Source organism: Halomonas campaniensis, from assembly GCF_002211105.1.
Lineage (GTDB): Bacteria > Pseudomonadota > Gammaproteobacteria > Pseudomonadales > Halomonadaceae > Vreelandella > Vreelandella campaniensis_A.
Window position 1 is genome coordinate 22,799 of sequence record NZ_JPUA01000025.1, and the last position, 57,343, is coordinate 80,141.

Genomic DNA, 57,343 nt, shown 5'->3' on the forward strand with positions numbered 1-57,343 from the left:
GCGAAGCTCAGGCGGGGGATGTGGAAGCACTCAGTAACCTTTAACGACGACCGATTAACTATTACCTATTAACCAGGAGCGCATTGAGGGTGACGGGTACATGCTCGTCAATCTCCTGGTAGCCCAGTAACGACATCACGGTGCGCACCGTGGTGTTGGCCATCAGTGCTCGGCCATCCATCGCCATGGGCTCCGCGTGGGTGACGCGTATCTCATTCAGGCCTTCGCGGGTAAACCGCAGCGGCACGGATTCCTGTTGGTTTACCATGTCTGATTGAACGCTAAAGGTCAGCGTCTCCACCAGGGATTCGCCAATATCCAAACCGTCCAACCGCTCTGGCGGCATTTGCGCCTCTAGCGTCACCAAGGTGGTGTTGGCCAGCAAACCTATCCACGGCGGCAGCTCACCAAAGCGTTCCAGCACATCCGTTTGGCTGAGTTTTAACGGCAAACGCAGGGTGCCATCACTGGAGATATCACCCTGCAGATCGCGCACTTGGTGGTGATGCGTTTGCGGTGTTTCGCCGTTCAACTGAGTAACCGACGCCTGCACCCGGGACTGGCCAGGATCAAGCTGCCAATCAGCGTGCACGGGCAGCGCCAACAATAAGGGGAATAGAGCAATCAATGCTTTCACAGCGCGTCTCCGCATAAAGAACTACTCACCAGACTGCCCAATCCCCATAAAGTGCCGTAATGACATCAAGATAGCGCAAAGGGGCTAGCCTCACCCGGCCACATTCGCTATGATATGCACGCTTTTCGGGCCTATAGCTCAGTTGGTTAGAGCAGGGGACTCATAATCCCTTGGTCGTAGGTTCAAGTCCTACTGGGCCCACCATTCCTATATTTACCTATTTTAATAGCAGGGGATTATGAGTCCCTTGGTCTGCGGCTCTCCGCCACTCGTTTTGCCCTTTCTTTGTTTATCTCTTTCTTGTTCGCTTTCAACGGCTGATAGCTCGTTGTTGGCTGTGTATGATAACCGCAATTAACAAATACTTATTGAGTGAGGACAGGTACTGTGGATGCCAGTACTTAGCCGCTGCGCTTATTTTTATTTGCGATTAATGTTCTCAGTTCAATGGCGCTATGCAGTCTGCATGTAACTATTGCGACTGAACGGCTTAGCAACGAGAAATGCAGCACTCGCTTTAAGGCGAACAGGAAAAACGGCACGTCATGAACGCAGTTGAAATCGAATCCGCAATTTCTGATTTAGCACAACAGCCTTTCGATCAGGCTGAGTTCCCCTATGCCTTTCTGGAAGCTTTTGGCAACAAGGCGACCACCATCAAGCGGCTGCGTTCGGGTACGTCCAATAAGTCGGACTTTGCAGGCTCTTGGGGCGGAGTACTGCAAACGAACAATATCCATATCGCGGTGGCGGAGGCCGGTGCCGTTACCCAAACCCTGGCCACGCTGAAGGCTAGCCCAGCCACTGCACGTGCCAAGGTGAAGTTTGTGCTCGCCACCGACGGTGAGATGCTTGAGGCCGAAGAGCTGGAAAGCGGCGAGACAGTCGCCTGCAAATATGAAGAGTTTCCTGATCACTTCGGTTTCTTTTTGCCCCTGGCGGGTATTACCACTGTTAAGCAGGTGCGTGAAAGCTCGTTTGATATTCGCGCCACTAGCCGCCTGAACCGACTTTACGTGGAGCTGCTGAAAGATAACCCAGGCTGGGGTACGGAAGAGCAGCGCCACGAGATGAACCATTTCATGGCCCGCCTGATCTTCTGTTTTTTTGCCGAAGACACGGATATCTTCGCCGGTAGCGGGCTGTTCACCGACACCGTCTCAGAAATGAGCGCCAGAGATTCCGCCAATACCCACGAAGTGATTAGCGAAATCTTCCGCGCCATGAACACGCGGCAAGAAGCGCATGCTGCGGCGAATATCCCCCGCTGGGCAGGGAAGTTTCCCTATGTAAACGGCGGCTTGTTTTCCGGCAGTGTGGACGTACCGCGCTTTAGCAAGATCGCTCGTTCCTACTTGCTGCACATCGGCAGCCTGGATTGGACACAAATTAACCCTGATATTTTCGGCTCGATGATTCAGGCGGTGGCCGACGATGAAGAGCGTGGTGCATTGGGCATGCACTACACCAGCGTGCCGAATATTCTAAAAGTGCTGAACCCACTGTTTCTGGATGACCTGCGCGAAAAGCTGGAAGAAGCAGGCGACAACGCTCGCAAGTTGCTTAACCTGCGCAACCGCATGGCCAAAATTCGCGTATTTGACCCGGCCTGCGGCTCGGGTAATTTTTTGGTCATCGCCTACAAGCAAATGCGTGAAATTGAAGCTGAGATTAACCAGCGTCGTGTTGAGCCAAATCGGCCAACCGATATACCGCTGACCAACTTTCGAGGCATTGAGCTGCGGGACTTCTCAGCTGAAGTAGCTCGGCTTGCATTAATCATTGCCGAGTACCAGTGTGACTTGCATTATCGCGGCAAGAAGCTGGCTTTAGCCGAGTTTTTACCCCTCAGCTCCGATAATTGGATTACCTGCGGCAATGCTTTGAGGCTTGATTGGCTGCAATTGATGGATGTCTACAGTACAGGCGTAAAACTCACCGCTGATGATCTTTTCGATACCCCGCTGGATCAGGCTCAAATCGATTTTGAGAATGAGGTGGGTGAAACCTATATCTGTGGAAACCCGCCATATCTAGGATCCACATGGCAAAGCAAAGAGCAAAAGGAAGACCTGAAGCGTATTTTCGATGGGCGCACGAAGAGTTGGAAGTCGCTCGATTATGTAGCGGGCTGGTTTATGAAAGCTGCTGATTACGGGGTTCACACGCCTACTGTATCAGCCTTTGTATCCACCAACTCAATATGTCAGGGGCAGCAGGTGCCGATCCTCTGGCCGCTGATTTTTGAGACTGGACATGAGATCGCTTTTGCACATACCAGTTTCAAATGGGCGAATCTTGCTAGCCATAACGCGGGTGTTACTGTTGCTATTGTTGCAATAAGTAACCATCCAGGTTTAGCGAGAAAATTATTCTCCCTTTCGAAGACTGGCGAAACGGTTGAGAAGCAAACGAATAATATCAATTCGTATCTAACCGCCGCTCCTAATGTCATCGTTAAAAAGGTATCCAAGCCTCTGGGTGATGTTTCTGACATGAGCTTTGGAAATAAGCCTGTCGATGGCGGTCACCTTCTTCTTTCCAGAGGCGAGATGGAGGCTTTAGGTTTGAGCTCGGATCAACGTGCTCACTTCATCCGGCGCATTTACGGCTCGGCGGAGTTTATCCGTGGCTTAGAACGCTATTGCTTGTGGATTGAGGACGATCATTTGCGAGAGGCAATGGCGATAGACTCAATCCGCCAGCGTGTTGAAGGCGTGCGCAATATGCGACGGAATAGTCGAGATAAAAGCGCTAATGAAATGGCGAAACGTGCTCACCAGATGCGCGAAATGAATATTGGTACACGACAGACAATCGCGATGCCCTGCGTATCCTCTGAGAACCGTGCATACCTTCCTGCAGGTTTATTAGACAATAAGTCTACTGTCACTAATCTATGCTTTGCTCTATATGACGCTTCGCTCTGGAACATGGCACTGATTGCATCCCGATTGCACCTAGTTTGGATCGCCACCGTATGCGGCAAGATGAAAACAGACTTCCGCTACTCTAATACAATGGGCTGGAACACTTTTCCCATCCCTAAACTGACTGATAAGAACCGTGCTGACCTAACAGCAGCAGCCGAAAACATTCTTTTGGCTCGCGAAGCGCACTTTCCGGCCACCATCGCCGATCTCTACGACCCTGAAAAAATGCCTGACAATCTGCGTGAAGCCCATGAACGCAATGATGAGGTGCTGGAGCGCATCTACATCGGACGGCGTTTCAAAAACGATACGGAGCGCCTGGAAAAGTTGTTTGAGCTGTATACCAAGATGACCGCAGAGGCTCCTGGTAAAGGGTCTGCCAGTAAGAAAGCACGGAGGAAGGCATGAGCGACCTAATCTTGTACACCACAGATGATGGGCGCACCCAGCTGCACCTTAGGGTGGAAGGTGACAGTATCTGGCTTAGCCAGTTGGAAATTGCTGAACTGTTCCAGACCACCAAGCAGAATGTCTCTCTGCACGCCAAAAATATATTCGAAGACAATGAGTTAGACCCTGAGGCAACCGTCAAGGATTCCTTGACAGTTCAATTTGAGGGTAAGCGTCAGGTCAAGCGGAAGATCAGTTACTACAACCTCGATTTGATCCTGGCCATTGGCTATCGCGTCCGCTCGTCTCGCGGCGTGCAGTTCCGCCAGTGGGCCAGCGCTCACCTGAAGGAGTTTCTGATTAAGGGCTTCGTGATGGACGACGAGCGCCTTAAGAACCCCGGTGGTTGGGACTTTTTCGATGAGCTGCTGGAACGCATCCGGGACATACGCGCCTCGGAAAAGCGCTTCTACCAGAAAGTCCGCGATCTCTTTGCGCTTAGCTCCGACTATCAGGCCCGCGAGAGAGAGACGGCACAGTTTTTTGCTGAAGTACAAAACAAACTGCTGTATGCGGCCACAAGTCACACCGCTGCTGAGCTGATCTTAAAACGCTCAGACCCGACTATGCCAAATATGGCGTTGACCAACTGGAGTGGCTCACGGGTTCGCAAGCAGGATGTCATTGTTGCCAAAAACTACCTGACGGCAGACGAGATCGACACGCTAAACCGTTTGGTAGTGATCTTCCTTGAACAGGCAGAGCTCAGGGTAAAGAAACAGAAAGAGCTGACCCTGGATTTCTGGCGTAACAACGTCGATAAGATGCTGGCGTTTAATGATCAGCCCATTCTTGAAGGCGCAGGCTCGGTTAGCCGTGAAAGCATGGAAAGAATTGCCCGTGAGCGTTATGAGGTGTTCGACCAGCAACGGCGCACGGCTGAATCAAAAGCAGCCGATGCCGCTGATCTAAAGGAAATCGAACAGCTGGAACAAGACCTCAAATACAAGGGCAAAAAGCCCTGACAGGGATTGCATTATGACGAAGAGAGTACCCTCAGTTTCCGTCTCGTACGCCAGCAATGGCAGTTCTACCACGTCCAATGAGCTTGGCATGCGGCCCATGCAAGAGCGTGCCTACGAACGGCGAGGTGAGCAGTACCTCCTGATCAAGTCGCCCCCTGCATCGGGAAAAAGCCGCGCTCTCATGTTTATTGCGCTGGATAAGCTGCATAACCAGGGGCTTAAACAGGCCATTATCGTGGTGCCAGAAAAATCTATCGGCTCCAGCTTTAATGACGAACCGCTAAGTAACTACGGCTTTTGGGCTGACTGGCATGTAGAACCCAAATGGAACCTGTGCAACGCGCCGGGCACGGACAATGGCGGCAAGGTCAAATCTCTAGGCGCTTTCCTCGAAAGCAGCGATAAGGTGTTGGTTTGCACCCATGCGACGTTCCGTTTTGCGATTGATCAGTTTGGGTTAGCAGCTTTTGATGACTGCTTGATCGCCGTGGATGAGTTCCACCATGTTTCTGCAAATCCCGACAATAAGTTAGGTGCTCACTTGGGTGGCTTTATCAACCGCGATAATGTGCACATCGTCGCGATGACCGGCTCCTACTTCCGCGGCGACACCGAGGCGGTGTTGGCCCCGCAGGATGAGTCGCGTTTTGATACGGTGACTTACACCTATTACGAGCAGCTCAACGGTTACGAGTACCTCAAGCAGCTAGATATCGGCTACTACTTCTATTCTGGCTCTTACGCTGATGACATCCTCAAGGTGCTCGATCCTGCTGAGAAGACCATTCTTCATATCCCCAATGTTAATTCACGCGAGAGTTCCAAGGATAAGGTGCGTGAGGTTGAGCACATCATCGAGGAGCTAGGGGAGTGGCAGGGGACTGACCCAGTCACAGGTTTTCAATTGGTAAAAACACCAGAAGGTCGGCTGCTAAAAATTGCTGATTTGGTAGACGATGATTCAACCAAGCGTGAGCGTGTGTCGAGCGCACTGAAAGACCCCGCGCAGAAGCACAATCGTGACCATGTGGACATCATCATCGCGCTGGGAATGGCCAAAGAAGGGTTTGACTGGATCTGGTGCGAACATGCGTTAACGGTGGGTTATCGTTCTAGCTTAACGGAGATCGTGCAGATTATTGGTCGCGCCACGCGGGATGCGCCGGGCAAGACACGGGCACGCTTCACGAATTTGATCGCCGAACCGGATGCGGCTGAACAGGCAGTGACCGAAGCCATTAACGATACCCTAAAAGCCATTGCTGCCAGCCTGCTGATGGAGCAAGTACTGGCACCACGCTTTGAGTTCAAGCCAAAGAACCCTACCAGCGGCCCGCAAGAAGGGTTCGACTACGGTGACGAGGGCTACGACCATAGCAAATGCAATGTGGGCGTTAACGAAGAAACCGGCAAGTATCAAATCGAAATTAAGGGGCTGGCAGAACCCAAAAGCGAAGAAGCCACCCGGATTTGCCAAGAAGACCTGAATGAGGTGATTACAGGCTTCGTGCAGGACAAGACCACCATTGAACGTGGCTTGTTTGATGAAGAACTGGTGCCCGAAGAGCTCACCCAGGTACGCATGGGCAAGATCATCAAGGAGCGCTACCCCAACCTGGACGAACAAGACCAAGAAGCTGTTCGCCAACACGCCATCGCAGCGCTCAACCTCACCCAGCAGGCCAAACTATTGCTGGCGGGTAGCGAGGCCGTTGATATCGGTAGCAATGAGCCAAAGCCGAACACAGCTTTAATAGCAGGGGTACGCAAGTACGCGATGGACGTGCGGGAGCTCGATATCGATTTGATTGATCGTATCAACCCCTTTAGCGAGGCCTACGCGATTCTGGCCAAGAGCATGAGTGAAGATAGCTTGAAGCAAGTAGCCGCCGTCATCTCTGGTAAACGTACCAACCTGTCACCAGATGAAGCCAAAGAGCTGGCTATGAGAGCGGTCAAATTCAAAAAAGAGCGAGGGCGTTTGCCTTCAATTAGCTCCCAAGATGCCTGGGAAAAACGCATGGCCGAAGGTGCTTCTGCATTCGTGCGCTTTAAAGATGAGGGGCGTTATGACTGACCTGGACGACTTGCGCGCCGAGCTAGATGAGTTAGCTCAACCCGAGAAAAAGAAAGGCCTTTCGGCACGTGAAGAGCGCATCATCGCGGGCTTTGAAGAGATTCAGCGCTTTGTCGATCAGCATGGCTGTGCCCCGCAGCACGGTGAAGGCAACGATATTTTTGAACGGCTCTATGCCGTGCGTCTTGATCGCATTCGTTCGCTTGAGGAGTGCCGAACCCTGGTGGAGCCCCTTGACCGCCAAGGCTTGCTAGATGGCAACCGTGTCAGCGACGTGGATGCGACAGAGACGATGGACGATGACGCCTTGCTTACTGAGCTGTCTGGGATTTCCGGGGTGTCTGAGCTTACCGAGCTAAAGCATGTGCGCTCAAGCGCGGAGAAACGTGCCGCTGAAGAGGTGGCCAATAGAGAGAAATGCGAAGACTTTGCAACCTACCAGCCGCTGTTTGAGCAAATAGAAAGCGAGCTGAAAAGTGGGCTAAGAACCACGCGACGATTCGGTAAGAACGCTACCATTGAGGTAGGACAGTGGTTCATCGTGGATGGGCAAACGGCCTATGTAGCCGAAGAGGGGGAGGAATTTGATTCACCCCAAGGCAAGAAAGATGCCCGCCTGCGAGTAATTTTCTCTAACGGAACGGAAAGCAATCTGCTGCGCCTATCGTTAGTCAGAGCGCTTTACAAAGATGAAGCCAGCCGCCGTATTACCGAGCCAGATGCTGGGCCTCTGTTTGCTGAACAACAGCCCAATGAAAGCCGCTTTAGTGAAACGTGGGAAGAGGACGACATAGAAAGCGGCACCATCTATGTGCTGCGCAGCCTGTCAGAACAACCGTTTGTGTCGGAACATCGAGAGCTGATCCATAAAATCGGCGTGACAGGTGGTAAGGTCGAAGCTCGCATAGCCAATGCCGCACACGATGCCACCTATCTACTGGCTGATGTTGAGGTGGTCGCCACCTACAAGCTGGCTGGTATTAACCGCCGCAAACTGGAAGCGCTTTTTCATCGCATTTTCGCCCCCGCACAGCTTGAATTGACGATTCAGGATCGCTTTGGGCATCCGGTTAAGCCACGAGAGTGGTTTTTGGTGCCATTGCATGTGATTGATGAGGCGGTGCAGAGGATTCGGGATGGATCAATTATGGGTGTGGTTTATGAGCCAGAAACTGCACAGTTGATTAGTTAAGCTAGCAAAATAAAAAGGACATTGAGGCTGTGGTTGATAGATAGCCTTTATAAGCGACAACTGACAGAGAGTCAGCCACCCAATTGGCCCTCTTGCCTGACAAATCGACTCTGGCAAACATTAAATACGCAGGGATAGGGCAAAGTGCAAGGATAGGTAATGAATCAGGACGTATTTGAAGTTCAGGTGACGAAGCTGTTGCAGCTGCATGCACCGGTAAAGGCACGCCAGTTAGCGACTATTTTAAAAGATGAGTTCGGTCAGCATGTGGATCGGAGCGATATCAATTCGCTACTGTATCGCCTGCGAACGGAAGGTAAGGCAGAAGTCGATGCGGCATATCGTTGGAGCCTTCTGGGTGCCTCCCCCCAAAAGGGCGGAAGTGCAAAGACTAACGTCGAGCCTATGCCAACTACGCCCGCCCAGCCGACCATCACTTTTACCGATGAGCAACAAGCGGTAATCGACCTCGATCCCTCCCAGCATTTATTAGTTCGAGGTCAGGCGGGTAGCGGCAAAACCACTGTGTTAGCCGCTCGAGCAGGCAGGCTGTTATCGGCCATGAATAAAGGCTCCTTGCTATTTTTGACCTACAACTCAGCGTTGTGTGCCTATGTGAAGAAGGCATTCAGTCAGGCAGGGATGAAGGGAAGCGTGGACGTCAGAACCTTTCACGATTGGTCACGCAGCACCGCTAAGGATATGGGCTTAGAATTCGTCGGCTGGGTTGATAGCAAGGCGCGTGGAGAACAGCTCAAGAGGCTAATTAAGGAGGCGGAAGAAGAGATTGGCAGCCATCGTTTCTTTGAACTTAAGGAGGCGCCGCAGCTACTGGGATGGTGGGCTGAAGAGATCGCTTGGCTTTTTGGTCAGCATGTCACACGGCTCGACGATTATCTTGCCGTCGAACGTACTGGACGAGGCACCGCAGTACGTGTAACGCAGGAAGACCGCCGTTTTATCTGGTTTGTTTTTGAATTGTATTTGGAGTGGCTCGAAGAAACTCGTCAGGAGGACTATGACAATCCAGCTGGAGTGCTGTTGCGCGTATTGATGGAGCGGGGCGGAGATCTTCCTGATGACTACCGCTACGATCACGTCGTGATTGATGAGGTGCAGGATTTCGACAAAAGCTGGCTGCTGGTGGTCGCCAAGATTCCGCGTGTATCACTCAGTATGGCCGGTGACATGGCGCAGAAGATCTATCGCCGAAGCTTTACTTGGTCCTCTGTCGGTATTCAGGTACAAGGCGGGCGTTCTCGACGCTTGTCCGCTAGTCACCGCACCACACAACAAATCATGGATGTCGCCGAGCACTTATTGGCGAACAATGACGTGACCGAGAGTAGTGATTACACGACGCCGGTTCGCCCTACCAAGGAAGGCGATAAGGTCAAATTGTTGTTGGCACCTGATGCCAAGCAAGCCTATGAAAAAGGCTATGATTTTGTTGCCAGCGAGTTTAAGCGACTGCGTACGACGTCAGTGGCAGTAGTGTTACCTTTCTCTCGTCAGCTTTATCCTGCACAGAAGGAACTGGAAAAGCGCGGCGTCAAGGTTAAGAAGGTCAAGGGTGCCGGACTTGGCAGCTTTACAGGCGGAGTAGCCGTGACCACCTATCATCAGCTGAAGGGCTTGGAATTCGACCATGTGGTTGTCATGGGGCTGCATGACGCTCAATATCCCGGCCGCATTCTCGACAGCGTTGCGCGAGAGGATGAGGAACTGGAGGCGAGCCTGTTGCGTCGTGTTCTCTACGTTGCCATGACTCGAGCCAAGCAGAGCGTCACACTGGTTGGCTCCTTGCCGTTCTGTCGCTTTTTTGAAGATGTGCCGGAAGAGCTATTTGATAGTATTCATGGCGATATATTTCGCAGGCCTTAAGGAGAGGCGCTGCAAGTGAATTCTTGCTGGTATTGCTTTAGTGCGAAGCAAGCTCATTGTAAAAGGAGGGGTTGTCCTGAATCGTAGCCAGTACCTTCGCGGCTAGCCCCGTCGGGTTACGGCGCTTGGTTTCCCAGCTTTTGATGGTGTCCACGCTGGTTCCCATAGCCTCGGCAAACTCAGCCTGAGAGACGTGTAGCTGGGCGCGAATAGCCTTTACATCAGCCACCTCATGGCGCGTGAGGCGGCTGGCCTTCACTTTGCCTTGTTTGATCTCAACGGCTTCCTGCAGTGATGATTGCAGTTCGTCAAAAATGCTCATTCGGAAACCTCCGCCTTCAGTTGGTGGGTCAGTGTTTTCAGAGCGGCCTTTTCAGCGGGCGTTAAGCTGTCCTTCACGTTCTTGGGGTAGGCCAGTATCAGGTAGATTTTTTCTGCCGTTGCCAAAAAGTAAATAAACCGAGCGCCGCCGCTTTTGCACGACATTACCCAACCCACCAGCGCCAACCCGCAGCACAAAGCATACCTGTAGCAATCGATACCAACGGATTCCTCATCACTACCGCCACCGTACCCGCCGCAATGGCCGCGAGCCGAACGCCGCCGTCACCATGCACGATGATGGGCGTAATGACGGCAATCAGGACTGAGCTAGACATGGCATCGACGAATCGCCTAACGCGTGGGCCAAGCGGCACACGTGACATGATTAGCAGCCCCAGCACTCTGGAGCCATACGCAATGACTACCATTAGCGTGATGGCTATCAACGACTGCCATACGGGCGATGGGATCATGAGGCGCTTTCCCTGAGCCAGCGTCCAGGCAACAATACGGCCACCACGCCACCTGTAAGGGCACCCACCATCACGTGTAGATACGGCGGCAACCACCAGTACGCCATTAATGCGCTCGCCGCTGCTGCCAGCCAGGGTAGGGCCATTGCCGCTCTTGGGTTCCCACCGACAACGATCATCAGCAGAAAGCACAGCATGATCACATCAAGGCCGAAGCGTTCAGGCTCGGTAATGCCTCCGCCAAAGGCTAACCCTATTGCGGTGCCGACGACCCAGGCGCCCCACAGCGCGATTCCGCCACCGAGAAGAATGCCCAGGTTTCGCTCGCCGCGTTGATACTCTCCCAGCGCCATTGCCCAGTTGGAGTCGGTTAGCAGAATTACCATCGCGAATTGCTGGCGTTGAGGTAACGCCTTGAGCCAGGGATAAAGCGCCGCACTCATCAGCATATGCCGGGTATGAATAGCGAGTGTGACCGCTGCCAGAGCAAGCAGTGGCAGAGGCGAATGCCACATCTCTAGGGCAGCAAATTGCGATGGCGCTGCGAAGACAAACAGGCTCATTAGCATCGCCTCCCAACCGGCCAACCCCTGGTGCACAGCGGCTACGCCAAACGCCAATCCAAACGCGATCGTAAAAACCGCTAAAGGCAGCATCATACGAATCCCTCGCCAGGTACCCGCAATATCCAGCCGAGTAGGATTTTCTTTTGTTTTCATTGCTTAACCTTTCTACGCGAAGCTGGTCGTGTCAAAAACAAACAGACCTGCTTGTTTTTTTATTATTTGAAGTCTAGATTGAATTATGAACACGCGCCACAGCGGGTGACGTGTCAACAAGATGAAACAATACAACAGAAAAAAACAGCCGATTAAATCGGCCCGGGAAACTATATGAACTTCACTCGTAATACGCTGACACTCGCCGTTGGAGCGCTGGTCTTGCCTGTCGTTGCTTCTTCGGCCCATGCCGCAACCTCCTTTATTGCTAATTCGTTCTACGACCAACAACACCCTCACTCCCGTTACGGTTATATCGAGTGGGCAGAAATGGTCAAGGAACTCTCGAACGGCGAACTGCAACCCGAGGTTTATACCGGCACTGTACTGCTGGCACCGCGGGCTAACTTGCAGGGTATCCAGGATAACGTGGTTCAGGTTGCTCACCATGCGGCTATCTACACGCCTTCTGAGATGCCGGTCGCGAATGCCGTGCAGGAGTTGGGGTTTAACTATGATGACCCGCTGGTTGGCATACTGGCGGTGACAGATTTTAGCCTTAATAATCCCACTCAATTAGCCGAGTGGGAGGAGCTGGATATTGTCTACCTGGGCGCCTATAACACGCCTTCCTATGTGCTGTTCTGCCGCGAACCAGTCCGCAATCTTGAAGAGCTACGCGGTAAGCGTATTCGTACCGCAGGCTCGACTGTTTCCGCCTGGGTCGAGCAAGCTGGGGGAACACCCGTCAATGTGCCTTCCAGTGAGATGTACAGCGGCCTCGATCGTGGTTCGTTGGACTGCGCCTCGAATGCGGCTAACGACTTGATTGACCGCTCATTGTGGGAGGTTGCCGAACACACCACACTGCTGCCTACCGGCATGTATTGGTCTGGCCCTCAGTGGGGCTTCAACTCAGGTTTTTGGGCTAGCCTCAGCGATGAGGAGCGTAACGTCTTCAAAGAAGCGACGGCCAAGGCAATGACCCGCATGATTGTCCAGTATCTGGGCGCTTCTGAAGCCGCACTGGAAGAAGCCGCCTCAAACGGCAATAACATCTACGAGCCCGAAGAGGATCTGATGGCTTCCGTGGAGGCTTTCCGCGATGAGGCCTTGGCAAACGTCTACGATAAGGCCCGTGATGAGTACGGCGTTGAAGACCCCGAGGCGCTGATTGATGATTTTATCGCGACCTACGAAAAGTGGGATGCCTTAATCAGCGAGGTTGATCGCGAAGACGAAGAGGCCCTGGCAGAACTGGCCATGGAAGAGATCTACAATAAGCTTCCTGCTGACTACGGAATCTATTAACGCTGCAACACTGAGGCCGCCGCATTGAGGCGGCCTAGGCCAACTAAGGGTTCGCTATGACGAAGCGACAGAATCAAGAAGAACGCTCACGCCAAACCCAGGCTCGGGTGACGCAAGCGACTATCGAGTGCATTCTCGAGAAGGGCATTCGTGCCACTTCAACCGTGGATGTCGCACGTCTGGCGGGCGTTTCCCGTGGCGCTTTAGTTCACCATTACCCCTCTAAGACCTTATTGATGCAGGCGGCGCTGGAGGACTTGCTGAGTCGCGAAGTCGAAAGCGTAAGAGAGATGGCTGTGAAGGTTAAAGCAGGCGAACTTAACTTTGATAACCTGCTTAAAGCACTGCATGAGCACTTCAAGGGCGACCTTTATATGGTGACCCTCGAATATCTCACTAATGCACGCACCGACCCCGACATAATGAAAGTGCTAGTGCCGCTGGCAGCCAATTTCAATGACTCTCTGGAGCAGATTTGGGAGCAACTGGTTGCCAGCGCCAGCCATACGTCACACCAGAATCGCGTCGCTCTGAATGCCACTCTGTGCATGATGCGAGGTATGGGGGCGCAAAGCATTTGGCGTGATGACCCCGAACTCTACCGCGATATGCTGCTGTTCTGGAAAGAGACGCTGCTAGAACTGGGTTTTTCTGCCTCAGATGCGAAGAGGGGGCAGCCCGTATGATCGCCAAATACGTAGAGTCGCTGAGCCAATGGGTCGCCAAAAGCGCCATGGTGCTTGCGACGCTATTTCTAGTGCTTATGGCGCTGCATGTCTCACTGGACGTAGGGCTGCGCTACCTATTTGGAAAGTCATTTACCGGCACCCTGGAGTTTGTCTCTTTTTACTACATGGTCGCCGTCGTCTTTCTGCCGCTCGCCTATGTGGAGCTTCAGCGGGAACACATCAGCGTGGATGTGCTGGTGGGGAGGCTCCCGCCTATTGCCCAACTGACGCTTTACCTATTTGCCAGCACCCTTGGGCTCCTCTATTTCGGCATGCTCTGCTACCAGAGCTATCTAGATGCAGTGCGCGCTACGGTTCGAATGGAAACGGCCATGGCCAATTTCACTTTTTATCTATGGCCCAGTCGTTGGGCGTTACCGGTTGGCTTCGCGGCTATGTGTCTGGCCATCCTCGCCAACATGATTAAGGCGCTGCAACAACGCCAAGCCCTGTAGGAGTTTCCTAATGAGTAATATCGAGATAGGCGTGGCAGGCATTGCTATCGCCTTGGCCCTGATCGCCCTGCGCGTGCCAATCGGCGTTGCACTAGGTTTGGTGTCGATCATCGGCATTGGTGAAATGACCAGTATGCGCGTGGCCTGGGGGATGATTTCGGCCACTCCATTCGACTTTGCAGGTACCTGGGAGCTGACTGCTGCACCTATGTTCCTGTTCATGGGCTATTTGTGTACCAGCACCAATATGACCCAAGGCCTGTTTCATGCCATGCGCCTTTATTTGGCGCGCCTTCCTGGCGGTCTGGCTGTTTCCAGTGTTATGGCCTCTGCCTTCTTTGCCGCCGCCTCGGGCTCTAGCGTCGCAACATCGGCGGCTATGTCGCGGATTGCCGTGCCCGAAATGCTCAAGCATAACTACGACAAGGGGCTGGCCACCGGTACCGTCGCCGCATCGGGAACACTCGGCTCGCTAATTCCCCCAAGCGTTCTGCTGGTGCTCTATGGCGTTTATGCCCAGGTGTCGGTGGGTCAACTGTTTATGGCGGGATTCATTCCCGGTGTGCTTTCCGCGCTGCTTTATATCGCCATGATTATGGTGCGAACCAAGCTTAACCCCAGCCTAGCGGGCAACACCGATGTCCGCTCTAGCTGGGACGAAAAATGGGATGCCTTTAAGCATATCTGGCCGTTGCCGCTGCTGATCGGCTCAGTTCTTGGCGGGATTTTCCTAGGTATTTTCTCACCTACCGAAGCGGGGGCCGTGGGTACAACCATTGCCGCTTTGATTGCATTGGTACGGCGCACGCTCACCTTTTCAGCCATTCGGGAAGCGCTGATTCGCACGGCGGTGAGCACGGCAAGCATCTTTATTATTCTCATTGGGTCGCTGTTTTTCACCCGTTTTCTAGCCATGAGTGGCGTGCCTGCTGCTTTCTCCGAAATAATCCTCGGCGTCAGCACCGAGACCTGGTGGATCATTCTTGCTGTGGCAGTGATCTACCTTGTGCTGGGCATGTTCATCGACTCCATCGGCTTACTACTACTCACTCTGCCGCTAATCCTGCCCTTAGTAGAAGGCGCAGACCTTAACTTGATCTGGTTCGGCATCATCGTCGTCAAGCTGCTTGAAGTAGGGCTGGTCACCCCGCCTATCGGGCTCAATGTTTATGTCATCAAAGGAGCCCTGGGCAATAGCGTCACCCTGTCTGAAGTGTTCAAGGGCGTCACCTGGTTCATCGTCATGGATGTTGTTGCCCTGTTGTTGATCGTGCTGATTCCAGCGCTTTCGCTCTACCTCCCTCAAAAAATGTTTTAACGCCACTCTCACAAGAACACTCACAAGGAATACTCATGACAACGACACGCTTTATAAATGCCAACGTTATCGACACGCGCAACGGAAAAGTACTCGCCAACCAGCAGGTGCGCATTCAGGATGGCCGTATCGTCGCTGTGAGCGATTCGCCGCTAGAGGGCAGTGATGATCAAGTCATCGATATTCAGGGCCACTTCCTGATGCCCGGCTTGGTTGATTCGCATGTCCACGTCACGGCAATCACACCCAATTTTGCACTGCTTGAGACGCTCTCGCCTTTCTATGTCGGTGCCAAATCAAGCGAGCTGCTGGAAGCTATGTTGATGCGCGGATTCACGACCGTGCGTGATGCTGGCGGTGCAGATTACGGGCTAGCCAAGGCTGTAGACGAAGGTGCTCTGATCGGCCCGCGCATCATGTACGCAGGGAATGCGCTCTCCCAGACCGGCGGCCATGCTGATATGCGCGGCCCAGGCCAACAAACCTTTGAAGGCTGCTTCTGCTGCGCGGGTCTAGGTCGTGTTTGCGACGGTGTCAGTGAAGTACGCCGGGCCGCACGAGACGAGATCAGAAAGGGTGCCACCCAGATCAAGATTATGGCGTCTGGCGGCGTCTCTTCACCTACCGACCGTATCGACAGCACGCAATTTTCGCTTGAGGAAATTGACGCCATTGTGGAAGAGGCCACCGCCGCCAATATTCATACCATGGCCCATGCTTATACGGCGCGCGCTATCAACCGGCTTATCCCCAGAGGCGTCAAGACCATTGAGCATGGCAACCTCATGGACGAGGAGAGTTGCCGACTATTTCTAGAGCACAATGCCTATCTAACGCCGACTCTCTGCACTTACGATGCCCTAGCGAAAGAAGGTGTGGAGGCGGGGATGGCTCAGCACCTACAGCGCAAGGTTTATGATGTTTTGGATGCTGGCGGCAAGGCGCTGGAAATGGCTCAACGCCATGGAGTTAAGATGCTATACGGCTCTGACTTACTGGGTCGGATGCAGCGCCACCAGCTTAACGAGTTTAATTTGCGTAAGGACGTGGTGCCCACCGATGAGCTGATTCGTGCAGCGACAAGCCACGCCGCCGACGCTTATGGCCACACCGGTGATTTTGGCGAGATTATTCCAGGCGCAAGGGGAGACGTAATCGTTCTTAAAGATAATCCCTTGGATGACATTAATGTGCTTACTCAGCCGGATGAGCAGCTCATGCTGATTATGAAAGGGGGAGTGGCTTACAAAAATGTTCTGTAGTCAGGCTTAATGCTGCTTAAGAAACGCTGAGTAATGAAGAGGCCAGTTAATGGCCTCTTTACGTAGCCCGTTGGCGTTGCAGAGGGAGCTTATGAAACGCTTGCTCAAGCGTTACGCTTCCTTTCTTTATATCATCGGCAACATTTTGGTATATAACGCGCAATCATCCCTATAGCAATCGCAGGACGCCTCTATTAGGCCTGGTCGATCAAGCACCGTGATGGTTCCGCGCTGATAACAGATTAGGCCACGTGCCTGCAGGGCTATCGCTGCCAGGGTAATGCCGGCCCGTCTAACCCCGAGCATCATGGCCAGAAACTCGTGGGTCAGATTCAACTGATCAGTCCCCGCGCGATCCTGAGTCATCAGCAGCCAGCGGGCGAGGCGCTCTTCAATTCGGTGGAAGTGATTACACGCCGCTGATGTCGCTAATTGCGTCATCACGACATAGATATAGCGCTTCAGCCGCTGATGTAATACCGGGCTGTCAGGTAGTAGCCGCTGAAAGCTTTCAGCGGTCATGCGTAGGGCCGACCCCGCACCTTGAACCAAGGCGATCAATTGAGTCTCTTCGACGCTGAGTACCAGAGGCATGCCTAGCATGCCCTCTCGACCCGCCATCGCGACTTCCAAGCGGCTGTCAGTACCGACGACCGCAATCAGTGAAATGAAACTATCGATGGGAAAATAGACGTGGGTAAATGTCTCTGTGGGCTGTAGCAGCACTTCACCAAAGCTAAGCTCCACGGTTTCGCAGGCAGCCATAAAGGCATTTCGCTCGACTTCCGGCAGCTCAACAAGCAGTTGATTGGCAGCGGGAACGTTCAAAATAGACGTCATGTGCCTCTCCGGTTATAAGAACCTGTCAAACGGCACAATGAAGGTATAAATCATTTTGATGTCGGCTGCAGATAAGCCGTTACTGAACGCTGACGGCCTATCTGCATATTAACATTGGGTAAATCAAGCGTCGGCACGCTAGCGTACATAACTCACATAACGCTGTTGTGGTTAAGCAGGCGGTCGTACTCCTCTTTGACCACTCCATAACACTCGCAGACTCGTGCCTCCAATCCCGGCCGGTCAAGCACATTGATCCGACCACGGTGATAGGAGATCAGGCCAGCTCTTTGGAGCTTGCCTGCCGACTCGGTGACTCCCTCGCGACGCACTCCCAGCATATTGGCAATTAACTCCTGGGTCATGATCAGTTCATTACCCGGCAATCGGTCGATACTGAGCAGCAACCAACGACAAAGCTGCTGATCGACGTTGTGATGGCGATTGCATACCGCTGTCTGTGCCATGTGTGTCAGCAGGGCTTGGGTATAGCGTAAGAGTAGGCGCTGCATTGGGCCAGCACGGTAGAACTCGTTTTTGAGCAAATGACCCTTGAGACGTAACGCCTGCCCGGCACTCTGAACGATCGCTCGGCTGGGGGTGGTCTCACCGCCCATGAACAGCGAAACGCCAACCACACCCTCATAGCCGACAACAGCAATTTCTGTCGAGGCGCCATTTTCCATTACGCACAGCAGCGAGACGATGGAATCGAGTGGAAAGTAGACATGTTTCATTTGCTGCCCAGATTCACATAACGATTGGCCTAATGTCAGCGTTACTTTCTCTAAATTAGGCAGCAAGCGGGAAAGCTCTTCTTCAGGCAGCAGTCCTAAAAGAGCATTCTGCTGGAAATCACAAGGCACTGGCATTGAATATCCCCCTTATTACTGGCTGTCGCGCAGTTTGACTACAGTCGCCTATGTAAGGCATGCCTTACTTAAGTATAGAGTGTCGCGGGGCAAACTCTGTACGCTAACGCACATAAGCCTCTTGGGACAGGATTTGAAACCGAGCGCGTTGTATAAGAGAGGTTAGTCAGAGATGGATAGCTATTGCAGAATTTTTACACCCCGTGTTCGCCAGCGCACAGTCAGTCGCTACTATCCCGTCTAGGGTGCCTATGAGTGAGGCGACGGACTGCCTTAATACGGATGTTGCACTTTGCGCTGCAGGGAAGGCAGCGCCTCCTTTCTAAACTCTTCACTGCTAAAAGCATTTTGTCAGTGAAGCTGAATGATGCATGGGATGTGTGTGGGTATCACTGTCAGGCAGCGTTGAAAACCCCAGACTTAGGTCATTGAAAGCAGCTATTTAAAAGCGCTATCATGAATACTAATAACAACGATTATCATGATGCTTATTGCTCTGCTTCCACTTTGCTCCTAAATCTAACTGAGACCACACCATGCCTCGTCTGCCGTTTGCTCGTCGCCCCTTGGCGCGCTCAATCGCCGCGCTCATTCCCGTCACCGCGGCGCTCTTCTGCACATCTGCCTATGCTCAAGAAACGTCTACGTCCAACGATACTGTGGTGGTCACGGCCACGGCTTTGAAAGTGGATACCCCGCTGGTAGAGACGCCACGCCCAGTCTCAAGCGTTGACCGTGAAGAGCTGGAAACGCGTAACGTCCAACAGCTAGATGAAACGTTCCGCTATCGCGCGGGCGTGCTATCGGGACATTACGGTAGCGATAACAATACCGATTGGTTCAAGGTGCGCGGTTTTGATCAATCGACTTACCAAGATGGCCTGCGAATCTACCGCGAAGGGTTTTATCAGTGGCTACCCGAGCCTTATGGTCTGGAGCGTATCGAGGTATTTAAAGGGCCTTCATCGATTCTTTATGGTGAAGCACCTCCTGGGGGCTTGATCAATGCGGTGAGCAAGCGTCCGACTGAGACGCCTCAAGGGGAGGTTAATTTACAGCTTGGTAACCGCAACCACCGCCAAGTCGGTATTGATACTAGCGGGCCGCTGGGAGAGTCGGACGATGTGCGCTATCGCCTGGTGGGATTATACAAAGAGCGCGACGGCGATTTAAACGCCACGGATAACGAGCGCTACTACTTTGCGCCGAGCCTGGCGGTTGATCTTAGTGAAGACACTAGCGTTACCTTTTTAGCCAGCGTGCAAAAAGATGATGGCGTTCCCGTTAATGGCTTTAAGCTGCCCTATGGCACTGTGGAAAACACCCCTTTTGGCCACATAGACCCACAGACCAACTTGAGCGAGCCTGGATACGATCGGGATAAACGCACTCAGTGGGGGATAGGTTATGAGCTTCGCCATGCAATTAACGATACCTGGTCGTTTGAGCAAGACCTGCGCTATAGCGAACTGGACTTAGAGCTGCGCAGTACCTACGCACTTTCCATGATTGATGAGCGACGCGCATCCCGTGGATTGGTTTATCGCGATGGTTCCATTGATAGCTGGACGATTGATAACCGCATGGTGGGTACTTGGTACGGTGATCGCACCGAGAATACGCTGCTGCTGGGGGTTGATTATCAAAACTTGAGCCTGCGCGGCCAGGAAGGGGATAACTATGCGTTCGGCGAACCGATTGATATTTTTAACCCAACCTACGGAAACTTTACGCCGATTGCGGAAGAAGATCTGCTAACGCGGGAAATCGATAAAGAGCAGACCGGCCTGTATGCCCAAAACCAGCTGCGTATCGATGACCGCTGGGTACTACTGGGCGGCGTACGCTACGACCAAGCGGAAACAGATAACCGTAATCAAACCGCAGGAACCACTCAGCGCTCAGATGACGACCAAGTGTCTTGGTCAGGTGGCGCGATGTACCTGGGTGAAAACGGCGTTAATCCTTACGTTAGCTACACTGAGTCATTTGACCCAGTGGGTCGAGTTGATGATGCAGGCGACCTGTATGATCCCCGTGAAGGTCGTCAGTGGGAAATAGGCGCTAAATTGGCGCCGTTCGACTGGGATGGCTATGTAACGGCGGCAGTTTTTGATCTGGAAGAGACCAATACTCTAGTCACCTCCCCAGCAGGCTTCCAGGTACAAGAGGGCAAGCGAACCTCTCAAGGTTTTGAGCTGGAAGGGGTGGGTTATATTACCGATGCGTTAAAAGTCACCGCGGCTTACACCTACACCGATGCCCGCCTGGAAGGCGATGAGCGTGCGCCGTTAATCCCGCGCCACCAAGCTTCTACATGGTTGGATTACGCCTTCACCGGCGGCGCGTTAAACGGTGTGACCCTGGGTGGGGGTGTGCGTTATGTGGGCAGCACCGTTGATACCAGCGTCGCCGACAACACGGCAGTGGATAGCTACACCCTGGTCGATGCCATGGTGGGCTATGAGTTTGCTGACGGTTGGCAGGCCCAGGTCAACGTCAACAACCTTACCGATAAAGAGTACGTGGCCAGCTGTGAATACTGGTGCTACTACGGAGAATCCCGCAGTGTGATTGGCAGCGTGAAATATAGTTGGTAAAGCCCATTGCAAACCACAGCGCCCGGCCATACAGGTCGGGCGTTTGCGCATCTGGGTTATGTCTTAGGGGCTTGAGGTATATCTAGGTACGGTATCGTGTGTTTCTAGCTATACTGAGGACGCTGACTGCTCTTCTTCTATGCAGAACAGCTAACTCAGGAGTCAGTTATGCCACGTTTAATCCGTCGATTTAACAGTGTTTTTCCGCTTGCGCTGCACGCGATACTAGTTGGTTGGGCTTCCTCCGCCGTCGCGCATACACATGACAGTGGCATGTTAAGCGCCGAGGAGTCAGATCCCAACCGTTTGGGTTGGATGCAGGGATTTCCGCCTGTTTCTGGACGGGTAATTGGCCAACCTGACTCCAATTACTTTAGCTTTCCTAAAATGCGCTGGACGGTGTGCCACTTCCGCGAATTGCTGCCCACTAAACAGGTAAGTCGTGGGTTGGGATCACCTTCACCGCTCACCTATGCGCTGGATGACGCCATCAACGGTGTGATGTTTACACCCCTTGACGGTAGTGAACCCATGTCGTGGCAGGCGTCGCTGAACGAGAATTACACTGATGGCCTGCTGATTCTTCATCAGGGGCAAGTGGTGTATGAGTACTACGCTGGCTGTTTAGATGAAGCGGGCCAGCACGGGGCAATGTCGGTGACTAAGTCGATGACCGGTCTGTTGGGGGAAATACTGGTAGCGGAAGGAGCGTTGGATGAGCAGGCGCTCGTCGGCGACATATTGCCAGAACTTGTCAATAGCGCTTTTGGCAATGCCACCGTGCAGCAGTTGCTAGAAATGACCACAGGCCTTGCCTATAGCGAAGATTACAGCGACCCCAATGCGGAGATCTGGGCTTATAACGCCGCGGCAAGCCCGCTCCCCAAGCCAGAAGGCTACTCTGGGCCACGCACGTACTATGAGTATTTAGCCACCGTACAGCCGGAAGGTGAGCATGGTCAGGTGTTTGGCTATAAAACCATCAATACCGATGCACTCGGTTGGGTAATTGCGCGCACCACGGGCGAGTCGGTGACGTCGTTACTCTCGTCGCGAATTTGGCAACGCATAGGCGCCGAGCAGGATGGCTACTTTACCGTTGACTCCATCGGTACACCGTTTGCTGGTGGTGGTTTAAGTGCAGGCCTGCGGGATATGGCCAGAGTAGGGCAGTTGGTGCTGAGTGAGGGTGTTGTTGACGGAGAACGGCTGTTTCCTGCTGCGGCGATAGAACGTATTCGTCAAGGGGGTGACAGGCAAGCGTTTGCCGCTGCAGGTTACCGCTATTTACCTGGCGGCAGTTACCGTGGCATGTGGTGGTCGCTGCATAACGACCATGGTGCATTCGCTGCCCGCGGTGTGCATGGGCAAACGATATACATCGACCCCACCGCGGAGATGGTAATAGTGCGCTTTGCATCACACCCGGTGGCAGGCAATGCCGCCAACGACCCCACCTCGCTCCCAGCTTATCAAGCAGTGGCTGAGTATTTGTTGGAGAAAGCCCCTTAGGTCAGAGCTGCCCACCGTTCCATATTTTCATCATGTGCTATCATTGCAGTCAATGATGTCAGTGTTAGCAATGAGGAGGGTGTGCAAATGGCAACTATAACGGTGCGTAATTTGGATGATGAACTCAAAGCGCAGCTCCGCGTTCAAGCGGCGAGCCATGGGCACTCTATGGAAGAAGAGGTACGGCTTATTCTTCGCAAGGCGTTAGTAAAGCCACAACAGGGTGGGTTGGGAAGTCGCATTCATCAGCGTTTTGCCGCTGAGGGCGAATTGGAATTAGCGTTGCCAAAACGTCAGGAAAAACCAAGAGCCGCGGACTTTGAGTCGTGATTATTCTTGACACCAACATATTGTCGGAATTGATGCGCCCTGCGCCCAATATGAGGGTAGTTAATTGGCTTAATGCTGAGGAGCCTCTCGGCGTCACGATAACCGCTATTACCGGGGCCGAAATTCTTTACGGCATTGAACGTTTGCCTGATGGCAAGCGTAAGCAGCGCTTTGCACAGCTAGCCGCCGAGATGTTTGAGGAAGACTTTACCGAACGTATTTTACCTTTTGATGAAGTAGCCGCTGCCTATTATGCAACTTTAGTTGCCGACAGCGAGCGTTCCGGCCGGGTAGTGCATTCTGCTGATGCTCAAATCGCCGCCATTTGTCAGCAGCACCACGCCCAGCTTGCTACCCGCAATGTGAAAGATTTCAAATATTTAGACATCCCTATTATCACCCCCTGGCAGGTCGAGTAGCGTCTCCCAATACGCAGCGTTGCTAAACAACCACATCCGATTCAGTAATGGATTGGCAACGTTTACGTGGTACGCAAATCGGGCTGCCGCTTTCAGGGTCATGGATGACATGGGCATCAAGGTCAAACACGCGCTTGAGATTGGTCGTGGTAAAGACTTCGCCAGGCGCGCCGCTGGTGACGATACGACCATCGCACATCATCACCAACTGATCAGCGTAGGCGGCGGCCAGGTTGAGGTCGTGGAGCACCAGTAGCAGAGTGCGGCCTTTATCATGGGCCAGGCGCGAAAGTAGCTCCAACAAATCCACCTGTACCTTCAGATCCAGAAAGGTAGTGGGCTCATCAAGCAGAATCAGGTCGGTTTGTTGCGCTAGCACCATGGCAATCCAGCAGCGCTGGCGCTGGCCGCCGGAGAGCGCATCGACGTTGCGCTGGGCAAACTCCGTCACGCGGGTATAAGCCATGGCCTCACGAATAGCTTCTGCGTCCTGCTGAGCATTTTTCTGCCATAACCCCTGATGCGGAAAACGCCCCATTCCCACCAACTGCTTTACGCTCAGCCCCTCAGGCGCTACCGGGCCTTGGGGCAGAATTCCCAGACGCTTGGCGACCTCTCGCGTTTTGCTGCGATGGATATCCTTGCCGTCCAAATACACATGCCCGCCACTAGGCGTGAGCGTGCGCGCCAGCGTTTTTAGCAGCGTCGACTTGCCACTGCCATTGGGCCCCAAGAGCACCGTGAGCTTGCCTTCCTCAATTGCAATGTCGACACCATCCAGTACACGTCGAGTGTCATAGCCCGCGTGCAGGGCTTCGCCCGTCAAGCGAGGTGGTTGATGAGAAGGGTGGGTCATGAATGTGCTCATTGGGGTTGTTAAAGCAGGCAGAACCGTAAGCCAAAATATTCTCATTTTCAATACTTGGCATTGCTCAGCAACCAATTGCCACTGCTTTAAGCGTCGGCTCTAGAGGAAATAGGGGGTAAGAGAGGGGAGAATGAGTGTCGTTATCCTGAACTGTGCGTTCCGCTTGAGTAGACCTTTGTGGCTTATATGCATAAAATAATCATTATTATTTAGATGTAGATTACGTTTTCACGGTAAGGTTCACTCAAAAGCAGGGGATAAAAACTAGATGTACACTAAGAAACGCCAGGTATTTTGGCCTACGGTGACGCTTGTGGGATTAATCGCAGCCACACAGGGGCACGCTCAGGAAACGGCAACCAACGAGGCGCAAAGTGGCCGAGGTGACTCAAATCAAACAGTCGTGGTGACCGCCTCGCGGACTAATGCAACAAAAGAAGATTCGCCTCAAACAGTGCGGATCATTAGTGAGGAAGAGATTAATCAGCAGTTGCAAATTACCAGCGACTCTTCACAAATTTTGAGCAACCTGTTGCCGTCATATTCGCCCAGCCGCCAGAAAATGAGCGGCAGCGGTGAGACGTTGCGTGGGCGTACGCCGTTGATCCTAATTGACGGGATTCCCCAGTCAAACCCGCTGCGCCCCACCGGCCGTGAAGCTCATGCCATTGATTTTTCAATGGTCGAGCAGATCGAAGTGATACAGGGCGCCAACGCCACTAATGGCGTTGGCGCGGCGGGTGGGGTCATCAACCTGATTACCAAGCGCCCCGAGCCAGGCTCATTTAATCAGCACGTGGAAGCGCAGATAACCACGCCCACCAGCGAGCTTGATGGCGATACGCTGAGCTATAAAACCAGCTACGGCGTGAGTGGTAACAGCGGTGATGTGGATTACCTGTTCTCGGCCAGTTATGAGGATCAAGGGCTGTTCTTGGATGGCAATGGAAACGCGGTCGGGGTGGATAACACCCAGGGCGATCTCATGGATGCGCGCTCTTTCGATATTCTGGGCAAGCTGGCTTACTGGTTGGATGACAATCAGCGCCTGCAGTTTTCGCTCAATCACTACAATATTGAGGGGCACAACAACTATGTAAGCGTAACGGGTGATCGTGCCAATGGAGTAGTCACGACGTCCGAGCGCGGCACGCCGGAAGGAGATGCGCCTTACAACCGGGTGTGGACGACGGGGCTCAGCTACGACCACTATGATCTTGCAGGCATGCATTTGAGTGCACTGGCTTTCTACCAGGATTACGAGGCGCTGTTTGGAGCGACCAATTCCGCTACCTTCCAGGATCCTGCCATTGCCCCTGTAGGAACTTTCTATGACCAGACCATGGCAGCCACCAGCAAGTTTGGTACCAAGGTCTCGCTAACCAAGGATGATCTGTGGGATGAGCGTCTGAAAATGACCCTGGGTTTCGATACCCTGTTCGATGAAACCGAACAGTACCTGTATCAAAGTGACCGCACCTACGTGCCGCCCACCGAATACACCGACCTGTCACCCTTTGTGCAGGTTGACCTGCGCCCGGTAGAGTCGCTACTGCTTTCCGCTGGCGCGCGCTATGAGTATGCCAAGCTCGATATCAACAGTTACCAGACGGTAGCGGCCAACAATGGTGTTACTGTCGAGGGTGGCGACCCCAGTTTCAATGAAACGCTCTATAACCTTGGTGCCGTGTGGAAGCCGGTCGACCACTGGAGCCTATTTGCCAATTACGCTGAAGGGTTTTCCATTCCCGATGTGGGGCGTGCATTGAGAGGGATCAGTACGCCGAATCAATCCGTCAACAGCATCGAAAATCTGAGCCCCATCGTTACCGATAATATCGAGACCGGGGTGCGTTTTGAGAACGGGCGTCTGGCGGCTGAACTTAGCTATTACGAATCATCTTCCGATTTCGGCAGCCGCCTTACGGAGGTTGATGATGTCTTCTACATGCAGCGCCAGGAGACCGAGATCAAAGGCTTCGAAGCATCGGTGGATTATCAGTTTAACGATCAGCACTCCGGACGCTTGGCCTACTCGCGTATGGAAGGGCGTTACGATAGCAACGACGACGGTAACTTAGATGCCAAGCTATCGGGGTTGGATGTCTCTCCAGATCGCCTGACGGCCAGTTGGTCAGCTAATTGGTCAGATGAACTCTCTACCTTTGTTCAGGCCAACTACGCCTTTGATAAAACCTTCGATGAAGCCAACCGCGAGTTTGATGGCTATCTGTTGATGGATGCTGCCGTGGGTTACCAACTACCCGTTGGTCAGGTCAATGTAGGGGTATCCAACCTACTTGATGAGCAGTACGTCACATATTACTCGCAAAGCGCTCTAGTGAATGATGAGCGCTACTTTGCCGGGCGAGGCCGCACCTTAACGCTGGGTTATCGTCTGGATTTCTAATCAGCCGCTTTCTATGCTCGTGACTGTTGTGCGGCGCCTCTGGGGCGCCGCTTTTTTCGTCAATTCGCGCTAAAAGCGAGCTCGCGATCTATGCAGTAAATAAACGAAGAAGGGTGCGCCTATCCCGGCAACAAAGATGCCCGCAGGTAAATCTTTGGGCAAAAACGCTACCCGGCCCAGCAGATCGGCGTAAAGCACAATCAAGGCGCCAACCAACGCTGATGTAGGCACCAGGCGAGCCATGTTGCGCCCCACCAGCTTGGCCGCCAAGTGGGGCGCAATTAATCCCACAAAGCTTAAGCCACCGGCAAACGCCACCGCGGCGCCTGCCAGCGCCACGCTGCAGGCCAGCAATGCTAACCGGCTGCGAAGAATCGCCACTCCAAGCCCTTCGGCAACGCTATCACCCAGGGCCATGGCATCCGCATGGCGGGCGAAGAGTAGGCTGATAGGCACCGCGACGACTAACCACGGCAATAGTCCCCACACATCGTCCCATTGCGCCGCGTAAAGGCTGCCGGTTAGCCATACATAGGCGGTCATGGCGGCAGTGTCATCGCTGATCACGATTAACAGGGTGGTGCCAGCGCCCATGGCCGCCGCCAGGCCAATGCCGACCAGTACCATGCGCGATGGGCTAATACCGTTTTTCCAGGCCAGGCTAACCACCAGCAGTGCCGAAACCAGCGCCCCCAGCATGGCCGCAACGGGCAGCCAGTGAATGCTAAGGGTGGAACTCAATAGCGCTAAGAACACCACCGCCGCCAGCGCCGCACCGCTGGTAATGCCGATCACATCCGGGGAGGCCAGCGGGTTACGCACAATGCTTTGCAGAATCGCCCCCGCTATTGCCAGGGCGGCGCCAACCAGTATCGCTAGCGTAATGCGGGGCAGCCGAAGCTCCCAAATAATAAAGGCGATATCGCTACTCTGTGGGGCTGCAAGCGTGTTTAGCACCTGCAGAGGCGGCGTGGGAAAACTGCCTAAACAGAGCGACAGTCCGGCGCTTGCTAGCAATAAAAGACTTAGCATCATCAGGCTTCGCAGTAAGCGTTTACTGTCACTATTTGCTGCGCTATGGAGGGTTAACGTAGCGTTTGTTCTCATTGGCCAGCCATCTTGCGTCGTGCCAGATAGATAAAGAAGGGCGTGCCGATCAGCGCGGTCATCACACCGACCGGGATCTCCTGGGGTGGCATTAAAAAGCGCGAGCCCAGATCGGCCAGCAGCAGCAAACAGGCACCCAGCAGAGCGCAGGCAGGCAGCAGCCAGCGGTGGTCGATGCCAAATATTCCCCGTGCCATGTGGGGCACAATCAGGCCGACAAAACCGATCATGCCCGCCAGCGCCACGGAGCTACCTGCTAGCACAATCACAATCAGTCCTAGTAGTAGCTTGATGGTGGTGGCCTGCATGCCGAGTCCAGTGACCATGTCATCGCCTAGTAATAGTGCGTTAGCGTGGCGTATCAGCAGTGCGCTGAGCAGCAGTGCTCCACCAAAAAGCGGCAGTAAGGGCGCTACCAATGAAAGATCGCGGCCCGACACTGAGCCCGCCAGCCAGTAAAGCACGCTTTCAAAACTTTGCTGGTCAATGACCAGTAGCCCTTGGCTGAACGACACAAACATTGCCGTCACTGCTACTCCTGCCAGCACGACCCGCAGAGGGGAGAGCTCACCGTGGCGGCCGCGGCTAAGCACCACCACCAGTATGGCCGCAACGAGTGCCCCCAATAGCGCGGCCCATACGTAGTGCGCGGGCGTGTGCAGCGGCAATAGCGAAACTGCGACCACGACAAAAAACATCGCGCCGGCGTTAATGCCTAAAATGCCCGGCGACGCCAGCGGGTTGCGCGTCATGGTCTGCATCAGTGCGCCGGCAATCGCTAAGCTGGCGCCCACCAGAGCGGCAATTACCGCACGGGGTAAGCGCTCAGTTAAAAAAATGATGTGGGCGATGTTGGTAGGGTCGTAATGGGCTAACGAACCGAACAGAGCGAAGAGGGGGATATCCGTTGTGCCTAACATCACGCTGGCGAAAAAGGCGCCCAGCGCCAGCAGCGCGCCGATGAAAAGGCCAATACTTTTTGCGGCAACACTGTTTAGCATGAAGTAGTCTCCCCACGGCCGCTGGCGTGAGGCAGGCAAGCCCTATGCGGCGCCGCTTCGGGTTGCAACAGCCCATAGTGACTATACAGATCATCCAGCATGGCGTTGGCCGCCAGTATGCCACCACCCATCATCCAACTGACTGGCTCCACTTCAAATACGCGTCCGCTTTGTACCGCTGACAGCTGTTGCCAGAGTGGGTGTGAGGCCCAGTGCTGGTAATTATCTGCAATAGCGGGGTCATCGGGCTCAAGCAGAATAAAGAGGGCATCGGCATCCAGCACCGGAATGTTTTCAGTACTGGAAAGCTTCATTCCCCAACTCTGGCTTTGCAGTGTATCCGGCTGAGCAAAGCCCAGTTCATCAAGAATTGAGCCCGCAAAGCCGCTGGTATAGATACGCACGTGGTCGCTTTTAAACCGCACCACGGCCACTTTTTGCGGCCACTCGCTGCCTAGCCGGGTGGCAATCTGCTGACGAAAGTCGGCGACACGATCATCCCATTGCTCAAGCAGCTCATTCGCCTGCGCTTCGCGGCCAGTGGCATTAGCCACCATGGTGAGCGTGGTTTGGAAGTTAAACACTGTCGGGGCAGATACAGTGGGGGCAATAGCATTCAATAGCGGTGCTATTCGCGCATGGCGAAAGTCGCTGGCAATCACTAGGTCTGGATTAAGCCAGGCGATCTTTTCCAGATTGGGTTGGGTTTCCAGCCCCACATGCTCGACGCTATCAAGCGCATCGCGCAGATAGCGGTACATGGGTTTTTCCAGCCAGGAATCGACGACGCCAATAGGCGTCAGTCCAAGGGCGACGGCGCTGTCGGTCGCCCCCTGGTAAAGCGTCACAATGCGTGGCGGTTCCGGGGGGCTGCTCGGCGTGTTAGCGGCTGCCATTAAGGGCATTAGCGCCGCCAGGGTTAACAGCAACACACTCATAAAAACCTGCTTGCGATGGGTGTGTGCTTTTAACATTAATGTCACTTTACGATTGGCTCGGATTTAAGAGCCAGGATGATGGCATGACGTAAAAGCTAATGCAAAGCATTACCAAATGAAGGCCGCGACCTCCACCATCCCAAATACCGCGACGCCAGCCGCGACCGGCCAGCCCAGTGAGCGTACCCGCGACCACATCAGCAGTGTGACGGAAAGCCCGATGGCGGTGGCGATCCAGGAAATAGCGCTTGGGTTAACCGGCACAATGGACACCCCCAGCACGGCGGCAATCATCAGCGGGCCGAGAATACCCAGCCACTGGGGCATGTTATTAAGGCCGCTTTCGCTGTTGAGGCGGCGCTGCATCCATAAAAACGGCACTACCCGCATCAGCAACGTGCCAATGGCAGAAACCGCGACCGCTATCCAAAGTGCCGTGCTCATGATTCACGCCTCCTGTTGGTGGCGAATCTTTGCGTATAGAACTGCGTGGAGTAGAAGCACAGCGCGCCGCAGGCGGCGGCTAGGGGAATCGCCACGTTGCTCCAGCCGACCAGCGTTAAACACAGCGCCGCTAAAATGGTGCAGCCCATGGCGACTGCCCAACGCTTGTCGGTAAAGCGTGGCGCTACCATGGTCAAAAACAGCGCGGGCAGCGCGAAGGGCATAATTTCACCCAGCAGCGGCCAGCGGGCGGTAAAGGCCTCACCGGCGGTAGCGCCCACCGCGGTGCCAATTATCCAGGCGCCCCAGGCCAGCAGTGATGCGCCCAAAAACCAGCTAAAACGCTTTACCTCAGGCAGTTGGGGCAGCCGGGTTAGGGCCAGTGCAAACACCTGGTCGGTGAGGCCGTGCATTAACCAGGGCCAATGGCGGCTGCGCGGCAGTAACGCCGCCAGGTTAGGGCCGTACACCACATGGCGGATGTTAATCAGCAGCGTCATCGCCACCACCAACCACAGTGGTGCGCCGGTGGCAATCATACCGACAAACAGAAACTGCGAGGCCCCGGCGTAAATCAGCGCTGAAATAGCCGTGGCCTCCAGCGTGCTAAAGCCTGCCTGGGTGGCGACTAAGCCAAATGACAGCGCCACCGGAATGTAGCCGCCCAGTAGCGGGATAGCTTCGCGCACGCCCTGTAGCGCGCTACGCAGTGGAGAGTGGCTGGCAGCTTGGCTCATGGTGTTTGGCCTTCTGCACCGTAGGTGATGGTCATCATTAACGTGGCCTCCGCTGCTTGGGTGCGGTAAAGGTGTGGCTGGTCGGCGGGGAAGGTCACTGTGTCGCCGGGTGTGAGTTGCGTTGTGGCGCCCTCTGGCCCCGCTTCCAGCCAACCGCTAATTAGCGTAAGCGATTCACGGGTGCCGCTTGTATGAGCTTCAGCATGGCGCAGCGTATGCGGCGCGCAGCGCATCCAGTAGGCGTCCACCTGAGGGGAGTCCTTGCCTTGGTCGATTAAGCGCACCTGTACGCCATCTTCACCCAGCGGCACGTTGATTGGCGCTACCAGGGTGCCGAAGGGCACATTGAGCTGCACCGCCAGCCGCCAAATGGTATCCAGGGTCGGGTTGCCGTTGCCCTGTTCAAGGCGACACAGGTTGGATTTGGCAATCCCCGCCTCATTGGCCAACTGCGACAGCGACCGGCCCCGCTCAAGGCGAAGTGCTTGAAGGTGTTGGCCTAGGGTATTGAGTGAAAGCTTATCCATCTTTTTATCTCGCGTTCCTTTTATAGAACGTTCTATATAAAGAACGTTAGCCTGTCAATGATTGTGACAAGCGCTTCCAGTGGCACTCTTTATGCATGACCTTTAGGTTGGCTGCTGCGAGGAAGCGCAATGCGTTCATTGGCAATGCTCAAACCGGTTAAATCGATCCTATACAGCGTGGCGTTACTGCTGCTAGGCAACGGTTTGTTGAATACGCTGCTAACCCTGCGTGGAACGGGGGAGGGCTTCTCCAGCGCGGTGCTGGGGATGATTATGTCCGGCTACTTTGTCGGCTTTATCTGCGGTACCTGGGTTAGCGGACGCTTAATTCGGCGCATGGGGCATATCCGTACCTTTGGCTTCTGTGCCTCTATTTGTGCATCGGTGGCGCTGCTGCACCTGGTGTTTATCACCCCCTGGGTATGGCTACCGTTGCGGGTGATCTATGGGCTTTCGTTTATCACCTTGGTGACCGTGATTGAGAGCTGGCTGAATAGCCAAGCCGCCAGCCATGAGCGGGGGCGTATTTTTGCGGTATACATGGTGGTTAACCTAGGCGCTTTAGCACTGGCCCAGCAGCTCCTGCGTCTCTCTTCACCTGACGGATTTTTACTCTTTGTGGTGATCGCTATTTTGATCAGTTGGGCGCTGCTACCCATCACCATGACCCGTCGCGTGCAGCCCAAAATACCTGAGCGGCCCAAAAGTAGCCTGCGTGCATTGTTAGGCTTTGCGCCATTGGCGGTGGCTTCCGCCGCGTTGTCGGGTCTTGCTATGGGCGCGTTCTGGTCGATGACCCCGGTGTACGCCACTCAATTGGGGTTTGATATTGGTGGGGTCGGGCTGTTGATGAGCGTGGCGATTATTGGCGGCGCGCTGCTGCAGATTCCCATTGGGCGCTTCTCTGATAAACACGACCGCCCTAAGGTCATGATCTGGGTGGTGCTGCTCGCGGCCTTAATCGCAGCGGCCATGCCCTTTGCACCCAGCCACGAGGTGCTGCTGGGGCTCTATTTTATCTGGGGCGGTTTGGCGTTTTCCCTCTACCCGCTGGCGGTAGCGCAGTTGATTGACCAGCTCCGGCCGGATGAAATTGTCTCCGGCTCGGCGGATATGCTGGTAATGCACGGGGCGGGCTGCGCCGTGGCGCCGATAGCGGCGGGGTCACTGATGAGCGCAGTGGGAGGTCATGGCTTGCCGCTCTATATTGCTTGCGTGTTCACTTTGCTAGGTATCTACGCGCTGTATCGCCGCCGCCGCATTAGGGCAGTGGTCACGCATACCGCACACTTTGAGCCGATGGTGCAAAGTAGTGCAGAGGTGTTGGAAATGATCTTCGATGATACTCAGCGCGACTTATTCGATGACCCGAGTTTCTATGAAGAGGATGAACGGGAGCGTTTGGCGGGGCTTGTTAAAACATCCACTCGTTAATGTGGGAAAGTACTAGGTAAAAGTACTGGGGAGCGGCTTTGATAAGCAGCCACTCCCCTGGGTGAGTGCTTAAGCGCGCTTCGCCTCTTGCGACTGGCAAGCAGCAGCGGTGAACAGCACATCGGTAGAGGAGTTGAGGGCGGTTTCGGTGGAGTCCTGTACCACGCTGATCACAAAGCCAATCGCCACCGCCTGCATGGCCACTTCCGTGGGAATACCGAACAGGTTGGCGGCCATGGGAATCAGCATCAGTGAGCCGCCCGCCACGCCTGAAACGCCGCAGGCCGCCAGCGCTGAAACCACACAAAGTAGCAGCGCCGTGGGAAAGTCGACGCTAATGCCCAGCGTATGAGTGGTTGCCAGAGTAATTACCGTAATAGTAATGGCCGCACCGCACATATTGATCGTCGCGCCCAGCGGAATGGAAATGGAGTAGGTGTCAGGGTCGAGCTTTAGGCGGCGGCATAGCTCCAGGTTCACCGGGATATTCGCTGCCGAGCTACGGGTGAAAAAGGCGGTAATCGCACTGCCGCGCAGGCACGTAAATACCAGGGGATAAGGGTTTTGCCGGGTGGTGAAGTAAACCAGCAGCGGGTTGCTCACTAGCGCGACAAACAGCATGCAGCCCAAAATCACACCCAGCAGTTGGGCGTAGTTGAGCAACGCCGCAACGCCGGATTCTGCCAGCGTGCCTGCCACCAAACCAAAGATACCCAGCGGCGCTAAACGAATCACCAGTGTCACAATGCGGGTGATCGCTGCAGATAAATCGCTCAATGCTTGGCGGGTGGTATCGCTGGCTTGACGCAGGGTCAAACCAAGGCCGATAGCCCAGGCCAAAATAGCGATAAAGTTAGCCTCCATGAGTGCACTAACCGGGTTAGCCACCGCATTCAACAGCAGGTCGCGTAGAACGCTAAAAATATCCCCGGGCGGGTTGCCGTCAACTTGCCCCAAATCTAACGTAAGCTCCGTGGGAAACAGGAAGCTGGCTGCCACCGCAATCAGCGCGGCGATCAGTGTACCTACCACATAGAGCACCAGCACGGGGCGAATGTGGGTGGGTTGGCCTTTCTGATGAGCTGAGATCGCTGCGGCTACCAGTACAAACACCAAAATGGGCGCCACCGCCTGCAAAGCGGCGATAAAGAGCTGACCAAGCAGGGCCACGTTGCTTGCAATGTTTGGCGCAAACAGGGCGAGCGCCACCCCGGCAACGATACCGATTAAAATCTGCGGGATAAGGCCCAGTCGAATAAGTGGCTGGAAAACGGTGCGGGCGGTGGCGATCATTGCGCAACTCTCAGGTAGTAAAAGGGGGGGGGGCGTAGCGGCGTTTAGCCGCTAACGCGCCTGAAAGGGGCGGTATTCTATCAGCTACAGGCATGACGCGGGCGACTGGGTAAAAAAACGCGCAGGCTATATACTGCGCCCGCCGTTGAGTGTGAATAATCATCTATCACTTAGCCCGCAACTTGCTGTTTGCTTCTAAAAAAATGCAGGGAACTTTCCAATGCGAATCAGAACGTTGTTAATTGCGCTTATTGCACTATGTGCTTCATCGCTGGCGATGGCTGCTGACTACTATGTGGATATCACCAACCGAACGGGTTACACCATCTACTATATGTACGTGAGCCCCGGGAATTCGAAAAGCTGGGAAGAGGACGTGCTGGGCAACGATGTCTTAATGAACGGCGACACCCAGCGAGTCACGCTAACGGGCTATACCAACCCCTATTTCGATATTCGCTTAGTTGATGAGGATGAGGACAGTTATACCTTCTGGAACGTGGATGTCTCAACACAAGACATCATCGTCACGCTGGATCACTTGGATTAATGTCTGTATTCATGCAATAAAAATGCCCCTGCCTCATTCGCGGGCAGGGGCATTAGCAAATGATGCTTGTTGCCTTGGCGATCTAGCTTTTAGGTCAAGCCGCCACGACGTCGAGAGCAGCGGGAGTGGTTTTTTGCGGTTTGCGGATGGTTTCGTCGTTATCCGCAGATAGCTCACTGCTGCCAACCATCTCCGTATATCCGCGCTGTGTTAAAGCAAGCACTTCAGGGGAAGTGCCCCACTTCATCAACATCTCATCCAGCACTTGATCGGCTTTTTCAGCCTGGCCCCAGCGGGTAAGCAGTTGGGCAATGGCGTAGTCGCACTCGGGGGTGTCGAATAGCTCATCCTTGATGTCTTGAATGGCGATGTGAAGGCCCGCCTGGGAAAGGTCGTTTGACGTTTCACTATGCATATCACGGCTCCGTGTGATTGCTAATGGTTCGACGGTTAACTTGAGATAACCGCCTGCATTTGAGTTGTACGTGTGTTGTACGAAACTGAGCTTAATATAGTCGTGAGTGAGAAGCAAATGCGAAAAAGGCTGTGGCAAAGGTTATTGCTCCGTGGCTGTAGTTTGCTTGATAAATACCTCTAGATGATGCTGTTTGCCATCCAGCGGAATGCGCACTTCACCTTGCTGGCGGGTGAGTATTCGGCCATCAAGCTGGGCGCTGGGCGACTCATTGGCGGTGATGACCTTAACCGTATAGCGGGTGTTGGCAATGTTCAGCGTTGCGCTATAGCCTGGCCAATCCTGGGGAAGGCAGGGGGCTAGCACCAACCAGCCACCTTCTCGGCGAATGCCCAGAATGCCCTCCACCCCGGCGCGGTACATCCAGCCCGCTGAGCCTGTGTACCATGTCCAGCCGCCGCGTCCGGTATGAGGCGCAACCGAATAGACATCCGCGGCCACCACGTAGGGTTCGACGTGATAACGAGCGACCTCCTCGGCGGTACGGGCATGATTGATCGGGTTGAGTAGCGCAAAAAGCCTATGCGCTTTACTGCCCTCGCCGAGCTTGGCAAAGGCGAGAATTGCCCACATTGCGGCATGGCTATATTGGCCACCGTTCTCGCGCATACCGGGTGGGTAGCCGCCGATATAGCCAGGGTCGCGCTGGGGCTGATCGAAGGGGGGCCAGAACAGTAGCGCAAGCTGCTCATCGTGCCTAACCAGCTCGCGTTCCATTGATGCCATGGCGAGGGCTGCGCGGTGGGAGTCTGCTGCCCCTGAGAGTACCGCCCAGGTCTGGGCAATCGAATCAATTTGGCAGGCGTCGCTCTCTCTGCTGCCCAGCCAACTGCCGTCATCGAAGGTTGCCCGTCGGTACCACTGGCCGTCCCAGGCGTTGCTTTCCAGCGCAATACGCAGCGCAGTGATATGGGCGCGCCAACGCTCGGCGCGTGGAGTGGCTGAAGGCGCTTGTTTTTCGCGTTGCTGAGCATAGGGTAGAAACAGCTCCAGGGTATGCACCAGCAGCCACCCTAGCCACACGCTTTCGCCTTCGCCTGCTTCGCCAACGCGGTTCATGCCATCGTTCCAATCGCCGCCACCGATCAACGGCAAGCCGTGCTCGCCGGTTAGCTCAATGCTCTGATCCAAGCCGCGGGCGCAGTGCTCAAATAGCGAGGCGGTTTCCCCAGCAATCATCGGTTGGAAAAAGCAGTCGTGCTCTTCAGGCGCTAATTCGGCACCTTCCAGAAAACTCACCGGCTCGTCGAGCACGGCGGTGTCGTGGGAAGTGGCAATATAGCGGGCGCAGGCATAGGCCAGCCAGACCCGGTCATCGGAAATACGCGTACGCACCCCCTGGCCGGAGTGGGGCAGCCACCAGTGCTGGACATCGCCTTCGACAAACTGGCGTGAGGCGGCGCGGAGCAGGTGTTGGCGAGTGGTTTCGGGGCTGGTGAAGGTTAACGCCATGCCATCCTGCAACTGGTCGCGGAAGCCATAGGCGCCGCTGGCCTGGTAGAATCCGGAACGTGCGGTAATTCTGCAGGCAATGGTTTGGTACATCAGCCAGCCGTTGAGCATGATGTCCATGGCGCGGTCAGGGGTGGAAACTTGTATCGCGTTAAGCTGCGTTTGCCAGTGCGCAGTGACCAGCGCGAGCTCCGCGTCAATGTCTGCCTGGCGATAGCGCGCGATCAGCGATTTGGCCTCAGCGGTTGAACTGCTTTGCCCCATCAATACAACGATATCGACGCTTTCACCTGCCCCTAGCGTTACGCTGCGGTTTAGCGCGGCGCAAGGATCCAACCCCGCACCGTGGGTGCCGGAAAGCGGCGCCTGGCTGCGCAGCCCCGCGGGCGACCCCAGGCTGCCGCCGTGGCCGATAAATTCGCAGCGGTCAGCCGTCCAGGAGGTTGGCTGGGTGCCGATATCCAGAAACGCTACCCGGCCAGGGAAATTTATGTTCCAGGGATTCTCTACCAGCAGCGCGCCGCTGTTGGCATCTGGGTGCGAGATTAGAAAAGGTGCTGAACCGCTGCGCGACGTGCCCAGCACCCATTCGGCATAAGCCGTCACGGAGAGCTTGCGTGGCCGACCGGAGTGATTGCTAAGGCGTAGCCGCGAAATCCTAAGCGGGTCTTCTAATGGCACGAAGTGCAGCAGCTCCAGGGCAATCCCATCCGCTTGATGCTCGAATTGGCTATAGCCAAAGCCGTGTCGTGCCAAGTAGCGGCCGTGATCCCGTAAAGGGTGGGCAGTCGCGGTGAAGAGCGCCATCGTCTCATCATCGCGAACATAGATCACATCGCCGCTGGGATCCATTACGGGGTCGTTTGACCAGGCCGTCAGCTGGTTTTCGCGGCTGTTATCCGCCCATACATAGCCCGCGCCTTCTGCTGATACCTGAAAGCCGAAGCCAGCGTTGGCGACCACGTTGATCCACGGCGCGGGCGTTGAGCTCCCCGCCTCAAGCGTCGTCACGTACTCACGTCCTTTCTGAGCAAAGCCGCCCAGGCCATTAAAAAACTCAAGCGCTGGGAGTGGCGTTTCGTTGGCATTGTGCGGGGTGTGCCTGGGCAGGGGACGTTTGACCAACGCTTGGGGCGATGTTGTGGCGAGGCGTGTGGGCAGCGTCAGAGCCAGTTGGTTAGCTATGCTGCCGCGATGGGCCATTAATGCAACGCAGGCGATCGACTGAAGCTGCATACGTACTTCAAGACTTATGAGGTCGGCACGCAATGCAATCACGGCGCCCTGAGCGAAATCTTTTTTAAGACGAGGCTGTGTTTGGCTGCTAAGCACCGCTGTTTCAATGGCCTGCTGCAGATCCTGAATATAGGAGGAGGAGCGCTCATTGATAATCACCACGTCCACGCCCAGCCGCTTCATGCGCCAATATTCATGGGCGCGCAGCAGTTGGCGTACCTGACAAATGTCATCAATGCTATCGATGCGCAGCAGGATAATCGGTAGGTCACCGGAAATGCCGTGTTGCCAGAGCCGCGACTGCGGCCCGGCACCCCGCACAATGGCCTCGGAGGACGCTCTAAAGCGGGCATCGGGGTAAAGAATGGGCGCAGCTAACCGCTGAAAGTCGGCGGCCTCTTCAGGCTGAATGCCCAAATGGCGAAGCTGTACCTGGGCTTGTGTCCAGGCGAGGGGTTTGGCGCGCTCAAAGGCGCTGCGGTCGTGGTGTTTATCAATTAGATCCATTAGCGCCTCACGGGAGGAGGCGACCACTGTCCAGTAAGCGATGCGGGCGGCTTTACCTGGGGCCACGCGCAGGCAGTAGCGCAGTGCAAAAATAGGATCCAGTACGCTGCCCACACTGCCCGAAAGGTGCTGACCCTCTGCCAGTGCTGAGGCGTGCAGCGTACTTCGGCCGCGGCCTAAAAACCGGGCCCGGTCAGTCTCGAACTCCAGCTCGCCCACGGTGTGACCCTCTACCACCGCAAAGTGAGCCGCCCACACCTGCTCTTCATCGGGTGAGCGCCGCCGCCTTGTGGCGATCAAGGCGTTGAAGGCCTCCAGATACTCGGTGACCACAAACATTTTGGCAAACGCAGGGTGCGCATTGTCGGCACTGGGAGCGGTCAATACTAATTCTAGATAGGAGGTGATCGTGATGTCCCGTGCGTGACGACCGCTGTTAGTGAGCGAAAGGTGGCGAACTTCGCTGTCGTCTTCGCCGGAAACCAGCACCTCCAAATGGCTGGTGATGTCGTCATGACGATGGCTGTAGCGAGCATAATCCTCAGCAAATAGCGCATGGCTATGTTCATCCAGAGCGCCAACTGGGTGCGCAGCCGTTTGCCCGGTGGCTGTCCACACGCCGGGGTGCTTGGCATCGCGCAGAAAAATAAAGCTGCCTAAGTGGTCGCGAGTAGCGTCCGGCTGCCAGCGGCTAATGGCGACGTTGCGCCATCTGCTGTAACCACCGCCGGTGGCCGTTAGCATTACCGAGTAGCAGCCGTTGGAGAGTAAATGGGTAACGGGTGGGCCACTGGCCGCCGTAGAAACGCGGCGAATGGTTTGTGCTTCGTTAATCATTTGACTCGCGTTTGACTTCACCTCTTCAGCGCGGGGGTGGGCTATCGCCACGTTACGCGGAACCCGCTCTTGAAGCAGCAGTTCGCTGGCTTGAATCATCGGTTCGCGGTGAAAACGGGCGCGCATCTGGCCGTGGTGGAGGGTATTAGCGATGGCCGCGATAGTCATGCCCTGGTGGTGGGCCATAAAGCTACGCACAATCACTACTTTCTCTCCGGTGGGTAGCCGTGAACGGGTGAAATCGAGCGCTTCATAAAAGCCATAGCGGCCTAATGCGCCCATCTCCGCCAAGCGTTTGAAATTACGGCAGGCGCTGCTGGGGTCAACCATGGCGGCTAACCCGGTGGCGTAGGGCGCGATTACTAGATCAGCAGAGAGCCCGCGTTTGAGTCCCAACCCCGGTACCCCAAAATTAGAGTATTGATAGGTGAACTCCCGATCACGGGCGTTATAAGCGGATTCGGAAATACCCCAAGGAGCGGAGAGCTGGGCGGCGTAGGTTTCTTGACGCTTAACCACTAGACGGTTGGTTTGCTCGAGCAGGCTGCCTCCAGGGGCGCGCATCACCAGCGACGGCATCAGGTATTCAAACATCGACCCCGACCAGGAGATCAACGCTGAGCCAAAGGTGACCGGGGTGGCAGCACGACCGAGTTTGAACCAGTGGCGGGTGGGAATATCACCTTTGGCAATCGCAAACAGGCTAGCCAGGCGCGCCTCGGAGGCCAGTAGGTCGTAGCAACTGGTATCCAGGCAGTGGTCATCCAGCGAATAGCCAATCGACAACAGCTGGCGCTCGCTATCGAGTAGAAAAGCGAAATCCATACCCAGTGCCAGGCGTCGCGCAGAGTCTGCAAGCTGTTGCAGGCGTAGGGCGAGTGCACCCGCTTCAAAGTTAGGCTGGGTTTCCCGGTCATGGCCGTGTTGCGTCACTGAGGCGTGCAGGGCCTGCAACCAAAACAGCAGGTCTTCGCTGTATGGGTCGCTATGCTCGTTGAGTGGAGTACGCGCCAGCGTTAATGTGCTATCCGTCAATGCGGCGATATTTGCCAAGCATACCGGCGACATCACGTTGCCTTTCAACTGGGCGTCTATGGCTTCTAACTGCACGCTAAGCTGAACGGTGAACTTTTCCGACAACGTGGATGCTTGCTTAAGTGTCTGACGGGCCAGGTTTAGGGTGTCAGCAATACCTTCGCGTGGGTCAGCTAAATAGCCTGCCGTCTGCCAGGTTTCGCAGGCATTGGCGATCGCGATAAGGTGCCCTGCAAGATTGCCGCTATCCACCGTAGACACATAGCGGGGGTTCAGCGGGCGCAGGTCGTGGGTGGCGTACCAGTTATAGAAGTGCCCTCGGTAGCGGGGTAGCCCCAGCATTACGCCCAGGGTTGTTTCGAGTCGCTCAAGCGTCTCATGGGTGCCCATCCAACCGAAATCCCGCGCGGCGACTGTTGAGAGTAGATAGAGCCCCATATTGGTCGGCGAGGTGCGCTGGGCGAGGACGGGCTGAGGATCCTCCTGAAAGTTATCCGGCGGCAGGCGGTGATCGGTGGCGGTCACGAAAGTTTCGAAAAAGCGCCAGGTTCGCCGGGCAATAACCCTTAGCTCAAGGGCTTCTTCTTCCGAAATAGTGGGTTGGACAACGACGCTTGTGCTGCTGCTTAACCAGGATGCCACTGCGGGTGCGGCTAGCCAAAGCAGCGCCATGGGCAGTGTGAGGGGCCATGTGTGGCTGGCTGTCCAGAGCGCACTGATCACCACCGCTAGCCCTAGTGCGGTGCCGGGAGCCATGCGCTGATAGAACCCCATAACCGTCAGCGGCGGGCTTTTCATCGACTGGGCGGCAGATGTCCACTCCAGTAGACGCCGGTGGGTGACCAGCACGCGGACGAGCGTTCTGGCGATGGCATCCAGCATGCGCCACGCCTGATCAGGTAAAAACAGGATCAGGAGCAGCATTTGTGCGCTACCCAGCTTTAGCTCGTCAAACCAAAGGTGGTAGTGGTGGCGTAGTCTAGACCACGCCCGGAAGGGAATGAATGAGGCCGTTAGGGAAAGCAACACCGGTGCCCCGACAACGGCCAGTAGTAGCAGTGTACTGGTGATCGCCATGCTCAGCGGCAACTGCCAGCTAACCGCAAGGCTTGCCAGCACTAATGGTGGCGTTACCGAGCGGCGCAGGTTGCCGAGCATTTTTAGGCGACCAGTGAGCGGCAGCGCCGGGGCGATTAGCCAAGGGAGCAGTTGCCAATCTCCGCGTGTCCAGCGGTGCTGGCGCTTGGCGGCTACGTCATAGCGGGCTGGGAAGTCTTCAATCACTTCGATATCGGAGGCGAGTCCCGCACGGGCAAACACACCCTCGAACAGATCGTGGCTGAGCAGGCTGTTGTCGGGCACCCGGCCAGCCAGCGAGGCTTCAAAGGCATCGATCGCGTAAATACCTTTACCGGCGAACGAGCCTTCACCGACCAGATCCTGATAGAGATCTGAAATAGCGACGGCGTAAGGGTCGATGCCCCCTGGCGCGGAGAATAGCCGCTGGTAGATGGAGCCTTCGCCCCCCGTGGGCAGCGACGGAGTAACGCGAGGCTGCAATATCGCGTACCCCTCCACGACTCGGCGTAGTTGTTGATCCAGTCGTGGCTGGTTTAACGGATGCGCCATTTTACCGATCAACCGGCTGGCTGCGCCCCGAGGCAGGCGAGTGTCGGCATCCAGAGTGATGACGTAGCGCACGTCACTGGGCAGCGGCGGCGGCTCAATAAAGGTGGTGTCCGTGGCGCCACGTAGCAGGCGGTTTAGCTCGTGTAGCTTGCCCCGCTTACGCTCCCATCCCATCCAGGTATTCTCGCTGGCGTTAAATACCCGCCGCCTATGGAGCAGAAAGAAGCGTTTATCGCTATCGAGGGCGAGAGGACAATAACGCTTATTTAACTGCTCCACTGCTGCTTGGGCAGCCGTTAACAGCGCTGTCTCATGGGGGAGTTCCGCTTGGGGGGAATCCACGCCGTCAAGCAGCAGCGCATAGCCAAGCGCCCCCTCACCGCTGGATAAGTGGTGCACTTCAAGATGCTCAATCTGTTCGCGCAGTTCTTCTTCGCTGGTCAGCAGCGTAGGCACCGCCACCAGGGTTCTTAACTGAGGCGGAACGCCTTTGGCAAGGTCGAGCCCTGGCAGCGGCTGAGCGTCGATAGCGTAGATAATCAGGCGGTTCACGATCAGCGTCGCGACTTCCATAATGGGCAGGAAGCCGAACGCCCCTAGTAGTATTAGCCAGGGTAGCGGTACGTCGCCCATCGCCAGCGGCAACGAAAGCAGCAGCCCGCCGGCCAGCGTCATCAGGCTCAGCGTCACTACGCCCATCAGTACGATATAGCTGCGAATGCCGTGATGAATGAGTGTCCGGCGCAGCCATTGGCGTGAGGAGGGGGTAAAGCGTATCTGCCGCTCAAGGGTTATCCGCCCTGAGCCCACCAAGAAGTAGCCAGCGTCTCCCCGGCGTGCAGCTTCGACCGGGTCGCTGGTGGCGACCCCCGCCTGTTGGGAGAGTGAGAGCGCCGCTTCGACTACCTCAAGCTCGCTGAAACGGGAGCCACGAGCGAGTTGTTCTATGGCGCTGCGATACTGATTGCGGGTGGGGAAATCGAGCTGGCTGAAGTGGCTCTGCTGGCGTAACCGCCTATCTACCAAACTAACGCTCTCAAACAGCTCGGCCCAGTCGATGCTGGAGACGAAACGCATGCTGGTGATGATATTGCGCACGGTAACGTTGGCGGCGCCTTGGCGCTGCTGGGCGTGCTGAACCATGTCGTCAATACTTTCACCCTGCTGGCCAATCTGCTCATCTAGCCAGCCTACCAGCGGGCTACAGCGGGGGTCTAAGCCGCGTAGCCGCTTAGCGAGCTGCGCGGTGAAGGGCTCTGCTAATGGCCCTTTATGAATATTGAGCGTGCTGGTTTCCAGGTGAAAGGTATGACGTTCCAGGGAGGTTTGCCGGTCGGTGGGCGTTAGCCATTTAGCGGCCAATGCATCGGCTTCGTCCCTTGCGGTTTGTTCGCTGATAATTTGGTCGGCAAGGCGTCGCAGGTTCTCGATCAGCACAATACGTAGCGTGATCGCCACCGCCCAGAGCTCGCCTATGGTCAATGGCTGAACGCGCTGATAAGCGGTGATAAAGTTCTGCAAATTATCCAGGTCGACATGGCTGTCGGTATGCGCCACAAAGGCCCAGGCGATCCCGAATACCCGCGGGTAGCCTGCAAAAGGCCCGTTGGCTAACTTCGGTAGCTGACGGTAATACCCAGGGGGAAGGTCGCTGCGTATCTCACGAATTTGCGCTTCAATTAGGTGGTAATTATCGAGCAGCCAAGCGGCAGCAGGCACAATTTCTCGCCCACCTGCCAGCGCTGTGGCGCTGGCGCGGTAAACGTCCAACAGGGCGCGCGCGTTATCGTTGAGCCGTCTTGTTAACGATACTACTTTGGGTGGCGTGCTGGTCACTGCTTGGTTAAGCGCCAAGCTTCCTGCGTGCTGTTCAAGTCGCTCTGCGCTGAAGAGCTCTTCCCTGACGGGGGCAGTGGAGTTCCACGGCGCTGCAAACGTAGGGTGCGGACGCACAAAACGGAGAAGTTGTTTCACAGATTCCATCCTGGTAAGAGTGCACCTCGGCGCACCAACGATGCTTCCTTACCAGAACAATGGTCGTGATGTGAGGTTGCGTCCGTGCGCTAGCGCACATTGCGCTTTTTCACTGCGCTTATGCAGGCTATATGAGCTACTTGGGTAACGTTAAGACAGTGATGCCACCTCGAGCATCTAGCCTGCTTCATGCCTGCGCAGTGTCCAGTATCCTCCCCACAGCCGGGTTGCCGTAGTGATAAGGCAGGCAATAGAGAAGAGTATAGCCAAAATGGGAAAGTGTTCAGGGAATAAGCAAAATACCACTAGTGCCAGCACGGTTTCGGTGCCTTCGGTTAACCCCTCTAAATAGTAGAACGCTTTGTTGGGAAAGTGAGCGCGCTCTATGGCTTGCTGCTTGGCGGCAATGGCAAAGGCTAGAAACGAGGTGCCTGTACCGATAAAGGCAAATAGCAGCAGCGCAGCGGCGAGGGCGTTCTGGCTGGGATTCGCCAATGCGAAACCCAGCACCACTGCGGCATAGAAAACAAAATCGAGCCCAATATCCAGAAACCCGCCTGCGTCGCTTGAGCGCCCGGCTAAACGTGCCAAGGCGCCATCAACACCGTCGCCCAGACGGTTAAGCACAATTACCAGCAGGGCGAATCCGTACTGCTCCCATGCCAGCAGAGGCAGGGCCGTTATACCCAATACAAAAGCGCTAAGTGTCACTTGATCGGGGGTGATGTGCTTATTCAGTAACGTCTTTGCGATGCGTCTCAAGGGGCGCTGGGTAAGCGGCATTGTCCAGCGGTCAAGCACACGTTTCTCCTCAACAGGTATAGGAAAGTCTACGTTAATAATACCGACAACTTACGTAGTTCATACGCTGATGTCACCGTTAGCATTACCGCATAGTTAAACTAAAGTTGTTAGACTTTGGTTGTAATTATGGGTAAATCACTGGACTAATTGCCTATTGCAGTTAATAAAGGGCGCCAAAGGAGGTTCCGTATTGCCCCGCGTGCGGCATATATGTCGGAATGTTGATCCTCGATTTGTTCTTTTCACTCTGACCGTAAGTGGCGCAAATTGTATGCATAAAACTGCCCTGATGACGGTATGGGATCAGCTATGGCACTCCCACTACCAAGCCAAAAATCTATTGATGTGCGCGCTGCCGACGGGTGGGGCCGCCAACGCCGCGGCTTCCAATGCCAAGCGCGATCCTTCCCATCAACCTAAGCCGCCTGCCTACACCACTCCGCAAAAGATTGGCCTGCTGCTTGGCCCACTGCTGTTCGCTTTTGTGGTGATGTTCTTTCACCCTGAAGACTTAAGTTTTGAAGGGCGCATGGTGCTCGCCACCACCCTGTGGGTAGCCGTATGGTGGATCACCGAAGCTATTCCTATCCCCGCGACTTCGTTGCTGCCCATTGTGCTATTGCCGATTACCGGCGCGTTGGATGGCAATACCGTCACGGCCGCCTACGGTAACCCAATTATTTTCCTGTTTCTGGGCGGTTTTATGATCGCGCTGGCAATGGAGCGATGGGATCTCCACAAGCGTATCGCGCTGTCGATTATCGCCGTGCTGGGCACCAGTATTAATAGCATCGTGTTTGGTTTTATGGCCGCGACCGGCTTTTTGTCGATGTGGGTCTCCAATACCGCGTCGGTCATGATGATGCTGCCGATTGGTACCGCTATCGTCTACCAGGTGAGCCAAGAGCTGGCAAAAAGTGACGGCGACCACAGTGACGAAATCGATAAGTTCAGCAAAGCGCTGATTTTTGGTATCGGTTATGGCGGCACCATTGGGGGATTAGGCACGCTAATTGGTACCCCACCGAATATCATTCTCGCTGCCATTGTGAATGAACTGTTTGGCATCGAGATCTCCTTTGCCGGTTGGCTCATGTTTGCTTTTCCCGTCGTGCTGGTGTTGCTGTTTAGCACCTGGCTACTACTAACGCGGGTATTTTTCCGTATCGAGTTTAGTCACCTGCCGGGCGGGCGAGAGCTGATTAACAAAGAAAAAGCAGCGCTGGGTAACACCAGTTTCGAAGAGAAAGCGGTACTGGCGGTGTTTTTGTTCGCTGCCTTTATGTGGATCACCCGCTCGTTCTTGTGGCAGGGGCAGATCATCAATATCCCCGGCATTAATGACACCATGATCGCGATAGTCGCTGCGCTGCTGCTGTTTTTGATTCCCTCCAAAAACAAAGGCGGCTGCCTACTGGGTTGGGACGTGGCGAAAGATGTGCCTTGGGGCATTCTGCTCCTGTTCGGGGGTGGTTTGGCGATTGCCGCAGGCTTTGGCTCTTCCGGCTTGGCAGAGTGGATTGGCGGGCAAATGAGCGTTCTGGAAGGCGCCAACTTCCTGCTGGTCATCCTGCTGGCGACCGGCATGGTGCTGTTCTTGACCGAAATCACCTCGAATACCGCAACGGCCACCATGATTCTGCCGGTGTTGGCGTCGCTGGCGCTGGCGCTGGATATCCACCCCTTTGTGCTGATGGTGCCCGCCGCCATGGCGGCTAACTGCGCCTTTATGCTGCCAGTAGGTACCCCGCCCAACGCTATCATCTTCGCCACTGGCAAACTGAAAATTATCGAGATGGTGCGCACCGGCTTCTGGATCAACATCATCGCCATGCTGCTGATTGTGGCGGCGGTGTACTTCCTGCTGCCGGTCATGTGGGGAGTTGACCTCACCAACTACCCTGACGCCTTCCGTCGCTAGCGTTGGTAGAGCCTAGAACCTTTAGAGAACCATCAGCCCCGCCATTGAGCGGGGCTTTTTGTTAGTAGTTGTTTAATCACATCGCGTTTATAAACAATATTAAAGTTCACCATAGAGATTAGACAAATCACAGCGCTTAACTATAGTGCCTACAAGGTGCCATAAGCATAAGAGAGAGTAGAGTTTCATGGCGTAATAAGGAGATGAGCAATGGAACTGCTTGAAAAAGTTAGCGCGTATTTACAAAAGCATGAACTTAAAATGGCCACAGCGGAGTCTTATACTGCGGGGTTAATTGTTTCCGAACTCGCCAGAGTGCCGGGCAGCGGGCAATCGATAGACTGTGGCTTAGCGGTTTACTCACCCGAGGCCAAAAATCGCTACTTGGCCGTCAGTTTTGAAACCATCGATAACCACGGGTTAACCAGTGAAGCAACCGTGCGTGAAATGGCATTGGGCGCATTAAATAATAATGATGCCAATGTGGCGCTGGCCAATACGGGGATTGCGGGGCCTGAGCCTCACGATGGAATACCTGTTGGTACGGTATGCTTTGCCTGGGCCTTTCGGCATAACCAACAGATATTCCTAACCACCGAAACGCGGCGTTTCTCAGGTGACCGGAATCAGGTTCGTCTCGCCGCAGCTCATTACGCTCTGGAAATGGTTCCGCAGCAACATGGTGAAGTGCTGGCAGGTAACGCGCCGCGTGTTGATGAGTCGTAACAGCGATTCCCTATCAATTGCATGGAGGCAGAACGAGCAATGACTCAACAAGCAGATCAGCAACAGCTTATTCAGTCAGCGTTACAGGTGAAGGCATCTATTGCGCCGAGTGATGAAATCAATACCCGGGTCGAGTTTCTTTGCAGCCAAATGCTAGAGACAGGCCAGCACGGACTGGTACTGGGTATCAGTGGCGGCGTGGACTCAACTGTTGCGGGGCGGTTAGCTCAGTTAGCTGTCGAAAAAGCTCGCGATAAAGGGTTTGACGCCTGTTTCTACGCGATGCGCTTGCCTTACGGGGATCAAAAAGATGAAGAGGACGCTCAACAGGCACTCACCTTTATCGGCCCCGATGAAGTGTTAGCAGTAAACGTAAAGCCTGCTAGCGACGCTATGCTAACTTCTCTGGAAGAAGGGGGGCTGGAGTTTAAAGATGCTGCTCAGCGGGACTTTGTATTGGGCAATATCAAGGCGCGACAGCGCATGGTTGCCCAATATGCCGTCGCGGGGGCTAAGTCAGGTTTAGTGGTGGGGACTGATCAAGCGGCGGAAGCGTTGATGGGTTTTTTCACCAAATATGGTGACGGTGCATGCGACTTGGCGCCACTGACCGGTCTTACCAAAGCGCAGGTAAGAGAGATTGGCGCCGCCTTGGGTGCGCCCGCCTCCCTGGTCGAGAAACTGCCCACTGCCGATTTGGAATCACTGCAACCTCAATTGGCTGATGAAGAGGCAATGGGTGTCACCTACGCTGAAATCGACGCGTTTCTTAGCGGCCAGGAGGTGAGCGAGCAGGCTTACACGACCATTACCCGCACCTATCAACGCACCGAACATAAACGCCAGCTACCCAAAACGCCGTAGCATCATTTGATACAAGCTTAACGCAAGCGCTAAACGCAGCCCTATTAGGTTGTTATGATGCCGCTACACTATTGGCAGTTGAGCTTGTTATGCGTCTACTTCACACCGCTGATTGGCACCTGGGGCGGCTGTTCCACAACCTTTCTCTGCTGGATGATCAGCGCCATGTGCTCGATCAACTTATCGAGATCATCGACCGGGAGAACGTCGATGCGGTGCTGATCGCGGGCGATATCTACGACCGCTCGGTGCCACCCTCTGCGGCGGTAACGCTGCTGGATGAGGTGCTCCACGCTCTCTGCGAGGAGCGCAAACTACCGGTGGTTATGATCTCGGGCAACCACGACGGTGCCGAGCGGCTGCGCTTTGGTGCGCGCCATCTGCGCCAGGCCGGGCTACATATCCTTTCCGACTTAGCTGATTTTGACACCCCCGTCACATTGACGATCAAGGGGTGTGAGGTCGATGTGTTTGGCATTCCCTACGCCGACCCCGAACATGTACGCAGCCAGTTTAACGTTGATGTACGCGATTTTGACGCTGCCCACCGCTATTTGGTTGAACGTATCGAAGAGCAGCGCCACCCCGCACGCCCCTGCATACTAATGAGCCACTGCTTTGTGGATGGCGGTAGTGCTTCGGATTCAGAACGCCCGCTGACCCTGGGCGGCGCCGAAAGCGTCGCCTGGGAGCCGATGCAAGGCTTTGATTACGTAGCGCTTGGCCACCTGCATGGCCCCCAGTACCGCGGTGGCGAGCATATTCGCTACAGCGGCTCGCTGCTCAAATACAGCTTTTCCGAAGCCAGCCAGCGTAAAGGCGTAACGCTGGTGGATCTCGACGCGTCCGGCGTCGCTCGGATTGAACAGGTTCCGTTACTACCCAGCCGTGAAGTGCGCGTACTAGAGGGCGAGATTGATGCATTGATTGCCCAGGGGCGAACAGACCCGCAAGCTGATGACTATCTGCTGGTGAGGCTTACCGATCGTCACGCCATTCTCGACCCCATGGGCAAGTTGCGTGAGGTGTATCCCAACGTGCTGCACCTGGAGAAGCCTGGCATGCTGGATGCCCGTGGTAATCAGCAGCTCGACCGTGAGCGGCTAAAGTTCAGCACCCTGGATATGTTCAGCGACTTCTTCGCCCAGACCAGTGGTGAGCCCCTGACCGACCAACAAACCGAGGCGATAAGCACACTAATAGGCGAGCTTAGCCGTGATGAAGAGGCTCAGGGATGACACCGCTAACCCTTACCATCCAGGCGTTTGGGCCCTTTGCGGGCAGTGAGACCATCGATTTCACTGCCCTGGGCAGAAGTCCGCTGTTTCTGATTAATGGTCCCACCGGCGCCGGTAAAAGCTCGATTCTCGATGCGCTCTGTTTTGCGCTCTACGGCCAGACCACGGGCAATGAGCGTGATCCGGCGCAGATGCGCTGCGACCAGGCCGATGCCTCCCTGCTAACCGAAGTGACGCTGGACTTTCGCCTGCGGGGTGTGGATTACCGGGTGCGCCGGGTTCCCCAGCAGGAGCGCCCCAAAGCCCGCGGCGAAGGCACCACCACTCATAACGCGGAAGCCCAGCTGTGGCGATTAAAAGCCGATGGTGATGTAGAGACCTGCCTGGTGGCGCGCAAGGTCAACGATGCCACCGCCGAGCTACAAACCCTGATCGGCCTGGATGCCAACCAGTTTCGCCAAGTGATGGTGCTCCCCCAGGGCAAGTTTCGTGAACTGCTGCTGGCAGGCTCCAAAGAGCGCGAAGTGATTTTCTCCCAGCTGTTTCAAACCCAGATTTTTCAGCGAATCGAAGAACGCCTGCGCACCCAGGCCAATCAAATCGAGCGGGCAGTGAGTGATCATCGCCAGCATATCAGTGGCATCCTCGCCGGGGGAGAGCTTGAGAGCGAAGCCGCGTTAGGGCAAGAGCTTGAAGCGCTGACACCCCAGGTAGACCAAGCGCGGCAACGCTTTGAAACCGCCCAGCAGCAGCGACGTAGCGCCGAAAAGCAGCGTGATGAGGCCATGGCACTGCAGCGCCAATTTGAGGCCCGGGATCAGCTGGCGGCGGATAAAGCCCGCCATCTTGAGCAGCACGCTGAGATAGAAAGCTGTAAGGAGCGTTTAGCGCAAAGCACCCACGCCCAGGCGCTGCGCCCACAGAGAGCTGCCTTAGACCAAGCGCAGCAGACGCTGAACACCGCCCAGGCCGAGCAGCGACTGGCGCAAGCCGCGTTAGCCACACAACGTACTAACGCAGAGCAGGCGCAGCAGGCGTTAGAAGTGGCACGCCAGCGTCAGGCAGAGCTCCCCGCCCTCCGGGAACGGCATCGGCAATTGGGCGAATTTATTCATAAAAGCCAGCAGTTAAGCGAGTTGCAGGCGCGTTTTAAAACGGTGCAGGCCACCTGGCAACACGCTGATAGTGCGCTCAAGCGTGATGAGGCGCAGCTAGACAATATTCGCCAGCAGGGCGAAGCGATTAGCGTTAATCTGGAACGCTTACAGACAGAGTTTCAGCAACTGGCCAGCGCCCCCGCTGAGCTAAGCCGCCATAACGACCTGCTGACCCAGCGCCAAGAGCTGGATGAACTCGCCCGGCAAGCGCGTGAGTTAACCAGCCAACAGCAGCAGGCGACAGAGACACTCAACCGTCTGCAAAGCGAAGCAGAGCACGCGCAACTCCACGCCACTGAGCAGGAGATGCGCTGGCACCAGGGGCAGGCCGCACTGTTAGCGCTTACTCTTGAACAGGATGTGCCCTGCCCGGTGTGTGGCAGCCTGGAGCATCCAGCCCCAGCGGTTGATAGTGCCAATGTGGTCAGTCAGGCGCAGGTTGAAGAAGCCAGGATGGCGCAAGAGCAGGCCCGCCAAGCGCGTCAGGGTGCCGAACGTCATCACCATCAGCTCACTCAGCAGATTAACTACAATACAGAACAGGCCCAGCGGCTTGCCCAACAGTTGGGCGAGTGGGCTAGTCACCCGCTGGCTGAGCTGCAAAATGCCTGCGAAGGCTTGCGCCGCCAAGTGCAGCGCCGGGAAAGCGTTGAACGTGAGATTAGCCAGCAGAACACCGCTCGCGAAGCGCTGCGCCGCGAGTGGGGCGCGCTGGATAAGCAGCTTAAAACCCAGCGTTCCGAGGTGGAGAAGGCGAAAGAGGAGGCGTTACGCCTGGAGAGTCAGCGCGATCAGCTGAGCCAATCGCTGCCTGAAGATGCCCGCGACCCTGAGGCAATGCGCCGAACCCTCACTGAGCTTGAACACCAGATCGCACAACTTGAAAAAGCCTGGGAGAGCGCCCAGCAGATGCTCTCGACCAGCCAAACCCAGCTGGCCCGGGCGGAAGAGCAGCTACGCGGCGCGAACGAGCGAATCGAACGTAGTGAGCAGACGCTAAAGCAGGTGCAAACAGAGTGGCAAACTGCCCTGCAGGCTAGTCCCTTTGGTGATGAGGCGGCGTTTCAGGCTGCGCAGTTGGATGATGCTCAGCGTCAAGAGTTGACTCGGCAAGTAGAGGCGTACCAACGCCGCCTGGCCGAGCTTGAAGGCGCGCTGGAGAACTACCAAACCCAGCTTGCGGAAAAAACGCCGCCAAATATGGCCGCGCTGAACAGCCTAGCCGAGGCGGCCCAGGTCGAAGAGAACACCCAGCTAGAGGCGTGGCGGGGGCTGGATGGGAGGCTGACCACGCTGCGAGGCATTCGTCAAAAGCTTGCGACTGCCCAAACGGCGCAGGCAGAGCTCGAAGCCCAGTATCAGCTGTGGGGCACGCTCAGCGAGGTTGCTAACGGCCGTACGGGGCACCGTATTAGCCTGCAGCGTTTTGTGCTGGGAGTGTTGCTGGATGACGTATTGATTCAAGCTTCGGAGCGGTTGGTACGCATGAGCCGCGGGCGTTATCAGTTGGTGCGCCGGGAAGATCCCTCCAAAGGTAACAGAGCCTCAGGGCTGGAGCTTGATGTGGCCGACACCTACACCGGTAAGAACCGTTCGGTAGCGACACTCTCAGGCGGGGAGTCGTTTATGGCCGCGCTCTCGCTGGCGCTAGGGCTCTCGGATGTAGTGCAGGCGTACGCTGGCGGCATTCAACTGGATACGCTATTCATCGATGAGGGCTTTGGCAGCCTGGATCAGGATGCGCTGGATCAAGCCATTGCCATGCTCAGCGAACTGCAAATGGGCGGGCGCATGATCGGCGTGATCTCCCATGTCAGCGAACTCAAAGAGCAAATGCCAGTCCGTATAGACGTGCGTGCCAGCCGGCAGGGGAGCTCAGTGGAAGTAAAGGGCGCACTTCTTTAACGCTTAACGCCGCATGGCCGATTGCAGGCAGTTTTCCTCCAAGGCCTGGTTCATGCTGCGTTCATATAGAATGTTTTATAAAGTGACTTAATCGTCAAACGAGCTCTGAAGATACTATCTACTTAGGAGTACAAGGATGAACGCAAGCAAAATTTTACAGCAGCTGATGCAGCAAGCTGGCGGAAGTCAGAAGGGCGGCAGTGGCAGTGGTGTTGATGTTAAAGGCATGCTGAGCGGGCTCTCTAAGCAGCTAGGCAGTGGCAGCAGTGGTCAAGGTGGCGGCTCCTCCAGTGGCTTCGATGTTAAGAGCCTGCTCGGTGGCGGCGCCATGGGTATGTTGGTCGGCTCCAAACGCGGCCGCAGCATGGGCGGTAAAGCGCTGAAATACGGCGCCATTGCTGGGGTGGGCGTGCTGGCGTGGAAAGCGTGGCAGAGCTCCCAGGCGGCAAAAAATGGCAATGCCCAGCAAAATACGGCCCAGAATGCGCCAGAGGGCGAGCGAGTAGAAGTGCTTAGCGGTGAGTACCAGGAGCGCCGCAGCCTGGAGTTACTGCAAGCGATGATTATGGCTGCCCGGGCCGATGGCCATATTGATGAGCAGGAGCAGGCGCTGATTACCGAGCAGATTGATGCCCTGGGTGCCGACCAGGAGATGCATAACTGGGTGGAGCAGCAGCTAAAAGCACCGCTGGATGCCCAAGCGCTGGCCCGCGAAGCGGACTCCCCTCAAGCGGCCCGGGAAATGTACCTGATCAGCGTGGCCGTGACCGATGATCAAAACCCCATGGAGCGCGCCTGGCTCGACCAGTTAGCCAGTGCGCTTAACTTACCCAAAGAGATGACTGACGAACTTGAGCGTCAAGCGCAGCAGGCGGGTTAATGCTGGATACGGTTAATTTTTGGCTAGCTACCGGCTTTGGGCTGGGGCTAGCGCCGATGGCGCCGGGTACCTTTGGCTCGCTGCTGGGCATCCCTCTGGCGTGGTGGCTGTTAAGCCGTCAGCTAGGTCAGCAAGGCGCTATCATGGCAACGCTGCTGCTACTTGCGATACCGGTTTGCCACGTCGCTGCCCGGCACTACGCCGGGTTGGATCATGGCAGTATCGTTGCCGATGAATATGTGGCGTTTCCGTTGGCGGTAATCGGGTTGCAGGCAGCACGCCACCCGCTGGTTATGGCGCTGGCATTCGGTGTTTACCGCTTTTTCGACGCGCTGAAGCCGCCGCCGATTCATCTGGCAGAGTATGTTCATGGCGGTTTTGGCATTGTCTTGGATGATGTTATCGCGGCGTTGGTGACCTGGGTGGTAATAGCGATTGGGCTAAAGCTTTGGCAGCGTCGAACCTCTGGGCAACAGTTAAACTCATGATGCTTGCAACGAAAAAAGCGCCGCTAGCCTGATGAAAAGCTAGCGGCGCTCTCGGTTATCACTCACGATTTTGAGCGCTTACAGCCTTACTCTTGAACGACAATCACCGACTTGGCATTGACGAACTCGTGCATGCCGAAGCCGCCGTGCTCGCGACCGTAACCGGAGTTTTTAACGCCGCCGAAAGGCATTTCCGGGGTAGCAACACCAAAGCCGTTGATAAACACCATGCCGGTATCAAAGTACTTGCTGGCTAGCTCGGTGGCGCGTTTCACATCTTTAGAGATGATGCCGCCGCCCAGGCCGTAACGGCTGTCGTTGGCAATGCGCATGGCATCTTCGTCATCTTTGGCACGAATCAGCGCAGCGACGGGGCCAAACAGCTCGTCGTCGTAAGCGGGCTGGCCGGGAGTCACGTTATCCAGCACGGTGACCGGGTAAAACGCGCCCTTACCGGATGGCTTTTCGCCACCGCAGAGAATCTTCGCGCCTTTGCGCACGCTCTCTTCCACTTGGTCGTGGAGATCATCGCGCAGATCCAGGCGGGCCATCGGGCCCAGGTCGCTGTCTTCTTGGGTCGGGTCACCCGCTTTAAGCGACTGCATGCGTTCTACATAGCGCTTTTTAAACGTTTCGTAGTTCTTTTCAGTGACCACAAAACGCTTGGCCGCGACGCAGGTTTGACCGCCGTTGTAGACGCGCCCCTGTACGCAGGTGTCGATAGCGACATCCATATCGGCGTCATCGAGCACCAGGTAGGCGTCGTTAGAGCCCAGTTCAAGCACCGTCTTTTTAAGGTGCTCAGCCGCTTTACCAGCGACTTTACGGCCTGCGCCATCGCTACCCGTTAGCGTTACGCCACGTACCGCAGAATGAGCAATCACCTCATCAGACACATCGTGAGAGATCACCAGTGTACGGAAGACGTTTTCCGGAAGACCCGCTTCGCGGTAGATTTTTTCCAACAATAGGCCACTGCCAGTCACGTTTTCAGCGTGTTTCAGCAGCACGCCGTTACCTGCCATAAGATTAGCGATGGAGTAACGGATCACCTGATACGCCGGGAAGTTCCAGGGCTGAATGCCGTAGATCACACCCATGGGTGAGTAGGTCACGAAACCGCGCTCGCCATTGCCAGGCTGGCGCTCTTCGTCGGCCAGTTTTTTCGGGCCGTGCTCAGCGGTGTAGTCACAGATACCGGTACACAGATCCACTTCCTGGCGGGCCTGAGAAGGCAGTTTGCCCATCTCTTTGACCATCAGGTCGGCAAGCTCGTCTTTATGCTTTTGCAGCGCCTGGCCAATGGCTTTGACCGTTTTAGCGCGGCTTTCCAGGGACTCTAAGCGCCAATCGAGAAACGCCTCGTAGCAGGCGTCCACTACCTGTTTGGCTTCCGCGCTGCTCATTAGCGTATAGGTTTCGAGGGTTTCACCATTGGTGGGATTGATCGTCTTAATACTGTTGCTCATAAGATCTCCTATCTATTGATCAACGTGGGGTCACAGCGTCCAGCTCCAGGACGCCTAATAAACCAACCGGTCTATTTCTTGCGTAAGGTCACTGTAGTACAAAAAGAGCGACCATGCATAACATTAGCGTTACCTTTCCGGCAGTGAGTAAAGCAAACAGTTCAACCAATTAGTCTAGTCAATGTGTAAGCCGTAACACCTGCTACTCAAACGTAGGCCCGCCGGCTTCTTCACCCCATACTTCTTCCAGGCGGCCATCACGACCACAGCTGTAGCGGTAAAATTTATAGCGCACCGGGTTCTTTTGGTAATAGTCCTGATGGTACTCCTCGGCAGGCCAGAAGGTGGTGGCGGGTACTACTTGGGTGGCAATCTCCCGGTCAAAGCGTTCTTCCATTTCCGCTTTGGACGCTTCGGCCAGTTCGCGCTGCTCGTCGTCATGATAGAAGATCGCCGAGCGGTATTGGTCGCCCACATCACAGAATTGACGGTCGACCGCAAAGGGGTCGATGTTGCGCCAGAAGATTTCTAATAGCTGTTCGTAGCTGATCTGCTCGGGGTCGTATTCGATTTGCACGACTTCAGCATGGCCAGTACCGCCCTGGGAGATTTCTTCGTAGCTGGGGTTCTCTAGCTCGCCGCCGATATAGCCGGAAATGGTGGCAGTGACGCCGGGTTGGTTATCGTACGGCGGTTCCATACACCAGAAGCAGCCACCGGCAAAAGTCGCTTCAGAGGAGTGGGCTTGAAGCGAAGGGCTGGCTAGGCCAGCGGCAGCCAACACGCTAAGCGTAAATGTGCGAAGAGGGGGCAGACGGATCATTGCAAGCACTCCGGTGGAGGGGCGAGTTACTGCTTATTTTATTAGTGAGCTGATTAGTCGCTTGGTGTTCCTTTTCCTTACAGTCCCTTTATCACTACCTAGCCTAGACGATGAGGCCATACCTCATCCAGCGTGCTAAGCGCCGCGTTAACGGTGGGTTCGTTGGTGCTTTCATGACGCCAGATAAAGCTTAATGCGCAGGGCAGGCGAATATTGTCCGCCACTGTCAAGCCACTCTCCTGGCGCTCGGTCATCGCTAGGGCGTCCCGGGCCAGGCTTAAGCCAACGCCTGCGCGCACCAGATCCAACATACAGGCCTCTTGATCCACTTGGGCTACTCGATTGGGCACTGCGCCGCTCGGTGCCAGCGCCTGCTTTAACAGCCGGTAGTGGGCGGAGTCTTGGGGCGTCACAATCCATGGCAGCGTGGCCAGATGCTCCCAACGGGTGTCAGTAAGTCGATTTTCCCACCCCGCAGGGGCAATCACATGGTAATCAAAGTGGGTTAGCTCACGCCAAGTGAGCCCTCCATGCTCTTGGCCCGATCCTTCGTCGGGCGGCGCCAGATAAAAGCCGACATCCAAATCGCCTTGTTCAATGCGATTAAGCACGCTGCCGCTCATGCCATGGTGCAGCTCGGTTTCTAACTGGGGCGCACGGGCCATCAGGCGGCTTAGAAACGCCCCCAGGCGGAGAAATTCCGGGTCAACAATAGTGCCGATTGAGAGCTTGCCGCGCAGCGTGCTATGTAGCGTTCCTGCGGTCTGTTCAAACGCCTGGGCGCTGGCCAGGGCTTTTTCAGCGGCAGGTAGCAGCGCATGGCCGTCGGCCGTCAAGGCAAGGCCCTGAGGGCGGCGGCTAAACAGCGTGAGGCTCAAATTGGCCTGTAGCTGCTTCAACTTTAGGCTAATAGCCGGTTGCGTCAGGTGTAGCTGCTCTGCAGCTCGCGACACGCTACCCGTTCGTGCCACGGCCACAAAGGCGCGCAGCGTGGCGTACTCTTGCATAATTAGCCTCAAATACTTGTCATGATATTAGTAGAGCTTATAACTGGCTTTTAAATAACTCAATTGATCCGTTCGCTGGGCCCAGTAGGCTAGGCTGAAGGTAAGCTCTCTGCACATCCTCTCGGCGTGCGTTCTTAAAAACAGGTACTCCCATGACAACTATGACAACTACAGCGATTCAGCACTTTATTAATGGTCAGGTCACCGCTGGTGAGTCTGCTCAATCTCAAGACGTTTTTAACCCCGCCACTGGCCGAGTTACCGGCCGTGTATCGCTAGCTTCCCCGGCGGATGTCAATACGGCGG

General features: G+C 55.3%; 45 protein-coding genes and 1 tRNA gene. 25 read left to right on the forward strand and 21 right to left on the reverse strand.

Annotation, left to right across the window (positions count from 1 at the left end; all coding sequences use genetic code 11):
• Nucleotides 1–61: 61 nt before the first annotated feature.
• Complete coding sequence (locus tag JI62_RS08460; protein WP_088699740.1) at nt 62–652, reverse strand: hypothetical protein; 591 nt, start codon at nt 650–652, stop codon at nt 62–64.
• 112 nt (nt 653–764) lie between these two features.
• Between JI62_RS08460 and JI62_RS08465 the strand changes: the two genes are divergently transcribed.
• The 6 genes from JI62_RS08465 to JI62_RS08490 all read left to right on the forward strand — a co-directional run bounded on the left by JI62_RS08465 (nt 765) and on the right by JI62_RS08490 (nt 10,138).
• Nucleotides 765–841 (forward strand) — tRNA-Ile (locus tag JI62_RS08465).
• A 341-nt stretch (nt 842–1,182) separates the two neighbouring features.
• A complete protein-coding gene (locus JI62_RS08470; protein WP_088699741.1) occupies nt 1,183–3,978 on the forward strand; it encodes a class I SAM-dependent DNA methyltransferase in 2,796 nt (931 codons plus the stop codon).
• On the forward strand, nt 3,975–4,985 hold the full coding sequence (locus tag JI62_RS08475; RefSeq protein ID WP_088699742.1) for a virulence RhuM family protein: 1,011 nt from the start codon (nt 3,975–3,977) through the stop codon (nt 4,983–4,985). The genes JI62_RS08470 and JI62_RS08475 overlap by 4 nt, the downstream gene beginning before the upstream one ends.
• Before the next feature lie 88 nt (nt 4,986–5,073).
• Nucleotides 5,074–7,062: a DEAD/DEAH box helicase gene (locus JI62_RS08480; RefSeq protein WP_240513182.1), complete on the forward strand. Its 1,989-nt coding sequence runs from the start codon at nt 5,074–5,076 to the stop codon at nt 7,060–7,062.
• Nucleotides 7,055–8,254 (forward strand): GIY-YIG nuclease family protein, encoded by a 1,200-nt coding sequence (locus JI62_RS08485; protein ID WP_088699744.1) that lies wholly within the window; start codon nt 7,055–7,057, stop codon nt 8,252–8,254. The genes JI62_RS08480 and JI62_RS08485 overlap by 8 nt, the downstream gene beginning before the upstream one ends.
• A 159-nt stretch (nt 8,255–8,413) precedes the next feature.
• Nucleotides 8,414–10,138 carry a 3'-5' exonuclease gene (locus JI62_RS08490; RefSeq protein WP_088699745.1) on the forward strand — a complete coding sequence of 575 codons (1,725 nt, stop codon included), beginning with the start codon at nt 8,414–8,416 and terminating at the stop codon, nt 10,136–10,138.
• Between the two features lie 37 nt (nt 10,139–10,175).
• Here the strand turns inward: JI62_RS08490 and nadS are convergent, their stop codons facing one another.
• Genes nadS through JI62_RS08505 form a run of 4 tightly spaced genes read right to left on the reverse strand, consistent with a single transcriptional unit; the run spans nt 10,176 to nt 11,654 of the window.
• On the reverse strand, nt 10,176–10,460 hold the full coding sequence (gene nadS / locus JI62_RS08495; RefSeq protein WP_088699746.1) for a NadS family protein: 285 nt from the start codon (nt 10,458–10,460) through the stop codon (nt 10,176–10,178).
• Entirely contained in the window at nt 10,457–10,624 is a 168-nt protein-coding gene (locus tag JI62_RS22600) for a hypothetical protein (RefSeq protein ID WP_170938515.1), read from the reverse strand. The genes nadS and JI62_RS22600 overlap by 4 nt, the downstream gene beginning before the upstream one ends.
• Nucleotides 10,624–10,935 carry an AzlD family protein gene (locus JI62_RS08500; protein ID WP_088699747.1) on the reverse strand — a complete coding sequence of 104 codons (312 nt, stop codon included), beginning with the start codon at nt 10,933–10,935 and terminating at the stop codon, nt 10,624–10,626. Before JI62_RS08500 ends, JI62_RS22600 begins: the two co-directional genes overlap by 1 nt.
• The gene (locus tag JI62_RS08505) at nt 10,932–11,654 is read right to left on the reverse strand and encodes an AzlC family ABC transporter permease (RefSeq protein ID WP_088699748.1); all 723 of its coding nucleotides are present in this window, start codon (nt 11,652–11,654) and stop codon (nt 10,932–10,934) included. The genes JI62_RS08500 and JI62_RS08505 overlap by 4 nt, the downstream gene beginning before the upstream one ends.
• 174 nt (nt 11,655–11,828) lie before the next feature.
• Here JI62_RS08505 and JI62_RS08510 point away from each other — a divergent pair, with 174 nt between their 5' ends.
• The 5 genes from JI62_RS08510 to JI62_RS08530 are packed head-to-tail and all read left to right on the forward strand — an operon-like array spanning nt 11,829 to nt 16,728.
• A complete protein-coding gene (locus JI62_RS08510) occupies nt 11,829–12,965 on the forward strand; it encodes a C4-dicarboxylate TRAP transporter substrate-binding protein (protein ID WP_088699749.1) in 1,137 nt (378 codons plus the stop codon).
• Between the two features lie 56 nt (nt 12,966–13,021).
• Nucleotides 13,022–13,651 (forward strand): TetR/AcrR family transcriptional regulator, encoded by a 630-nt coding sequence (locus JI62_RS08515; RefSeq protein ID WP_088699750.1) that lies wholly within the window; start codon nt 13,022–13,024, stop codon nt 13,649–13,651.
• On the forward strand, nt 13,648–14,148 hold the full coding sequence (locus JI62_RS08520) for a TRAP transporter small permease subunit (RefSeq protein ID WP_088699751.1): 501 nt from the start codon (nt 13,648–13,650) through the stop codon (nt 14,146–14,148). Before JI62_RS08515 ends, JI62_RS08520 begins: the two co-directional genes overlap by 4 nt.
• Before the next feature lie 10 nt (nt 14,149–14,158).
• The gene (locus JI62_RS08525; RefSeq protein WP_088699752.1) at nt 14,159–15,466 is read left to right on the forward strand and encodes a TRAP transporter large permease; all 1,308 of its coding nucleotides are present in this window, start codon (nt 14,159–14,161) and stop codon (nt 15,464–15,466) included.
• Between the two features lie 35 nt (nt 15,467–15,501).
• A complete protein-coding gene (locus JI62_RS08530) occupies nt 15,502–16,728 on the forward strand; it encodes a metal-dependent hydrolase family protein (protein WP_088699753.1) in 1,227 nt (408 codons plus the stop codon).
• A 126-nt stretch (nt 16,729–16,854) separates the two neighbouring features.
• Here the strand turns inward: JI62_RS08530 and JI62_RS08535 are convergent, their stop codons facing one another.
• Nucleotides 16,855–17,568, reverse strand: a complete 714-nt coding sequence (locus JI62_RS08535) for a Crp/Fnr family transcriptional regulator (RefSeq protein WP_088699754.1) — start codon at nt 17,566–17,568, stop codon at nt 16,855–16,857.
• Nucleotides 17,569–17,720: 152 nt separating this feature from the next.
• A complete protein-coding gene (locus JI62_RS08540) occupies nt 17,721–18,440 on the reverse strand; it encodes a Crp/Fnr family transcriptional regulator (RefSeq protein WP_088699755.1) in 720 nt (239 codons plus the stop codon).
• A 536-nt stretch (nt 18,441–18,976) separates the two neighbouring features.
• Between JI62_RS08540 and JI62_RS08545 the strand changes: the two genes are divergently transcribed.
• The 4 genes from JI62_RS08545 (at nt 18,977) to JI62_RS08560 (ending at nt 23,301) form a co-directional block, all read left to right on the forward strand.
• Nucleotides 18,977–21,040 (forward strand): TonB-dependent siderophore receptor, encoded by a 2,064-nt coding sequence (locus JI62_RS08545; protein ID WP_088699756.1) that lies wholly within the window; start codon nt 18,977–18,979, stop codon nt 21,038–21,040.
• Nucleotides 21,041–21,208: 168 nt separating this feature from the next.
• On the forward strand, nt 21,209–22,552 hold the full coding sequence (locus tag JI62_RS08550) for a serine hydrolase domain-containing protein (protein ID WP_088699757.1): 1,344 nt from the start codon (nt 21,209–21,211) through the stop codon (nt 22,550–22,552).
• Nucleotides 22,553–22,639: 87 nt separating this feature from the next.
• Nucleotides 22,640–22,882, forward strand: coding sequence for a FitA-like ribbon-helix-helix domain-containing protein (locus tag JI62_RS08555; protein WP_088699758.1), 243 nt, complete (start codon nt 22,640–22,642; stop codon nt 22,880–22,882).
• Complete coding sequence (locus JI62_RS08560; RefSeq protein WP_088699759.1) at nt 22,879–23,301, forward strand: type II toxin-antitoxin system VapC family toxin; 423 nt, start codon at nt 22,879–22,881, stop codon at nt 23,299–23,301. The genes JI62_RS08555 and JI62_RS08560 overlap by 4 nt, the downstream gene beginning before the upstream one ends.
• A 22-nt stretch (nt 23,302–23,323) precedes the next feature.
• On the opposite strand, the gene JI62_RS08565 is transcribed toward JI62_RS08560, so the two are convergent.
• On the reverse strand, nt 23,324–24,157 hold the full coding sequence (locus JI62_RS08565) for an ABC transporter ATP-binding protein (protein ID WP_088699760.1): 834 nt from the start codon (nt 24,155–24,157) through the stop codon (nt 23,324–23,326).
• Between the two features lie 280 nt (nt 24,158–24,437).
• On the opposite strand from JI62_RS08565, the gene JI62_RS08570 reads away from it, so the two are divergent.
• On the forward strand, nt 24,438–26,579 hold the full coding sequence (locus JI62_RS08570; RefSeq protein ID WP_088699761.1) for a TonB-dependent receptor: 2,142 nt from the start codon (nt 24,438–24,440) through the stop codon (nt 26,577–26,579).
• A gap of 69 nt (nt 26,580–26,648) precedes the next feature.
• Here the strand turns inward: JI62_RS08570 and JI62_RS08575 are convergent, their stop codons facing one another.
• The 6 genes from JI62_RS08575 to JI62_RS08600 all read right to left on the reverse strand — a co-directional run bounded on the left by JI62_RS08575 (nt 26,649) and on the right by JI62_RS08600 (nt 31,333).
• On the reverse strand, nt 26,649–27,686 hold the full coding sequence (locus JI62_RS08575) for a FecCD family ABC transporter permease (RefSeq protein WP_088699762.1): 1,038 nt from the start codon (nt 27,684–27,686) through the stop codon (nt 26,649–26,651).
• Nucleotides 27,683–28,687, reverse strand: coding sequence for a FecCD family ABC transporter permease (locus tag JI62_RS08580; RefSeq protein WP_088699763.1), 1,005 nt, complete (start codon nt 28,685–28,687; stop codon nt 27,683–27,685). The genes JI62_RS08575 and JI62_RS08580 overlap by 4 nt, the downstream gene beginning before the upstream one ends.
• Nucleotides 28,681–29,661: an ABC transporter substrate-binding protein gene (locus JI62_RS08585; RefSeq protein WP_240513183.1), complete on the reverse strand. Its 981-nt coding sequence runs from the start codon at nt 29,659–29,661 to the stop codon at nt 28,681–28,683. Before JI62_RS08585 ends, JI62_RS08580 begins: the two co-directional genes overlap by 7 nt.
• A 72-nt stretch (nt 29,662–29,733) precedes the next feature.
• On the reverse strand, nt 29,734–30,069 hold the full coding sequence (locus tag JI62_RS08590) for an AzlD domain-containing protein (RefSeq protein ID WP_088699764.1): 336 nt from the start codon (nt 30,067–30,069) through the stop codon (nt 29,734–29,736).
• Complete coding sequence (locus JI62_RS08595; RefSeq protein ID WP_088699765.1) at nt 30,066–30,806, reverse strand: AzlC family ABC transporter permease; 741 nt, start codon at nt 30,804–30,806, stop codon at nt 30,066–30,068. Before JI62_RS08595 ends, JI62_RS08590 begins: the two co-directional genes overlap by 4 nt.
• A complete protein-coding gene (locus tag JI62_RS08600; protein ID WP_088699766.1) occupies nt 30,803–31,333 on the reverse strand; it encodes a helix-turn-helix domain-containing protein in 531 nt (176 codons plus the stop codon). The genes JI62_RS08595 and JI62_RS08600 overlap by 4 nt, the downstream gene beginning before the upstream one ends.
• A 129-nt stretch (nt 31,334–31,462) precedes the next feature.
• Here JI62_RS08600 and JI62_RS08605 point away from each other — a divergent pair, with 129 nt between their 5' ends.
• On the forward strand, nt 31,463–32,767 hold the full coding sequence (locus JI62_RS08605; RefSeq protein ID WP_088699767.1) for an MFS transporter: 1,305 nt from the start codon (nt 31,463–31,465) through the stop codon (nt 32,765–32,767).
• Nucleotides 32,768–32,836: 69 nt separating this feature from the next.
• Here the strand turns inward: JI62_RS08605 and sstT are convergent, their stop codons facing one another.
• Nucleotides 32,837–34,060, reverse strand: coding sequence for a serine/threonine transporter SstT (gene sstT, locus JI62_RS08610; protein ID WP_088699768.1), 1,224 nt, complete (start codon nt 34,058–34,060; stop codon nt 32,837–32,839).
• A gap of 220 nt (nt 34,061–34,280) precedes the next feature.
• On the opposite strand from sstT, the gene JI62_RS08615 reads away from it, so the two are divergent.
• The gene (locus JI62_RS08615) at nt 34,281–34,610 is read left to right on the forward strand and encodes a hypothetical protein (protein WP_088699769.1); all 330 of its coding nucleotides are present in this window, start codon (nt 34,281–34,283) and stop codon (nt 34,608–34,610) included.
• A 94-nt stretch (nt 34,611–34,704) separates the two neighbouring features.
• Here JI62_RS08615 and JI62_RS08620 read toward each other — a convergent pair whose 3' ends face one another.
• The 3 genes from JI62_RS08620 to JI62_RS08630 form a co-directional block, all read right to left on the reverse strand.
• Nucleotides 34,705–35,025 carry a hypothetical protein gene (locus JI62_RS08620; protein WP_088699770.1) on the reverse strand — a complete coding sequence of 107 codons (321 nt, stop codon included), beginning with the start codon at nt 35,023–35,025 and terminating at the stop codon, nt 34,705–34,707.
• Between the two features lie 141 nt (nt 35,026–35,166).
• Nucleotides 35,167–43,764: a GH36-type glycosyl hydrolase domain-containing protein gene (locus tag JI62_RS08625; protein ID WP_088699771.1), complete on the reverse strand. Its 8,598-nt coding sequence runs from the start codon at nt 43,762–43,764 to the stop codon at nt 35,167–35,169.
• A gap of 168 nt (nt 43,765–43,932) precedes the next feature.
• Nucleotides 43,933–44,556, reverse strand: a complete 624-nt coding sequence (locus JI62_RS08630; RefSeq protein ID WP_088699772.1) for a CDP-alcohol phosphatidyltransferase family protein — start codon at nt 44,554–44,556, stop codon at nt 43,933–43,935.
• 274 nt (nt 44,557–44,830) lie between these two features.
• Between JI62_RS08630 and JI62_RS08635 the strand changes: the two genes are divergently transcribed.
• The 7 genes from JI62_RS08635 (at nt 44,831) to JI62_RS08665 (ending at nt 53,738) form a co-directional block, all read left to right on the forward strand.
• Nucleotides 44,831–46,480: a DASS family sodium-coupled anion symporter gene (locus tag JI62_RS08635; protein WP_240513184.1), complete on the forward strand. Its 1,650-nt coding sequence runs from the start codon at nt 44,831–44,833 to the stop codon at nt 46,478–46,480.
• A 210-nt stretch (nt 46,481–46,690) separates the two neighbouring features.
• Entirely contained in the window at nt 46,691–47,206 is a 516-nt protein-coding gene (locus JI62_RS08640; RefSeq protein WP_088699773.1) for a CinA family protein, read from the forward strand.
• A 39-nt stretch (nt 47,207–47,245) separates the two neighbouring features.
• On the forward strand, nt 47,246–48,070 hold the full coding sequence (nadE, locus tag JI62_RS08645; protein WP_088699774.1) for an ammonia-dependent NAD(+) synthetase: 825 nt from the start codon (nt 47,246–47,248) through the stop codon (nt 48,068–48,070).
• Between the two features lie 89 nt (nt 48,071–48,159).
• Nucleotides 48,160–49,308, forward strand: coding sequence for an exonuclease SbcCD subunit D (locus JI62_RS08650; RefSeq protein WP_088699775.1), 1,149 nt, complete (start codon nt 48,160–48,162; stop codon nt 49,306–49,308).
• Nucleotides 49,305–52,370, forward strand: a complete 3,066-nt coding sequence (locus JI62_RS08655) for an AAA family ATPase (protein WP_088699776.1) — start codon at nt 49,305–49,307, stop codon at nt 52,368–52,370. Before JI62_RS08650 ends, JI62_RS08655 begins: the two co-directional genes overlap by 4 nt.
• A 136-nt stretch (nt 52,371–52,506) precedes the next feature.
• A complete protein-coding gene (locus JI62_RS08660; RefSeq protein WP_088699777.1) occupies nt 52,507–53,250 on the forward strand; it encodes a tellurite resistance TerB family protein in 744 nt (247 codons plus the stop codon).
• Nucleotides 53,250–53,738, forward strand: a complete 489-nt coding sequence (locus JI62_RS08665) for a phosphatidylglycerophosphatase A family protein (protein WP_088699778.1) — start codon at nt 53,250–53,252, stop codon at nt 53,736–53,738. Before JI62_RS08660 ends, JI62_RS08665 begins: the two co-directional genes overlap by 1 nt.
• Before the next feature lie 86 nt (nt 53,739–53,824).
• Here the strand turns inward: JI62_RS08665 and JI62_RS08670 are convergent, their stop codons facing one another.
• The 3 genes from JI62_RS08670 to JI62_RS08680 form a co-directional block, all read right to left on the reverse strand.
• Nucleotides 53,825–55,207 (reverse strand): NAD-dependent succinate-semialdehyde dehydrogenase, encoded by a 1,383-nt coding sequence (locus tag JI62_RS08670; RefSeq protein ID WP_088699779.1) that lies wholly within the window; start codon nt 55,205–55,207, stop codon nt 53,825–53,827.
• 202 nt (nt 55,208–55,409) lie between these two features.
• On the reverse strand, nt 55,410–56,030 hold the full coding sequence (gene msrA, locus JI62_RS08675; RefSeq protein WP_088699780.1) for a peptide-methionine (S)-S-oxide reductase MsrA: 621 nt from the start codon (nt 56,028–56,030) through the stop codon (nt 55,410–55,412).
• Nucleotides 56,031–56,128: 98 nt separating this feature from the next.
• The gene (locus JI62_RS08680; RefSeq protein ID WP_088699781.1) at nt 56,129–57,037 is read right to left on the reverse strand and encodes a LysR family transcriptional regulator; all 909 of its coding nucleotides are present in this window, start codon (nt 57,035–57,037) and stop codon (nt 56,129–56,131) included.
• Nucleotides 57,038–57,343 lie beyond the last annotated feature (306 nt).

Excerpts from the sequence above, each read along its gene's own strand:
- JI62_RS08600 (WP_088699766.1), bottom strand. The coding sequence starts at position 31,333 with ATGGATAAGCTTTCACTCAATACCCTAGGCCAACACCTTCAAGCACTT.
- JI62_RS08620 (WP_088699770.1), bottom strand. The coding sequence starts at position 35,025 with ATGCATAGTGAAACGTCAAACGACCTTTCCCAGGCGGGCCTTCACATC.
- JI62_RS08565 (WP_088699760.1), bottom strand. The coding sequence starts at position 24,157 with ATGACCCACCCTTCTCATCAACCACCTCGCTTGACGGGCGAAGCCCTG.
- JI62_RS08680 (WP_088699781.1), bottom strand. The coding sequence starts at position 57,037 with ATGCAAGAGTACGCCACGCTGCGCGCCTTTGTGGCCGTGGCACGAACG.
- JI62_RS08640 (WP_088699773.1), top strand. The coding sequence starts at position 46,691 with ATGGAACTGCTTGAAAAAGTTAGCGCGTATTTACAAAAGCATGAACTT.
- JI62_RS08535 (WP_088699754.1), bottom strand. The coding sequence starts at position 17,568 with ATGACGTCTATTTTGAACGTTCCCGCTGCCAATCAACTGCTTGTTGAG.
- JI62_RS08470 (WP_088699741.1), top strand. The coding sequence starts at position 1,183 with ATGAACGCAGTTGAAATCGAATCCGCAATTTCTGATTTAGCACAACAG.
- JI62_RS08505 (WP_088699748.1), bottom strand. The coding sequence starts at position 11,654 with ATGAAAACAAAAGAAAATCCTACTCGGCTGGATATTGCGGGTACCTGG.
- JI62_RS08635 (WP_240513184.1), top strand. The coding sequence starts at position 44,831 with ATGCATAAAACTGCCCTGATGACGGTATGGGATCAGCTATGGCACTCC.
- JI62_RS08545 (WP_088699756.1), top strand. The coding sequence starts at position 18,977 with ATGCCTCGTCTGCCGTTTGCTCGTCGCCCCTTGGCGCGCTCAATCGCC.
- JI62_RS08475 (WP_088699742.1), top strand. The coding sequence starts at position 3,975 with ATGAGCGACCTAATCTTGTACACCACAGATGATGGGCGCACCCAGCTG.
- nadS (WP_088699746.1), bottom strand. The coding sequence starts at position 10,460 with ATGAGCATTTTTGACGAACTGCAATCATCACTGCAGGAAGCCGTTGAG.
- JI62_RS08655 (WP_088699776.1), top strand. The coding sequence starts at position 49,305 with ATGACACCGCTAACCCTTACCATCCAGGCGTTTGGGCCCTTTGCGGGC.
- JI62_RS08615 (WP_088699769.1), top strand. The coding sequence starts at position 34,281 with ATGCGAATCAGAACGTTGTTAATTGCGCTTATTGCACTATGTGCTTCA.
- JI62_RS08580 (WP_088699763.1), bottom strand. The coding sequence starts at position 28,687 with ATGCTAAACAGTGTTGCCGCAAAAAGTATTGGCCTTTTCATCGGCGCG.
- JI62_RS08490 (WP_088699745.1), top strand. The coding sequence starts at position 8,414 with ATGAATCAGGACGTATTTGAAGTTCAGGTGACGAAGCTGTTGCAGCTG.
- JI62_RS08585 (WP_240513183.1), bottom strand. The coding sequence starts at position 29,661 with ATGTTAAAAGCACACACCCATCGCAAGCAGGTTTTTATGAGTGTGTTG.
- JI62_RS08540 (WP_088699755.1), bottom strand. The coding sequence starts at position 18,440 with ATGCCAGTGCCTTGTGATTTCCAGCAGAATGCTCTTTTAGGACTGCTG.
- JI62_RS08665 (WP_088699778.1), top strand. The coding sequence starts at position 53,250 with ATGCTGGATACGGTTAATTTTTGGCTAGCTACCGGCTTTGGGCTGGGG.
- JI62_RS08460 (WP_088699740.1), bottom strand. The coding sequence starts at position 652 with ATGCGGAGACGCGCTGTGAAAGCATTGATTGCTCTATTCCCCTTATTG.
- JI62_RS08550 (WP_088699757.1), top strand. The coding sequence starts at position 21,209 with ATGCCACGTTTAATCCGTCGATTTAACAGTGTTTTTCCGCTTGCGCTG.
- JI62_RS08590 (WP_088699764.1), bottom strand. The coding sequence starts at position 30,069 with ATGAGCACGGCACTTTGGATAGCGGTCGCGGTTTCTGCCATTGGCACG.
- JI62_RS08530 (WP_088699753.1), top strand. The coding sequence starts at position 15,502 with ATGACAACGACACGCTTTATAAATGCCAACGTTATCGACACGCGCAAC.
- JI62_RS08625 (WP_088699771.1), bottom strand. The coding sequence starts at position 43,764 with ATGGAATCTGTGAAACAACTTCTCCGTTTTGTGCGTCCGCACCCTACG.
- JI62_RS08515 (WP_088699750.1), top strand. The coding sequence starts at position 13,022 with ATGACGAAGCGACAGAATCAAGAAGAACGCTCACGCCAAACCCAGGCT.
- msrA (WP_088699780.1), bottom strand. The coding sequence starts at position 56,030 with ATGATCCGTCTGCCCCCTCTTCGCACATTTACGCTTAGCGTGTTGGCT.
- JI62_RS08595 (WP_088699765.1), bottom strand. The coding sequence starts at position 30,806 with ATGAGCCAAGCTGCCAGCCACTCTCCACTGCGTAGCGCGCTACAGGGC.
- JI62_RS08555 (WP_088699758.1), top strand. The coding sequence starts at position 22,640 with ATGGCAACTATAACGGTGCGTAATTTGGATGATGAACTCAAAGCGCAG.
- JI62_RS08575 (WP_088699762.1), bottom strand. The coding sequence starts at position 27,686 with ATGAGAACAAACGCTACGTTAACCCTCCATAGCGCAGCAAATAGTGAC.
- JI62_RS22600 (WP_170938515.1), bottom strand. The coding sequence starts at position 10,624 with ATGTCGTGCAAAAGCGGCGGCGCTCGGTTTATTTACTTTTTGGCAACG.
- nadE (WP_088699774.1), top strand. The coding sequence starts at position 47,246 with ATGACTCAACAAGCAGATCAGCAACAGCTTATTCAGTCAGCGTTACAG.
- JI62_RS08670 (WP_088699779.1), bottom strand. The coding sequence starts at position 55,207 with ATGAGCAACAGTATTAAGACGATCAATCCCACCAATGGTGAAACCCTC.
- JI62_RS08605 (WP_088699767.1), top strand. The coding sequence starts at position 31,463 with ATGCGTTCATTGGCAATGCTCAAACCGGTTAAATCGATCCTATACAGC.
- JI62_RS08525 (WP_088699752.1), top strand. The coding sequence starts at position 14,159 with ATGAGTAATATCGAGATAGGCGTGGCAGGCATTGCTATCGCCTTGGCC.
- JI62_RS08480 (WP_240513182.1), top strand. The coding sequence starts at position 5,074 with ATGCGGCCCATGCAAGAGCGTGCCTACGAACGGCGAGGTGAGCAGTAC.
- JI62_RS08570 (WP_088699761.1), top strand. The coding sequence starts at position 24,438 with ATGTACACTAAGAAACGCCAGGTATTTTGGCCTACGGTGACGCTTGTG.
- JI62_RS08500 (WP_088699747.1), bottom strand. The coding sequence starts at position 10,935 with ATGATCCCATCGCCCGTATGGCAGTCGTTGATAGCCATCACGCTAATG.
- JI62_RS08660 (WP_088699777.1), top strand. The coding sequence starts at position 52,507 with ATGAACGCAAGCAAAATTTTACAGCAGCTGATGCAGCAAGCTGGCGGA.
- JI62_RS08650 (WP_088699775.1), top strand. The coding sequence starts at position 48,160 with ATGCGTCTACTTCACACCGCTGATTGGCACCTGGGGCGGCTGTTCCAC.
- sstT (WP_088699768.1), bottom strand. The coding sequence starts at position 34,060 with ATGATCGCCACCGCCCGCACCGTTTTCCAGCCACTTATTCGACTGGGC.
- JI62_RS08520 (WP_088699751.1), top strand. The coding sequence starts at position 13,648 with ATGATCGCCAAATACGTAGAGTCGCTGAGCCAATGGGTCGCCAAAAGC.
- JI62_RS08485 (WP_088699744.1), top strand. The coding sequence starts at position 7,055 with ATGACTGACCTGGACGACTTGCGCGCCGAGCTAGATGAGTTAGCTCAA.
- JI62_RS08510 (WP_088699749.1), top strand. The coding sequence starts at position 11,829 with ATGAACTTCACTCGTAATACGCTGACACTCGCCGTTGGAGCGCTGGTC.